Annotated in this window: 49 protein-coding genes, 3 tRNA genes and 2 pseudogenes; 22 read left to right on the forward strand and 32 right to left on the reverse strand. The window is 67.4% G+C overall.

From position 1 onward, the window contains the following. Nucleotides 1–342: 342 nt before the first annotated feature. Nucleotides 343–678 (forward strand): annotated as a pseudogene (locus ACI3KU_RS01385) (transposase); the annotation flags it as partial. A gap of 1,071 nt (nucleotides 679–1,749) precedes the next feature. Here ACI3KU_RS01385 and ACI3KU_RS01390 read toward each other — a convergent pair. Beyond that, entirely contained in the window at nucleotides 1,750–2,232 is a 483-nt protein-coding gene (locus ACI3KU_RS01390) for a CarD family transcriptional regulator (RefSeq protein ID WP_404920497.1), read from the reverse strand. A 138-nt stretch (nucleotides 2,233–2,370) separates the two neighbouring features. Between ACI3KU_RS01390 and ACI3KU_RS01395 the strand changes: the two genes are divergently transcribed. Next, nucleotides 2,371–2,850 (forward strand): DNA modification methylase, encoded by a 480-nt coding sequence (locus tag ACI3KU_RS01395; RefSeq protein WP_404920498.1) that lies wholly within the window; start codon nucleotides 2,371–2,373, stop codon nucleotides 2,848–2,850. 57 nt (nucleotides 2,851–2,907) lie between these two features. On the opposite strand, the gene ACI3KU_RS01400 is transcribed toward ACI3KU_RS01395, so the two are convergent. Beyond that, nucleotides 2,908–3,591: a response regulator transcription factor gene (locus ACI3KU_RS01400; protein WP_231092162.1), complete on the reverse strand. Its 684-nt coding sequence runs from the start codon at nucleotides 3,589–3,591 to the stop codon at nucleotides 2,908–2,910. Next, entirely contained in the window at nucleotides 3,588–5,045 is a 1,458-nt protein-coding gene (locus ACI3KU_RS01405; RefSeq protein WP_404920499.1) for an ATP-binding protein, read from the reverse strand. The genes ACI3KU_RS01400 and ACI3KU_RS01405 overlap by 4 nt, the downstream gene beginning before the upstream one ends. Before the next feature lie 195 nt (nucleotides 5,046–5,240). Here ACI3KU_RS01405 and phoU point away from each other — a divergent pair, with 195 nt between their 5' ends. After that, nucleotides 5,241–5,912, forward strand: coding sequence for a phosphate signaling complex protein PhoU (gene phoU / locus ACI3KU_RS01410; RefSeq protein WP_404920500.1), 672 nt, complete (start codon nucleotides 5,241–5,243; stop codon nucleotides 5,910–5,912). Nucleotides 5,913–6,191: 279 nt separating this feature from the next. Here the strand turns inward: phoU and ACI3KU_RS01415 are convergent, their stop codons facing one another. After that, a complete protein-coding gene (locus tag ACI3KU_RS01415; protein ID WP_404920501.1) occupies nucleotides 6,192–6,941 on the reverse strand; it encodes a phosphoglyceromutase in 750 nt (249 codons plus the stop codon). A 76-nt stretch (nucleotides 6,942–7,017) separates the two neighbouring features. On the opposite strand from ACI3KU_RS01415, the gene ACI3KU_RS01420 reads away from it, so the two are divergent. Both ACI3KU_RS01420 and ACI3KU_RS01425 read left to right on the forward strand, forming a co-directional pair. Further along, on the forward strand, nucleotides 7,018–7,848 hold the full coding sequence (locus ACI3KU_RS01420; protein ID WP_404920502.1) for a class I SAM-dependent methyltransferase: 831 nt from the start codon (nucleotides 7,018–7,020) through the stop codon (nucleotides 7,846–7,848). A gap of 9 nt (nucleotides 7,849–7,857) precedes the next feature. Then, nucleotides 7,858–9,261: a phytoene desaturase family protein gene (locus tag ACI3KU_RS01425; RefSeq protein WP_404920503.1), complete on the forward strand. Its 1,404-nt coding sequence runs from the start codon at nucleotides 7,858–7,860 to the stop codon at nucleotides 9,259–9,261. Between the two features lie 46 nt (nucleotides 9,262–9,307). Here ACI3KU_RS01425 and ACI3KU_RS01430 read toward each other — a convergent pair whose 3' ends face one another. The 3 genes from ACI3KU_RS01430 to ACI3KU_RS01440 all read right to left on the reverse strand — a co-directional run bounded on the left by ACI3KU_RS01430 (nucleotide 9,308) and on the right by ACI3KU_RS01440 (nucleotide 11,472). Further along, entirely contained in the window at nucleotides 9,308–10,408 is a 1,101-nt protein-coding gene (locus tag ACI3KU_RS01430) for a YgfZ/GcvT domain-containing protein (protein ID WP_404920504.1), read from the reverse strand. A gap of 1 nt (nucleotide 10,409) precedes the next feature. Next, nucleotides 10,410–11,018: an FABP family protein gene (locus ACI3KU_RS01435; RefSeq protein ID WP_404920505.1), complete on the reverse strand. Its 609-nt coding sequence runs from the start codon at nucleotides 11,016–11,018 to the stop codon at nucleotides 10,410–10,412. Nucleotides 11,019–11,181: 163 nt separating this feature from the next. Continuing rightward, a complete protein-coding gene (locus ACI3KU_RS01440) occupies nucleotides 11,182–11,472 on the reverse strand; it encodes a hypothetical protein (protein ID WP_404920506.1) in 291 nt (96 codons plus the stop codon). 82 nt (nucleotides 11,473–11,554) lie between these two features. On the opposite strand from ACI3KU_RS01440, the gene ACI3KU_RS01445 reads away from it, so the two are divergent. The 8 genes from ACI3KU_RS01445 (at nucleotide 11,555) to ACI3KU_RS01480 (ending at nucleotide 20,999) form a co-directional block, all read left to right on the forward strand. Then, a complete protein-coding gene (locus ACI3KU_RS01445) occupies nucleotides 11,555–12,238 on the forward strand; it encodes a DNA-binding response regulator (protein WP_404920507.1) in 684 nt (227 codons plus the stop codon). A gap of 42 nt (nucleotides 12,239–12,280) precedes the next feature. Beyond that, on the forward strand, nucleotides 12,281–14,443 hold the full coding sequence (locus tag ACI3KU_RS01450; protein WP_404920508.1) for an RNA degradosome polyphosphate kinase: 2,163 nt from the start codon (nucleotides 12,281–12,283) through the stop codon (nucleotides 14,441–14,443). After that, nucleotides 14,440–15,378: an NUDIX domain-containing protein gene (locus ACI3KU_RS01455; RefSeq protein WP_404920509.1), complete on the forward strand. Its 939-nt coding sequence runs from the start codon at nucleotides 14,440–14,442 to the stop codon at nucleotides 15,376–15,378. The genes ACI3KU_RS01450 and ACI3KU_RS01455 overlap by 4 nt, the downstream gene beginning before the upstream one ends. 133 nt (nucleotides 15,379–15,511) lie before the next feature. Further along, nucleotides 15,512–16,645 (forward strand): phosphate ABC transporter substrate-binding protein PstS, encoded by a 1,134-nt coding sequence (locus tag ACI3KU_RS01460; protein WP_404920510.1) that lies wholly within the window; start codon nucleotides 15,512–15,514, stop codon nucleotides 16,643–16,645. Between the two features lie 65 nt (nucleotides 16,646–16,710). Next, nucleotides 16,711–17,661 (forward strand): phosphate ABC transporter permease subunit PstC, encoded by a 951-nt coding sequence (gene pstC / locus ACI3KU_RS01465; RefSeq protein WP_404920511.1) that lies wholly within the window; start codon nucleotides 16,711–16,713, stop codon nucleotides 17,659–17,661. After that, nucleotides 17,661–18,764 (forward strand): phosphate ABC transporter permease PstA, encoded by a 1,104-nt coding sequence (gene pstA, locus ACI3KU_RS01470; protein ID WP_404920512.1) that lies wholly within the window; start codon nucleotides 17,661–17,663, stop codon nucleotides 18,762–18,764. Before pstC ends, pstA begins: the two co-directional genes overlap by 1 nt. A 15-nt stretch (nucleotides 18,765–18,779) precedes the next feature. Then, the gene (gene pstB, locus ACI3KU_RS01475) at nucleotides 18,780–19,559 is read left to right on the forward strand and encodes a phosphate ABC transporter ATP-binding protein PstB (protein ID WP_404920513.1); all 780 of its coding nucleotides are present in this window, start codon (nucleotides 18,780–18,782) and stop codon (nucleotides 19,557–19,559) included. A 999-nt stretch (nucleotides 19,560–20,558) separates the two neighbouring features. Next, nucleotides 20,559–20,999 (forward strand): hypothetical protein, encoded by a 441-nt coding sequence (locus ACI3KU_RS01480; protein ID WP_404920514.1) that lies wholly within the window; start codon nucleotides 20,559–20,561, stop codon nucleotides 20,997–20,999. A gap of 18 nt (nucleotides 21,000–21,017) precedes the next feature. Here ACI3KU_RS01480 and ACI3KU_RS01485 read toward each other — a convergent pair whose 3' ends face one another. The 3 genes from ACI3KU_RS01485 to ACI3KU_RS01495 all read right to left on the reverse strand — a co-directional run bounded on the left by ACI3KU_RS01485 (nucleotide 21,018) and on the right by ACI3KU_RS01495 (nucleotide 23,978). Beyond that, nucleotides 21,018–21,818 (reverse strand): hypothetical protein, encoded by an 801-nt coding sequence (locus ACI3KU_RS01485; protein ID WP_404920515.1) that lies wholly within the window; start codon nucleotides 21,816–21,818, stop codon nucleotides 21,018–21,020. Further along, nucleotides 21,818–22,699 (reverse strand): aminodeoxychorismate lyase, encoded by an 882-nt coding sequence (locus ACI3KU_RS01490; RefSeq protein ID WP_404920516.1) that lies wholly within the window; start codon nucleotides 22,697–22,699, stop codon nucleotides 21,818–21,820. Before ACI3KU_RS01490 ends, ACI3KU_RS01485 begins: the two co-directional genes overlap by 1 nt. 649 nt (nucleotides 22,700–23,348) lie before the next feature. After that, entirely contained in the window at nucleotides 23,349–23,978 is a 630-nt protein-coding gene (locus tag ACI3KU_RS01495) for a DNA-directed RNA polymerase subunit beta (protein ID WP_404920517.1), read from the reverse strand. 176 nt (nucleotides 23,979–24,154) lie between these two features. Between ACI3KU_RS01495 and ACI3KU_RS01500 the strand changes: the two genes are divergently transcribed. The 3 genes from ACI3KU_RS01500 to ACI3KU_RS01510 all read left to right on the forward strand — a co-directional run bounded on the left by ACI3KU_RS01500 (nucleotide 24,155) and on the right by ACI3KU_RS01510 (nucleotide 26,063). Next, a tRNA-Lys gene (locus ACI3KU_RS01500) sits at nucleotides 24,155–24,227 on the forward strand. Between the two features lie 630 nt (nucleotides 24,228–24,857). Continuing rightward, a complete protein-coding gene (locus tag ACI3KU_RS01505; RefSeq protein WP_404920518.1) occupies nucleotides 24,858–25,151 on the forward strand; it encodes a hypothetical protein in 294 nt (97 codons plus the stop codon). A 516-nt stretch (nucleotides 25,152–25,667) separates the two neighbouring features. Continuing rightward, nucleotides 25,668–26,063, forward strand: a complete 396-nt coding sequence (locus tag ACI3KU_RS01510; RefSeq protein ID WP_404920519.1) for a YrdB family protein — start codon at nucleotides 25,668–25,670, stop codon at nucleotides 26,061–26,063. Nucleotide 26,064: 1 nt separating this feature from the next. Here ACI3KU_RS01510 and ACI3KU_RS01515 read toward each other — a convergent pair whose 3' ends face one another. The 12 genes and pseudogenes from ACI3KU_RS01515 to ACI3KU_RS01570 form a co-directional block, all read right to left on the reverse strand. Beyond that, complete coding sequence (locus ACI3KU_RS01515; protein WP_404920646.1) at nucleotides 26,065–26,556, reverse strand: GNAT family N-acetyltransferase; 492 nt, start codon at nucleotides 26,554–26,556, stop codon at nucleotides 26,065–26,067. 51 nt (nucleotides 26,557–26,607) lie between these two features. After that, nucleotides 26,608–27,171 (reverse strand): annotated as a pseudogene (locus ACI3KU_RS01520) (isochorismatase family protein); the annotation flags it as partial. Nucleotides 27,172–27,285: 114 nt separating this feature from the next. Continuing rightward, nucleotides 27,286–27,361: transfer RNA gene (locus ACI3KU_RS01525), tRNA-Thr, on the reverse strand. 68 nt (nucleotides 27,362–27,429) lie between these two features. Then, a complete protein-coding gene (locus ACI3KU_RS01530) occupies nucleotides 27,430–28,974 on the reverse strand; it encodes an alpha/beta hydrolase (protein ID WP_404920520.1) in 1,545 nt (514 codons plus the stop codon). Then, the gene (locus tag ACI3KU_RS01535) at nucleotides 28,971–30,134 is read right to left on the reverse strand and encodes a DNA polymerase III subunit delta' (RefSeq protein WP_404920521.1); all 1,164 of its coding nucleotides are present in this window, start codon (nucleotides 30,132–30,134) and stop codon (nucleotides 28,971–28,973) included. The genes ACI3KU_RS01530 and ACI3KU_RS01535 overlap by 4 nt, the downstream gene beginning before the upstream one ends. Nucleotides 30,135–30,174: 40 nt before the next feature. Further along, complete coding sequence (tmk, locus tag ACI3KU_RS01540) at nucleotides 30,175–30,804, reverse strand: dTMP kinase (RefSeq protein ID WP_404920522.1); 630 nt, start codon at nucleotides 30,802–30,804, stop codon at nucleotides 30,175–30,177. Further along, the gene (gene topA, locus ACI3KU_RS01545) at nucleotides 30,801–33,650 is read right to left on the reverse strand and encodes a type I DNA topoisomerase (protein ID WP_404920523.1); all 2,850 of its coding nucleotides are present in this window, start codon (nucleotides 33,648–33,650) and stop codon (nucleotides 30,801–30,803) included. Before topA ends, tmk begins: the two co-directional genes overlap by 4 nt. Nucleotides 33,651–34,148: 498 nt before the next feature. Continuing rightward, a complete protein-coding gene (locus ACI3KU_RS01550) occupies nucleotides 34,149–34,466 on the reverse strand; it encodes an Rv3654c family TadE-like protein (protein ID WP_404920524.1) in 318 nt (105 codons plus the stop codon). Nucleotides 34,467–34,526: 60 nt separating this feature from the next. Beyond that, nucleotides 34,527–34,898 (reverse strand): TadE/TadG family type IV pilus assembly protein, encoded by a 372-nt coding sequence (locus ACI3KU_RS01555; RefSeq protein ID WP_404920525.1) that lies wholly within the window; start codon nucleotides 34,896–34,898, stop codon nucleotides 34,527–34,529. Then, nucleotides 34,895–35,086, reverse strand: a complete 192-nt coding sequence (locus ACI3KU_RS01560) for a DUF4244 domain-containing protein (protein WP_404920647.1) — start codon at nucleotides 35,084–35,086, stop codon at nucleotides 34,895–34,897. Before ACI3KU_RS01560 ends, ACI3KU_RS01555 begins: the two co-directional genes overlap by 4 nt. A gap of 185 nt (nucleotides 35,087–35,271) precedes the next feature. After that, on the reverse strand, nucleotides 35,272–36,120 hold the full coding sequence (locus tag ACI3KU_RS01565; protein WP_404920526.1) for a type II secretion system F family protein: 849 nt from the start codon (nucleotides 36,118–36,120) through the stop codon (nucleotides 35,272–35,274). Nucleotides 36,121–36,145: 25 nt separating this feature from the next. Then, nucleotides 36,146–38,512, reverse strand: a complete 2,367-nt coding sequence (locus ACI3KU_RS01570) for a TadA family conjugal transfer-associated ATPase (protein ID WP_404920527.1) — start codon at nucleotides 38,510–38,512, stop codon at nucleotides 36,146–36,148. 364 nt (nucleotides 38,513–38,876) lie between these two features. On the opposite strand from ACI3KU_RS01570, the gene acs reads away from it, so the two are divergent. Continuing rightward, on the forward strand, nucleotides 38,877–40,844 hold the full coding sequence (gene acs / locus ACI3KU_RS01575; RefSeq protein WP_404920528.1) for an acetate--CoA ligase: 1,968 nt from the start codon (nucleotides 38,877–38,879) through the stop codon (nucleotides 40,842–40,844). 62 nt (nucleotides 40,845–40,906) lie between these two features. On the opposite strand, the gene ACI3KU_RS01580 is transcribed toward acs, so the two are convergent. The 8 genes from ACI3KU_RS01580 to ACI3KU_RS01615 form a co-directional block, all read right to left on the reverse strand. Beyond that, complete coding sequence (locus ACI3KU_RS01580) at nucleotides 40,907–42,535, reverse strand: ABC transporter ATP-binding protein (protein WP_404920529.1); 1,629 nt, start codon at nucleotides 42,533–42,535, stop codon at nucleotides 40,907–40,909. Beyond that, a complete protein-coding gene (locus ACI3KU_RS01585) occupies nucleotides 42,532–43,584 on the reverse strand; it encodes a serine hydrolase domain-containing protein (RefSeq protein ID WP_404920530.1) in 1,053 nt (350 codons plus the stop codon). The genes ACI3KU_RS01580 and ACI3KU_RS01585 overlap by 4 nt, the downstream gene beginning before the upstream one ends. Continuing rightward, nucleotides 43,581–44,657, reverse strand: coding sequence for a mandelate racemase/muconate lactonizing enzyme family protein (locus ACI3KU_RS01590; protein WP_404920531.1), 1,077 nt, complete (start codon nucleotides 44,655–44,657; stop codon nucleotides 43,581–43,583). The genes ACI3KU_RS01585 and ACI3KU_RS01590 overlap by 4 nt, the downstream gene beginning before the upstream one ends. Continuing rightward, entirely contained in the window at nucleotides 44,654–45,133 is a 480-nt protein-coding gene (locus tag ACI3KU_RS01595; RefSeq protein ID WP_404920532.1) for a GNAT family N-acetyltransferase, read from the reverse strand. Before ACI3KU_RS01595 ends, ACI3KU_RS01590 begins: the two co-directional genes overlap by 4 nt. After that, nucleotides 45,130–46,290: an anhydro-N-acetylmuramic acid kinase gene (locus ACI3KU_RS01600; protein ID WP_404920533.1), complete on the reverse strand. Its 1,161-nt coding sequence runs from the start codon at nucleotides 46,288–46,290 to the stop codon at nucleotides 45,130–45,132. The genes ACI3KU_RS01595 and ACI3KU_RS01600 overlap by 4 nt, the downstream gene beginning before the upstream one ends. A gap of 76 nt (nucleotides 46,291–46,366) precedes the next feature. Then, nucleotides 46,367–47,251: an ABC transporter permease gene (locus ACI3KU_RS01605; RefSeq protein WP_404920534.1), complete on the reverse strand. Its 885-nt coding sequence runs from the start codon at nucleotides 47,249–47,251 to the stop codon at nucleotides 46,367–46,369. Further along, nucleotides 47,248–48,219, reverse strand: coding sequence for an ABC transporter permease (locus ACI3KU_RS01610; RefSeq protein ID WP_404920535.1), 972 nt, complete (start codon nucleotides 48,217–48,219; stop codon nucleotides 47,248–47,250). The genes ACI3KU_RS01605 and ACI3KU_RS01610 overlap by 4 nt, the downstream gene beginning before the upstream one ends. Before the next feature lie 66 nt (nucleotides 48,220–48,285). Beyond that, nucleotides 48,286–49,860: an ABC transporter substrate-binding protein gene (locus ACI3KU_RS01615; RefSeq protein WP_404920536.1), complete on the reverse strand. Its 1,575-nt coding sequence runs from the start codon at nucleotides 49,858–49,860 to the stop codon at nucleotides 48,286–48,288. A 153-nt stretch (nucleotides 49,861–50,013) separates the two neighbouring features. On the opposite strand from ACI3KU_RS01615, the gene ACI3KU_RS01620 reads away from it, so the two are divergent. Together ACI3KU_RS01620 and ACI3KU_RS01625 are read left to right on the forward strand one after the other, a co-directional pair. Beyond that, the gene (locus ACI3KU_RS01620) at nucleotides 50,014–50,910 is read left to right on the forward strand and encodes a MurR/RpiR family transcriptional regulator (RefSeq protein WP_404920537.1); all 897 of its coding nucleotides are present in this window, start codon (nucleotides 50,014–50,016) and stop codon (nucleotides 50,908–50,910) included. 1 nt (nucleotide 50,911) lies between these two features. Then, nucleotides 50,912–52,063, forward strand: coding sequence for an MFS transporter (locus ACI3KU_RS01625; protein WP_404920538.1), 1,152 nt, complete (start codon nucleotides 50,912–50,914; stop codon nucleotides 52,061–52,063). Between the two features lie 125 nt (nucleotides 52,064–52,188). Here the strand turns inward: ACI3KU_RS01625 and ACI3KU_RS01630 are convergent, their stop codons facing one another. Continuing rightward, entirely contained in the window at nucleotides 52,189–52,656 is a 468-nt protein-coding gene (locus ACI3KU_RS01630) for a RidA family protein (protein WP_404920539.1), read from the reverse strand. A 2-nt stretch (nucleotides 52,657–52,658) separates the two neighbouring features. Then, nucleotides 52,659–52,874 (reverse strand): DUF4177 domain-containing protein, encoded by a 216-nt coding sequence (locus ACI3KU_RS01635; protein WP_231091843.1) that lies wholly within the window; start codon nucleotides 52,872–52,874, stop codon nucleotides 52,659–52,661. 64 nt (nucleotides 52,875–52,938) lie between these two features. Between ACI3KU_RS01635 and ACI3KU_RS01640 the strand changes: the two genes are divergently transcribed. The 3 genes from ACI3KU_RS01640 (at nucleotide 52,939) to ACI3KU_RS01650 (ending at nucleotide 56,637) form a co-directional block, all read left to right on the forward strand. Then, nucleotides 52,939–55,542 (forward strand): transglycosylase domain-containing protein, encoded by a 2,604-nt coding sequence (locus tag ACI3KU_RS01640; RefSeq protein ID WP_404920540.1) that lies wholly within the window; start codon nucleotides 52,939–52,941, stop codon nucleotides 55,540–55,542. Between the two features lie 28 nt (nucleotides 55,543–55,570). After that, on the forward strand, nucleotides 55,571–56,509 hold the full coding sequence (locus ACI3KU_RS01645; RefSeq protein ID WP_404920541.1) for a metallophosphoesterase: 939 nt from the start codon (nucleotides 55,571–55,573) through the stop codon (nucleotides 56,507–56,509). 54 nt (nucleotides 56,510–56,563) lie between these two features. Next, a tRNA-Pro gene (locus ACI3KU_RS01650) sits at nucleotides 56,564–56,637 on the forward strand. Nucleotides 56,638–56,723 lie beyond the last annotated feature (86 nt).

Raw genomic sequence — 56,723 nt, forward strand, 5'->3', positions numbered from 1 at the left:
CGCCCTCGACGGCGTCCTTGCGGTCCCGACGCCAATGCAGATGGTGGTGGTGGCACCCGCGGCCACACGGGGAACAGGGATGTAGTCCATACCCACCATTTAAGCCACTAACTGACCTCGCGGCTCGTTCCGCTTGATGCAACACCCGGCACGTCCCAGTTCTGAGCGGCCTTTCGCCTCGCCGCCAGCGCACCGGTTTTTGAGCACACTTTCGACATGCGCCACCTCCGATTCCGCAGCGCATTTTGTCTCGTCGCTGGCGCTCCTCGTCGTCGGAGAAGTTCAGGGGCCACCGTGGGATGGCTTGTTGTTTCCGGCACGAGGCAAAGCAGAGATCCCACGATGACCCACTACCAGTGGGCCATTTCGACCCTGATCGGCGAAGTCCTCGCCGGCCCCGACCTCGCGCATGAGGATGTGTTCCGGCGGATGTTGCGGGCCGGCTTGTAGGACCTCGTCGACGCTGAAGCGACGGTGAAGATCGGCGCCGGCCGTGACGAGCGCTCCCCGGAGCGGACGACCCGCCGCAGCGGGACTTGTTCGAAGGTGCTCGCGATCCCGGCCGGCGAGGTCGATCTCGCGCTCCCGAAGCTGCGAGAAGGGTCGTTCTTCCCGAGCTTGTTGCATCCGCGGCGTCGGGTCGACAAGGCCCTCCGCGCGGTGATCTGCCAGTCCTGGAGTGCCCAATGGCTCCTGCGACCTCATCTTGGGACACTTCGCTCGTTTCGTGCACGGCACCTCCGCGCGCGCTGCCGCACGGCGCAACGTAGCAGAGCGTCGGTCATGTCCCCGTGCCGGGCCCCATCATCGAACGAGGCCAGACGGACCGCGCGCTTCCCTGCCGATGGCAACTCTCGTGTCGAACGCCGGATCTCGACGCGGCACTGCGCCCGTGATCGCATCTCCGCTGATCGCGATCCGAGGTGAGGCTGCGTAGCGCGAACCGAGGAGATTGTCGCGAAACGAGGACGAATAGACGACAGGCCCCTCACTTTCGCGCAAATCTCCTCGTTTGGAGCCACGGACGACCCAGCGGCGGGCACGATTCCGGGCAGTGGCGAGATCGTCAACATCGCGTCCGCGCGGTCCGCCGAAACGGCCAGCGCGCCCCCGTCTCACGACGCGAGCACCATGTCACGAACCGAGGACATTGTCGCGAAACGAGGACGAATAGACGACAGACATCCCACTTTCGCGCAAATCTCCTCGTTTGGAGACACGGACGACCCAGCGGCGGTCACGATGCCGGACGACGACAGCGGCGGGCACGATGCCGGGCAGTAGCACGATCGTCAACATCGCGTCCGCGCGGTCCGCCGAAACGGCCAACGCGCCCCCGTCTCACGACGCGAGCACCATGTCACGAAACAAGGACATTGTCGCGAAACGAGGACGAATAGACGACAGGCGCCTCGCTTTCGCGCAAATCTCCTCGTTTGAAGACACGGACGACCCAGCGGCGGTCACGATGCCGGACGACGACAGCGGCGGGCACGATGCCGGGCAGTAGCACGATCGTCAACATCGCGTCCGCGCGGCCCGCCGAAACGGCCAACGCGCCCCCGTCTCACGACGCGAGCACCATGTCACGAAACAAGGACATTGTCGCGAAACGAGGACGAATAGACGACAAGCGCCTCGCTTTCGCGCAAATCTCCTCGTTTGGAGACACGAAGACACGAAGCCACGAAGGCGCCGTCCCCCAGAAACGACGAACGCCGCCCATATGCGGGCGGCGTTCGGAACAACTCAGGAAGCGAGAACCTCGTCAAGAAGGTTGGACGCCTTCTCCTCGTCGGTCTTCTCCGCGAGAGCCAACTCGGAGATCAGGATCTGGCGCGCCTTGGCCAGCATGCGCTTCTCCCCAGCCGACAGTCCGCGGTCCTGATCACGGCGCCAGAGGTCGCGCACGACCTCGCTCACCTTGATCACGTCACCCGACGCGAGCTTCTCCAGGTTCGCCTTGTAACGGCGCGACCAGTTGGTGGGCTCCTCGGTGAACGGAGCACGCAGCACCTCGAACACACGCTCGAGGCCCTCCTTGCCGATCACGTCACGTACACCCACGAGGTCGACATTGTCTGCCGGCACCTCGATCATGAGGTCCCCCTGGGTGACACGGAGCTTCAAATACGTTTTCTCGACGCCCTTGATCACGCGGGTCTTCACCTCGGTGATCGTCGCAGCACCGTGGTGCGGATAGACGACGGTCTCGCCAACCTCAAAAAGCATGCAGCTGTGTCCTTTCGGCAACCTCCAGAATACCACAGCGAATATGCGCTAAGGTTTGCGCCCTCGTGGAACGTGAACGGTGAGCACCGGGTGTACCCCTAGACTGGAGGGACACCGTCAGCATCCTGAGGAGGATCAGTGAACACGCGCGCTCTCGCGTCCATCGCCCTCGGTGCGGCCATCATTCTGGGCACCACCGGCTGCAGCATGATCTCGCCGCAGGCCACCACGATCCCCTACTCGGCTGCAGAGGGCGTGAACGTCCCGAACGCCTCCGGTCCGGTGCTGGTGCGCAACGCCTTCTTCATCACCGGTGAGGATGCTGTCAACCTGGTTGCCGTCTTCATCAACGACACCGCAGACGACGTGACCGCCACGGTCGCCGTCGACGGCGTCTCCGCTCCGCTCAAGGTCTCGGTGCCGGCTGGCGAGCGCGCCAGCTATGGCGTCGACGGCGAGCACCTCGACGTCCCCGGCCTCAAGACCGCGGCGGGCGACACCGTCAAGGTGACGTTCACTTCGGGTGACGGCACGTCGGAGCCAGTCGAGGTTCCCGTGCTCGATGGCACCCTCACCTACCTCGAAGAGGCTGTCCCGACCCCGTCGGCCACCAACTGATCTCAGACAACGAGGACGGGCCACATCCGAAAGGATGCGGCCCGTCCTCGTTTCGGCTCAGGCCTCGAAGCGGTAGCCCAGACCGCGGACGGTCACCAGCATCACCGGCTGGCCGGGGTTCTCTTCGATGCGTGAGCGGATGCGCTTGATGTGAACGTCGAGCGTCTTCGTGTCGCCGAAGTAGTCGCTGCCCCACACCCGATCGATGAGCTGGCCGCGGGTGAGCACACGACCAGCGTTGCGCATGAGAACCTCGAGCAGCTCGAATTCCTTGAGCGGCATGTTGATCTCGCTGCCCGCGACCGACACCGTGTGCCGATCGAGGTCGACGCTGACACGCCCGCCCTGCAGCACGCGCTCGTCCAGGTCCGCCTCTGCGGCGGCCGTGCGACGCAGCACCGCCCGCATGCGCGCCAACAGCTCACGGGCGGAATACGGCTTGGTGACGTAGTCGTCGGCGCCGATCTCCAGCCCCACCACGATGTCCACCTCAGTGTCCTTGGCGGTGACCATGATGATCGGAACGGCCGATGTCGTACGCACCTGCCGAGCGACCTCGGTGCCGGGCATCCCGGGAAGCATCAGGTCCAGCAGCAGGATGTCGGCGCCGCGCTCCCGGAACGCGGCGAGGGCCGCGGGACCGTCTTCGGCGATCTCGACCTCATATCCCTCGCGACGCAGCAGGTACGCCAGCGGATCGGCGAGGTCGGGCTCGTCCTCGATGAGCAGCACTCGGGTCATGACGGGTTCTCTCCGTTCTGCGTCTCGGACAGTGCCGGGACGGGGACAGGGGCCGATGCGTTCGCGTCACCGGACACCTCGTCGCGGCGCGCTGCGGGAGCGGCGCCTTCGACGAGATCACGGCGTTCCGCGACGATCGGGACGGGCGGCGGGATGAGGGGCTCCGCGGCGGGTGCCAGCGGCGCGGTCTCGATGGCGAGCTCTTCGCTCTTGCGCCGATCCTCCCGCTTCTGTTTCTTGCGCAGCTTGTCTGCCTTTCGAGCCTCGTCGCTCTTGCGGGCCTTGTCCGCCTTGCGCGGCTTGTCGGTCTTGCGCGCCTTCTCGTGGGCGGGGGACTCCGACGCCGGCAGCACGATCGTGAACGTCGCACCCTTGCCCGGACGCGACCACAGCCGCACGTCACCGCCATGACGCTGCACGGCGTGCTTGACGATCGAGAGACCGAGGCCGGTACCGCCCGTACTGCGCGAGCGGGCCTGGTCGGCACGGTAGAACCGCTCGAAGATGCGCTGCTGGTCGTCCTCTGCGATGCCGATGCCCTGATCCGCCACGGCGATCTCGATGACGTCGTCCACACGCTTCACACCGATGCCGACACGGGAACCCGGCGCGGAGTACTTCACGGCGTTGGAGACCAGGTTGCCCAGCGCGTCGCTCAAGATCTGCGCATCCCCGCGCACAAACAGCCCGCGCTCACCGCCACGCAGCAGCTCGACGTTCGCGCCCTGCGCGGCGACGATGTTCGCGTCCACGGCCGCGGCGACGACCTCGTCGACGGACACATCCCGCACCTCGGACAGGCCGTCGGTGGACTGCAGCTTCGACAGGCTCATGATGCGACCGGTCAGTCCGCCCAGCCGACGGGCCTCGGCCTGCAGGCGCGCAGCGAACACGCGCACCTGATCGGGGTCGTCCGCTGCCATATCAACGGCTTCGGAGAGCAGCGTGATCGCGCCGACCGGAGTCTTCAACTCATGACTCGTGTTCGAGACGAAGTCGTGGCGCATCTGCTCCAGCCGCTCCCTCTCGCTGATGTCGCGCACGGTCAGCATGGTCAGTCGCGCGCCGAGAACGGTGGCGCGAGCGCTCACCAGGCGAAGTTCGGGAGACAGCTCCCCCAGCCGGATGCGCAGCGTCTCGGTCTCCGTGCCACCGGCAGAGCGCGCGCGACGCACCAGGGCGCGCAGGTCGGCGTTCTCCAGCGCCCGCCCGGTCTCGAAGCCCAGCCATCCGGCGGCAGTGGATGTCGCGAGCAACTGGAACGACGTGTCCAGGACGGCGGCGGCATCGTCCATTCCGGCAAGCACCGCGGTGATCCCCTCCGGCACATCGCCCGCGACTTCGCGCAGATGACGGTCACGGGCACGCAGCGCCATCACCAGAGCCACGGTGACAGCAGCGCCGATGACCAGGCCCAGAGCGAGGGCGAAGATCGCCAACTGCGTGGAGGACATGAGTACAGCGTATTCTGGCCGCGAAGGCCAACAAGCCCGGATTCCGCGCCAGCACTGGCATCACCGCCGGATATTCACGCGGGCGGCACCAATCGTTAACCTTCGATCGTTTTGATTGCCCCGAAGCCCGACAGCCAGGAGATCCCGGCGTGTGCGCGGGCGGCGCAGACCTGCAACAGTGAAAGGCACACAGCCATGCGGGAAGTTTTCCACCAGTCCCTCGACGACGTCCAGGGCCGCCTGGTCGAGATCGCCGAGCTCGTCACCACCGCGATCACGAAGGCGACCACCGCCTTCGCCACGAGCGATGTCGCGCTGGCCGAAGAGGTCATCGAGGATGACCGTCTCATCGATGCGCGCGCCGTTGTGCTCGACGAGCTCGCCATCGAGATCCTCGCCCGTCAGCAGCCTGTGGCGCGGGACCTCCGCATGGTGGTCTCCGCACTGCGCATGAGCGCGTCGCTGGAGCGCATGGGCGACATGGCCGAGCACATCGCTCAGCTCGCCCGTTACCGCTTCCCGGAGCGCGCCATCCCGAAGGGTCTGAAGAGCACCTTCACCTCGATGGGAGAGCTCGACGTGCAGATCGCCACGAAGCTGGCCGACCTGCTCCGCACGCAGGACCTCAAGATCGCCGACGAGATCCGCAACCTCGACGATGACATCGATGAGCTGCACGCGCGGGTGTTCGAGAAGGTCCTCAGCGACACCTGGAAGGGCGAGGCCGGAGCGACGGTCGATGCCACCCTGGCCAGCCGCTACCACGAGCGCTTCGCCGACCACGCCGTGTCGGTCGCGAAGAAGGCCGTCTACCTCGCCACAGGCGACTGGACGGCGGAGGGCGAGACGAGCGAGACCGCCGTCTGACGCCCGATGAAGCGGCGCGGGCCACGTCAGGGGTGGCGGACCGCGCCGCTTCATCGTGTCCGGTCGTCACCACCGGTCTCAGTTGGAGCTGCCAGAGACGGGCTGAGGAACAGGTTCTGAGAGCACTCACAAGAGTGGTCTCAGAACCCGTTCGATCCAGCTCAAACCGCAGCAGATGGTGAGACCACCGACCGGATCCGGGGCGCGATCGGCCCATCAGCCCCGTACACGCGAACGTCCCCGCACCGAATCGGTGCGGGGACGTCGTCGTGGATGGGCTTACTTGTTGCCCTGGTTCGCCACAGCAGCGGCGCCTGCGGCGGCAGCCTCGGGGTCGAGGTACTCGGCCGGAGCGACCGGCTTGAGGTCCGCGTCGAGCTTGTAGACCAGCGGGATGCCGGTGGGGATGTTCAGCTCGGCGATGTCGTCGTCGCTGATGCCGTCGAGGTGCTTCACCAGGCCCCGCAGCGAGTTGCCGTGGGCCGTCACCAGCACCGTCTTTCCGGCGCGCAGGTCGGGCGCGATCTCGGCGCCCCAGTACGGCAGCAGACGGTCGATGACCAGGCTCAGCGACTCGGTGCGCGGGATCTCGCCGTCGATGCCGGCGTAACGCGGGTCGTTCACCTGGCTGAACTCACTGTCGTCCGCGAGCGCGGGCGGCGGCACATCGAACGAGCGACGCCACAGCTGGAACTGCTCGGCACCGAACTCAGCGAGCGTCTCGGCCTTGTCCTTGCCCTGCAGCGCACCGTAGTGACGCTCGTTGAGTCGCCACGAACGCTTGACGGGAATCCACAGGCGGTCGGCGTTGTCGAGTGCGATGTTGGCGGTCTGGATCGCGCGGCTGAGCAGCGAGGTGTGCAGCACGTCGGGCAGGATGCCGGCCTCGGCCAGCAGCTGTCCGCCGCGGGCCGCCTCGGCCTTGCCCTGGTCGGTCAGACGGACGTCCACCCAGCCGGTGAACAGGTTCAGCTCGTTCCACTGGCTCTGGCCGTGGCGAAGAAGGATGAGGGTGTACGGCTCGGTCATGCCTCCAGCCTACCGGCGGCATACCGGCCACACACATGCGCGACGTCGGATGACGCGGACGCGAGAGAATGGAACCATGCCGCGTCCCGTCTCCCCCGCAGGTCACGCCACGCGCGGCACGACGAACACCAACCGACTCCGCCGTGTGGATCGCTGGATCGCCGCTCAGCCCGAGCTCAGGCACGCCGATTCGCCGCTCGTGGTCGACCTTGGGTACGGCGCCAGCGGCGTCACCGCGTTCGAGCTCTACGATCGCCTGCGCCGCGTTCACCCCGACGTCGAGGTTCTGGGGCTTGAGATCGATGCGGATCGCGTGGCCCGCGCCTCGGCCCAGCTCGCGCAGATCCACGCGGGTGGCACCCGCTTCCCCTCCGACAGCAGGGTGTCGTTCGCGCGCGGGGGCTTCGAAGTTCCGTCACTGCGACCGGCGAGCGTGATCCGAGCGTTCAACGTGCTGCGCCAGTATGACGAAGCAGACGTCGCGGAGGCGTGGCGGATGATGTGCTCTCGGCTCACTCCGGGCGGGATCGTGGTGGAGGGAACCTGCGATGAGATCGGACGGGTGTCGAGCTGGATCGATCTCGACAACCGCGCGAACCCGCGTCACCTCACCATCTCGCTGCGGCTGGCGGAACTCGAACGACCGAGCATCGTGGCGGAGCGGCTGCCGAAGGCGCTGATCCACCACAATGTGCCGGGCGAGCGCGTGCATCGGCTGATGACCGATCTGGACACATCCTGGGATCGCAACGTCGGCCTCGGCACCTTCGGCGCCGTGCAGCGCTGGCTTGCGGTGGTCGCCGACCTCCGCGCGGCGGGGTGGCCCGTGCGCACCACGAAGACCCGCGCGAAGCTGGGCGAGCTCACCGTGGCCTGGGCCTCCGTTGCGCCCGACCTCGCGGGTTAGGCTGGCGAGATGACGACGGCAACGGTGGTGGGATCCGGTCCGAACGGGCTCGCTGCGGCCATTCGCCTCGCTCAGGCGGGCGTGCGTGTCACGGTGATCGAGGCGGCCGATGTCGCCGGCGGCGGTGCGCGCACCAGCGAACTCACGCTCCCCGGCGTCAAGCACGACGACTGCTCCACCGCGATGCCCGGGGCCGTGGCCTCGCCGTTCTTTCACTCCCTGAACCTGGAGCGTCACGGCCTGGAGTGGCTGCATCACGACGTGGTCGTCGCGCATCCGACCGAGAGCGGCACCGGGATGATCTACCGCGATCTCGAACGGACAGTCCAGGGCATGGGCGTGGACGGCGCGCTGTGGCGTCGTATGTTCGCCCCGCTGGTGCGAGATGCCGACGCCGTCTTCGACACCGCGTTCGCGCCTGTCGTCTCGGCTCCCCGACACCCCCTCGCGCTCGTTCGACTCGGACTGCGCGCTGCCCCACCGGCGTCCTGGTGGGCGCGCCTGTTTCGGCGCTCCGAGAACGCCGCCGCATTCGGCGGGATCGCCGCGCACATGATCGGAAGCCTGACCGCTCCGCTGTCGAGCTCGGTGGCGGCGATGCTGACCACGGCGTTGCACGCGCACGGCTGGCCCTTCCCGCGTGGCGGTGCGGGGTCGCTGCCCGCTGCCCTGCTCGCCGAGCTCGCTGAACTCGGCGGACAGGTCGAACTCGGTCGCCGCGTCACCCGCGTGGACGACCTCGACTCCGATGTCGTCGTTCTGACCGTCCCGCCCCGCACGGCTCTGACGATGATGGACGTTCCCACGGGGATCCGTCGCGCCTGGAGTCGGTTCCGCCCGGGTCCCGGCGCATTCAAACTCGATCTCGCCATCGAGGGCGACGTGCCCTGGCGTGACGATGCACTCCGCCGCGCGGGAGTCGTGCACCTCGGCGGCACGTTCGCGCAGGTCGCACGTGCCGAGGCCGAGGTCGTCGCGGGCCGGACGCCGGAGCATCCGTTCATGCTGGTGACTCAGCCGCATCTGGTCGATCCGACCCGTTCGCACAACGGCGTCGACCCGCTGTGGCTCTACGCGCACGTTCCGAACGGGTGGCCGCACGACGAGACCGAGCGGCTGCTGTGCGAGCTGGAGCGCTACGCGCCCGGCGTTCGTGAGCAGATTCTCGCCGTGCATACTCGCGGCCCGCGGGCCCTGGAAGAGCACAATGCGGCTTATCTCGGCGGTGACATCGGCGGCGGTGCCACCACCCTGCGACAGCTCATCGCACGCCCGCGGATCGGTACGCGCGGATTCTCCACCGGCGTCCGTGGCGTGTACCTCGGCGGCGCATCGACATCACCCGCCGGCGGTGTGCACGGCATGTGCGGCGTCAACGCCGCCGAGCTCGCCCTTCGCGACCTCGCGCGCTGACCCTCGTTCCGTAGCGCGCACGGGACCGAAGCCCCAGCGGCAACCGTCAGTCCTGCTTCAGCGGACGACGAGACAGCCGCGTCAGACGCGGGACATCGGCCACAGAACCCGCATCGGCGGGAACCACGACCTCCTGCGCGCCCGTGATGTCGGTCTCACCCGAGCGGACGTGCAGCACGGCGTCGGCGGGGATGCGGCGAGCGATCACCGCGAGCGCGATCGGTCCGAGCTCATGATGCATGGCGCTGGACGTGATGCGCCCGACTTCATCGCCGTCCACCTCCGAGCGCACCTCGTCGCCGGGAGCAGGCAGCACGCTGTCGCTGCCGTCGAGGTGAAGCATCACGAGGCGGCGGGGCGGATGGCCGAGGTTGTGCACCTTCGCCACCGTCTCCTGCCCGCGGTAGCAGCCCTTGTTCAGGTGCACCGCAGATCGAATCCAGTCCACCTCGTGCGGGATCAGGCGGTCATCGCGCTCCCGCGCCCACCGCGGTCGCCAGGCCGCGATCCGTAGCGCGTCGGCCGCCAGCACCCCGGCAGCGCGCAGTCCGCCCAGGTTCGCCGCCAGAGCATCCGCCTGCTCCGCGGTGACGATCGCCTCGCGCCAGTCGCGCTCGGCGCCCGGGTGGTCGGAGATCTGGGCGTACTGCCAGCCGCCGGCAGCAACGCTGCTCCAGGGGTCGCGCCACAGGATGGCATCGGGGGCGACGGAAGCGAGATGCTCGCCGGCCGGGTCGCCCACGTAGCCGATCACGCGCAGATCATCGCGCACGGCGATGTCGACCTGCGCCCGGAAGCGCATCCGCAGCAGCCAGGCCGACAGCGGGCCGGCGTCATCGCGGTCGACGAGGAGCCAGGCGGTCTCGCCGTCATCGACGATTCCCGCGGCGTGTTCGACGCGCCCCTGCGGATCCAGCACCAGCAGCTCAGACGAGAACCCGGCGGGAAGATGTGCCACGGACTGCGACGTGATGGAGTCCAGCCAGGTGAGCCGATCGGGTCCGCTCAGCGCGACGACGGCACGATCACCGAGCGGCGCGAAAGCACGGCCCTGCTCCAGTGCGCGCTGTTCGCGCAGCGGTTCACCGAAATGCGTCACCGCGTGCGCGTCTGCGACGGCACCCGGCAGGGAGGAGAAGCCGGTCATGTCAGGACACTTTCGCTAGGCGAGCGGACGCGTGCGATGCCAACGGGGCTCCGAGCGCCGCGATGTCCCACGCCCACAGCAGGTGTCCCTGCACCAGGCCATACATGCGCTCCGCGGACGCGTAGTCCTTCGCGGAGGAGGGACGTAGCACCGCGTCGGTGGCGAGGTCGATGCGCGGACCCTTCACCTGTCCGAGATAGAGCTCGGTCACGCCGTCGGCATGGACGATGGACGCCTCGAGGTCGAAACCCTCGTCAGCGTTGCGCAGCGCTTCGACGTCTTCGACCGTGCGGGCGACGAGCGCCTCCGCGCCCGGGAGCAGACCCGGTCCGACATCCGACGCCCCGCGCGGACGAGCGATCCGCCAGAACCCCACTTCGGAGTTCAGCCGCACCTGCTCGTCGCCGTGTTCCGGCGAGGTGAGCACAGCGGTCGCGGAGTAGTTCAACGCGTCGCCACCGTCGTGGCTGAAGCTCACACGATGCGTGAACTCACCGGTGAAATGATGGTCCCCGGCGGTGTAGTCGATGACGCCGGTGCCTTCCCAGACCCCGAGGAGCCAAGACAGCGGCACCAGGTCTGCGGGCAGATCGCTGGGCAGCTCGATCATGGCTTGCGCGCGATCAGCGCTGGCCGCGGAAGAGGTTGTAGACCACGACGCCCGCGACGAACGCGATGGCGAGCGACGCGAGGCCCAGCAGGCCGACGAAGAGCATCTCGAGTGCGAAGAGGTCCATGCACTCCACTCTAGCCCGCTCGCCGCTTCCCGCGGGTCAGAGACCGCTCAGCGCGGCTAGTCCGAACCCGGCGGAGACGAGGCCCATCACCACGAGAGCACCGAGCATGCTCGCGCCCATGCGCCCGATGAATCCCTGAGCCGGAGCGGAGAAGATCTGCACCGCGAACGCGACGATCACCGTGATTCCGAGTCCGACGCACAACCACCCGACTCGCTGGTCCAGCGGTGCCACGATCCCGACCACGACGGCGATCAACGCACTGACGATCCAGACCGCCGCGATGCCGATGAGGGGCGAGCGCGGAGCGAGCTGCGGCTGTGACATGACGTCATTCTCCCAGAAGCGGCGCGGGACCGCTCCCGAGTGCGGCATATCATGGGGGCTTAGCCGCAGGAGAGGAATCGGCGTGGCGCAACTGCTCGTGCTCAGTTCGACACCGGATGCAGCCCTGCCCGCCCTGGAGCTGCTCAGCCACACGGTGCGCACGATCCCGGCAACACCGGCGCAGCTGATCGCCGCGCCCGACTCTGACCTGATCCTGGTGGATGCGCGCGCCGATCTGGTCGCGGCGAAGTCGCTGTGTCGTCTGCTGCGCACCACCGGCATCAACTCCCCGCTGCTGGTCGTGGTCACGGAGGGCGGACTGACCGCGCTGTCCCCCGACTGGGGCGTGGATGATCTGCTGCTCACCTCCGCGGGTCCCGCCGAGATCGACGCCCGCCTCCGCCTCGCGCTGGGTCGCGCGGCGGCGCTGGATGAGCGCCCCACTCGGGTGCAGACCTCTGGCATCACGATCGACGAGGCGTCGTACTCGGCGAAGATCAACGGTCGCCCGCTGGATCTCACCTACAAGGAGTTCCAGCTGCTGCACTTCCTCGCCACGCACCCCTCCCGCGTCTTCACGCGCGAGCAGCTGCTCAGCGAGGTGTGGGGCTACGACTACTACGGCGGCACCCGAACCGTTGACGTTCACGTGCGCCGTCTGCGCGCCAAACTCGGCGACATGGAGCAGCTCATCGGCACCGTGCGAAACGTGGGTTATCGTTTCGACGCCGCCGATGAGGAGCAGACGTCAGAAAGCGTCCGCTGAGCGCTTAACCTGTTCGTCACCCGCCACTGTAAGGATGAGCACATGATCGACACGACGATTCCTGACGCCGGACTGGGCGAGGACGACGACGACTTCGACGTGCTTGCCGTGGAATCGGATGACCAGTTCCCCGACGACCGTTTCCTGGATCGCGAGCTGAGCTGGTTGAAGTTCAACCAGCGGGTGCTCGAGCTCGGAGAAGACCCGACAACGCCCCTGATCGAGCGCGCGAACTTCCTGGCGATCTTCGCCAGCAACCTCGACGAGTTCTTCATGGTGCGCGTCGCGGGTCTCAAGCGCCGCATCATCACCGGTCTCGCTGTCCCGACGAATGTGGGACGCGCTCCCGCCGATGTGCTGGCAGACATCTCCGCGGAGGCTCATCGGCTGCAGCTCCGCCACGCGCGGGCCTGGACCGACTCCGTACGTCCGGCGCTGACAGATGCGGGAATCTCCGTGGTGTCGTGGGACACGCTGGATGAAGCAGACCGTGCACACCTCGCGGAGTACTTCCAGGCCCAGGTGTTCCCGGTGCTGATGCCGCTCGCCGTCGACCCGGCCCACCCATTCCCGTACATCTCCGGTCTTTCGCTGAACCTCGCCATCCGCATCCGCAACGCGCGCACGGGGCGCACCGAGTTCGCGCGTCTCAAGGTGCCGCCGATGCTGCCGCGCTTCATCGAGGTGCCAGGTTCCGGCGGCGTCCGCTACATCCTCATCGAGGACCTCATCGCCAACCACCTCAGCGACCTGTTCCCGGGCATGGAGGTCATCGATCACCATGCCTTCCGCCTCACGCGCAACGAGGACATGGTCATCGAGGAGGATGAGACCGAGAACCTCATCCAGGCGCTCGAGGCCGAGCTCATGCGTCGTCGATTCGGGCCGCCGATCCGACTCGAGATCACCGACGACATGGACGAGGTGACGCTGGAGCTGCTGCTGAAGGAGCTCTCCATCACCGACCAGGAGGTGTATCGCCTCCCCGGCGCGCTCGATCTGCGTGCCCTGTTCTCGCTCACCCGCATCGATCGCCCTGAGCTGCGGTATGCGCCGCACGTGCCGGTGACAGCCGTGCCGTTCCGACCCGTCGGCAACGAGAGCCGTGCCGACATCTTCCGCGCGATCCGCAGCGGTGACGTGCTGGTGCACCACCCGTACGAGTCGTTCGCCACCAGCGTCCAGGCTTTCCTGGAGCAGGCTGCGCGCGACCCGCACGTGCTCGCCATCAAGCAGACCCTGTACCGGACGTCGGGTGACAGCCCGATCGTCCAGGCGCTCATCGATGCGGCTGAAGCCGGCAAGCAGGTCCTCGCGCTCGTCGAGGTCAAGGCGCGCTTCGACGAGGCCGCCAATATCAGCTGGGCACGCCAGCTGGAGAAGGCCGGCGTTCACGTGGTGTACGGCCTGGTGGGCCTGAAGACCCACTGCAAGCTGGCCCTCGTCATCCGCGAGGAGGACGGCGTGCTCCGTCATTACTCGCACGTGGGAACGGGCAACTACAACCCGAAGACCTCGCGCCTGTACGAGGATTTCGGCCTGTTCACGATCGACGGCCAGGTGGGCAAGGACCTCACGCGGCTGTTCAACGAGCTCAGCGGCTACGCCATCGAGAAGAAGTTCAAGCGACTGCTCGTAGCGCCGCGTCACCTTCGCAAGGGACTGCTGCGACTCATCGACAAGGAGCGCCGCAACGCCCTCGCCGGCAAGGACGCGTCGATTCGCATCAAGGTCAACTCGATGGTGGACGAGCAGATCATCGACGCGCTGTACCGGGCCTCCGGCGCCGGCGTGAAGGTCCAGGTGTGGGTGCGTGGCATCTGCAGCCTGAAGCCCGGTGTCCCCGGTCTCAGCGAGAACATCACGGTGCGCTCGATTCTGGGCCGCTATCTGGAGCACTCGCGCATCTTCGCGTTCCACAACGACGGCGACCCGCAGTTCTACATCGGCTCGGCCGACATGATGCACCGCAACCTCGATCGTCGTGTGGAGGCGCTGATCCGCGTGGTCGCACCGGCACACCTCACCGAGCTCGACGACCTTTTCGCCCTGGCGATGGATGAGGGGACCAGTTCCTGGCACCTCGGCTCCGAGGGTGAGTGGACGCGACACTCGGCGGATGCGAAGGGCGCTCCGCTCGTGGATGCACAGGATGCGACCATGGCCATGATCGCGCGTCGTCGCCGCGCTCGCGCGGTGCGATGAGCGACACCGCGGTCTACGCGGCCGGCGCGGTCGTCTGGCGCATGGTGGAGGGGAAGCTGCGCATCCTCGTCATCCATCGCACCAAGTACGCCGACGTCACGCTCCCGAAGGGAAAGGTCGACCCCGGCGAGACGCTCGCCGAAACGGCCGTGCGCGAAGTCTTCGAGGAGACCGGCGTGCGCATCGTGCTCGGTGCGCCCGTCGGCGTCTCCCGCTATCGCCTTCCCAGCCGCAAACAGAAGATCGTGCACTATTGGACGGGCGAAGCCACGGAGGCGGCCCTTCGAGCCTCAGCGTTCGTCCCCAACCGCGAGGTCGCCGGGATCGAGTGGGTGTCGCCGAAGCGGGCGCGCACCTACCTCAGTTATCCGGTCGACGTGGAGATCCTGGACAACTTCCTGCAGCTGGTCAACGACGGGGCGCTGGAGACCTTCCCCCTCATCGTGCTGCGCCACGCCCGAGCGGTGGCCCGCGCGGACTGGAAGGGCGAGGACACCGCCCGTCCGCTCACCGCGCGCGGCACCAAACAGGCCGCGCAGATCGCGGGTCCGCTGCGCGCCTTCGGGGTGAAGCGGATCGTCTCCTCCCCCGCGGTGCGCTGCGTGACCACGGCGGTGCCGCTGGCGGCATCGCTCGGGCGGGAGATCGTGCGGGCCGAGGGCCTCAGCCAGGACGCGTTCGAGGCGGGCGAAGACGAGGTCCGCACGATCGTCGGCAAGCGGGTGCGCTCCCGCAAACCGGCCGTGCTGTGCAGCCATCGGCCCGTGATCCCCAAGATCTTCCATGAGATCGCCCTGGCCACCGGAACCGTGGAGGGACGCTATCTCGTGGACGCCGCGGAGCTGCAACCCGCCTCGTTCAGCGTCGTTCACCTATCGGCAACCAACCCCGGATCCGGGATCGTCTCGATCGAGACCTACGAGTCTCGGATCTGAGCGGCACGCAGCGAACTGAGATCGCCCGTTCACCTCCCGTTCACGTAGCCAGCGACACCTGTTTAGAGTCCACACCTACGGTCGTCGTGTGCCTGCACCAGGGCACCAACCGACACAGTGAAGGATTCACCTCGTGAAGCTCACCCGCTTTGTTCAGATCGGCGCCATCGGCGCCGTCGCCGCTCTCGCGCTCGCCGGCTGCGCCGCGAACGAGGGTGGCTCGGGCACCACGGACCCGACCAACGGCTCTTCCTCGGCTTCGTCCGAGACCACCACGTCCGCCGCCCTCGCGGGTGACCTCGTCGGCGGTGGCGCCACCTCGCAGCAGGTCGCCATCCAGACGTGGACCAAGGACTTCCAGATCGCCAACCCGGATGCCACCATCAGCTACGACCCGCAGGGTTCGGGCGCTGGCCGCGAGTCGTTCGGCACCGGCGCGTTCAACTTCGCCGGCTCCGACCGTGCGTTCAAGACCGACGAGATCTCCGGCGGCACCTTCGAGGCGTGCGCCGACGGCAGCGCGCTGGTGGAGATCCCGGCCTACATCTCGCCGATCGCCATCGTCTTCAACCTCGGCGCCGACATCAAGAGCCTGGATCTGGACCCCGCCACGCTCGCCGGCATCTTCGCGGGCACCATCACCAAGTGGAACGACCCGGCGATCGCCGCGACGAACCCTGACGCGAAGCTGCCGGACAGCACCATCAGCCCGGTGCACCGCTCCGACAAGTCGGGCACCACCGGCAACTTCACCGACTACCTTTCGGCCACGGGTGCCGCGGCCTGGACCTACGGTTCGGTCGAGGAGTGGCCCTTCGAGGGCGGCGAGGCTCGTCAGGGCACCTCGGGCGTCATCGAGGCCGTCAAGGGCGGCGAGGGCACGATCGGCTACGCCGACTCGTCCCAGGCCGGCGACCTGGCCTCGGTCAAGGTCAAGGTCGGCGACGCGTACGTCGGCCACTCGGCCGAAGGTGCCGCGGCTGCCGCCGACGCCTCGCCGTTCGAGGATGGCCGTGAGGCCACCGACCTGGCGATCAAGATCGACCGCACCACCACCGCCAAGGACGCTTACCCGGTCGTGCTCATCAGCTACCTGATCGGCTGCAGCGAGTACAAGGACGCCGAGATCGGCGCGCTGGCGAAGGGCTTCTTCTCCGCCGCGATCAGCGAGGCCGGCCAGGAGGCCGCTGCCACGTCGGCCGGCTCGGCGCCCATCTCGGACACGCTCCGCGAGAAGGCTCAGGCCGCTGTGGACGCCATCAAGTGATGACCTGAGGGGTGCGGACCGCCGGTCCGCACCCCTCACCTCTGCTCCCCTCACGGAAAGGCGACATGTCAGCCACCACTGCCGCGACCGATGAACCCATCGTCGCCAAACGACGCGCCGGAGACATCTGGTTCTCTTCAGCCGCGCTGTTCGCGGGTTCCATGATCCTGGTCACGCTGGCCGCTGTTGCGATCTTCCTCATCGTGCAGTCCCTGCCCGCCTTCACTGCGACCAGCGAGGACGCATCGGTTCTGAAGACGAACTTCTGGGACTACGTCTGGCCCCTACTCTTCGGAACCATCTGGGCGGCTTTCCTCGCCCTGCTGATGGCCGTGCCGCTCTCGCTGGGCGTCGCGCTGTTCATCACCCACTACGCACCGCGCCGCCTGGCGCAGACGCTCGGCTACGTGGTGGACCTGCTCGCCGCGGTCCCCTCCGTGGTCTTCGGCCTCTGGGGCATCATCGTGCTTCCCGGGGCCGTTCAGCCCATCTACACGTGGCTCAACACCAACCTCAACTGGATTCCGCTGTTCGGCGGCGACGTCTCCAAGACCGGCAACACCATCCTCACCGCGGCCATGGTGCTGGCGGTCATGGTGGTCCCGATCATCACCGCCATCTGCCGCGAGATCTTCCTGCAGACCCCGAAGCTGCACGAGGAGGCCGCGCTCGCGCTCGGTGCCACGCGCTGGGAGATGGTGCGCATGGCCGTGCTGCCGTTCGGTCGCTCGGGAATCGTGTCGGCCTCCATGCTCGGCCTCGGCCGCGCACTGGGCGAGACCATGGCCGTTGCCATGGTGCTCTCCGCGACCGGAACAGTCTCGTTCCAGCTGCTGACCTCGCTCAACCCCTCGACGATCGCCGCGAACATCGCGCTGACATTCCCGGAGGCGTACAAGGTGAACATCAACGTGCTCATCGCCACCGGTCTCATCCTTTTCGTCGTGACATTCGCCGTCAACGCCGCTGCGCGCTGGCTCGTGAATCGTCGCAAGGAATTCTCGGGAGCGAACTGATGACCTCCACCATCGTCCCCCCGAGCGTTCCCACCGTGGCCGCTCCCGCCTCTGCTCCGCTCACGCGCGGTCAGCTCCCGCGCTGGGCCCCCTGGGCTCTCCTCGGCGGACTGATCGTCGCTCTGGGCGCGGTCTTCGCCCTCGTCTCCGCCGCCAGCGGTGAGGCCTTCAGCGTGGCCGGCTGGCTCGTTGTCTCCGGTATCGCGTACGTGGTGCTCGTGACGGTGCTCTCGGGCATCGTCGAGGGTCGCCGCAAGGCCACTGACCGCCTCGTACTCGCCCTGGTCACCGGTGCCTTCGTCATCGCGATGGTCCCGCTGGTCTCCGTGGCCTGGACCGTCATCGCGTACGGTGTCGCCCGCTTCGACGTGATGTTCTTCTCCAACTCGATGCGCAACATCGTGGGTGAGGGCGGCGGTGCGCTGCACGCCATCATCGGCACGCTGCTCATCACCCTCGGCGCCGCGGTCATCTCCATTCCGATTGGCCTGCTCACCTCGATCTACCTCGTGGAGTACGGCCAGGGGCGCAAGCTCGCCCAGGGCATCACGTTCCTCGTGGACGTCATGACGGGCATCCCCTCGATCGTCGCGGGTCTGTTCGCCTACGCGGTGTTCGCCCTGATCTTCGGGCCGGGCGTCCGCATGGGGATCATGGGCTCGGTAGCTCTCGCCGTGCTGATGATCCCGGTGGTCGTGCGCTCCAGCGAGGAGATGCTGCGCCTGGTTCCCAACGAACTGCGTGAGGCGGCCTTCGCGCTGGGTGTTCCGAAGTGGCTGACGATCCTCAAGGTCGTGCTGCCCACCTCCATCGCCGGCATCACCACGGGCATCATGCTGGCCATCTCCCGTGTGATCGGTGAGACGGCACCGCTGCTCATCACCGCGGGATTTGCCGCGTCGATGAACTACAACCTGTTCGATGGGCGCATGCAGACCCTGCCGGTGTTCGTGTACACCGAGTGGGCCAACAAGGGAATCCCGCCCGAGGCCTACGTGGACCGGGCCTGGGCCGGTGCCCTCACACTTATCATCATCGTCATGGTGTTGAACCTCGTCGCGCGTCTCGTCGCGAAGTTCTTCGCCCCCAAGACCGGCCGCTGAGCCGAAAGGAACATCGTGTCCAAGAGCATCGAGGTCAACGACCTGAACGTCTACTACGGCGACTTCCTCGCCGTGGAGGGCGTCTCCATCAACATCGAGCCGCGCACCGTGACCGCCTTCATCGGCCCGTCCGGCTGTGGCAAGTCCACCTTCCTGCGCACCCTGAACCGTATGCACGAGGTCATCCCCGGCGCGCACGTGAAGGGTGAGGTCCTCCTCGACGGCAACAACCTCTACGGCGCCGGGGTCGATCCCGTGATGGTACGCCGCCAGGTAGGCATGGTGTTCCAGCGCCCCAACCCGTTCCCCACGATGTCCATCAAGGAGAACGTGCTGGCGGGCGTCAAGCTGAACAACTCGCGCATGAGCAGGTCCGACCAGGACGCGCTCGTGGAGAAGTCGCTGCAGGGCGCCAACCTCTGGAACGAGGTCAAGGACCGTCTCGACAAGCCGGGATCGGGTCTGTCCGGTGGACAGCAGCAGCGTCTGTGCATCGCTCGCGCGATCGCCGTCTCCCCCGACGTCATCCTGATGGACGAGCCCTGCTCGGCCCTCGACCCGATCTCGACCTTCGCGATCGAGGAGCTCATCAACGAGCTGAAGAACGACTACACGGTGGTCATCGTCACGCACAACATGCAGCAGGCATCGCGGGTGAGCGACAAGACGGCGTTCTTCAACATCGCCGGCACCGGCAAGCCCGGCAAGCTCATCGAGTACGCGGACACCACGACGATCTTCACGACCCCGTCCGTCCAGGCCACCGAGGACTACGTCTCCGGCCGCTTCGGTTGATCCACGCTTCTCGGAAACGGGGCCGGCCTTTCGAGGCCGGCCCCGTTCTGTGTTCCCGTGTGCCGCGGGTGAGCGGCGCGCGGGTGGCGCGCGGTGTGGTGGGCGCGCGGGTGAGTGGTGCGCGGTGGTGTCGCGAAACGAGGACATTGTCGCGAAGCGAGGACGATTCCGGGCTTTTGGTCCTCTCGGGGATGAAATCTCCTCGATTCGGGACAGGTCGGTGTGGCGGTCGATTCCCCTGGCTGAGACGTGCCGACCCGGAGCGGTGCGGCGCGGCGCGGGCAAACGTCGCACTGCCAGGGTGACCGCTGCGCACGCCGTCACGCGTGCGTGCCGCGCCACGCGCACTGAGCGCGTGACGCGGGCGGCGTCACGAAACGAGGACATTGTCGCGAGACGAGGACGATCCCGGGCTTCTGGCGCCCGAGGGGACGAAATCTCCTCGATTCGGGACAGGTCAGGGTGGCCGTGAGTCCCCCGGTGTTGACGTGCCGTGGTCGTGAGGCCGCATCGCCCCTGCTGGACCTCCAATCACTGCGTACGCCGACACGCGGTGTGCATCCCCACCGCACTGACTACGGGTGAGGCGCGGGCGACGTCACGAAACGAGGACATTGTCGCGAGACGAGGACGATCCCCGACTTTTGGCGCCCGCGGGGACGAAATCTCCTCGATTCGGGACAGGTCAGGTGGCCGTGAGCCCGCCGGCGCTGACGCGCCGTCTCGTGGCCGTGAGGCGCGGGCCGCGTCGTCCCCTCTGCTGGGCCGCCGAGCGCTGAGCATGGTGTGCCCGCCGCACTGATTGCGCGTGTGACGCCGGCGGCGTCGCGAAACGAGGACATCGTCGCGAAGCGAGGACAGTGTCGGGGTCTCAGCACTCGCCAGCACGAAATCCCCTCCGTTCATGACATTACGGGCAGGCCGACGATCGCTCCTGCGCGGGCGAGGGAGTCGGATGACCTGGTTGAGCTTCGGGCGACCCGCCGATAGCCTGCGAGCATGTCCTTCCTGGAGAGCGCGCGCCCGTCAACCGCTTCCCCGGTTCGCTCGCGGACCCGGGGTGCCACCGCTCTGATCGGCGTCGCGCTCGGCGTCGGGCTCTATCTCGGAGGCGGAGCCGTGGCTGCGCTGAGCTGGATCGCGCCGGGTACCGTCTTGACGCTCATCGGGGCGGCAGTGTTGACGCTGCTGTGGCTGCTTTGTCTGAAGCTCCTGCCCGATTCGCTCGTTTTCGCGGGTATCGTCTCGATCCTGCTCATGACGATCATCGCGTTCGCCGGCCCCGGCTTCCCCGGTCGCGTGTGGAGTCCCGGAGGTCTTCTGCCCGCGACCTTGCTGATGGGCGCGACCAGTGCCTTCACCGCGACCTTCTCGATACTGTCGCTCGGAGTGCCATTCGTCATGGCCGTGGGTCGTCGATCGTCATCGACACGCTCGTGAACGAAGCCGAGGTCGGGTTCAGCCCGTCTGCGACCAGCGCAGCCTCATCGACAGCGACTCAGTCCCTCCGGCGTTCGTGATCCGCTCCCCCGCCGCGAACTCGCCCGGGGTGCAGGTCCACGGCTCGACGCAGATCCCGCGCGGATCCTGCTCGTAGATCACCCAGATCCGCGACTCGCTCTCCACGGCGAGGGTCCTACCGTCTTTCCAGCGCAGTCGCGGCACGATGCGCGCACCACGATGCACCGCGTTGCGCGGCGTCGCGGCCGGCTCGTCCGAGAGCGATTCGACGCCGGCGTCATCCGCGAGAATCAGCTCGTCGAAGTCCGCGTCGAGTTCGGGGAGACTTCCGTCCGCTTCCCGAACGAACCACGGATGGAATCCGAGCCCCACCGGCGCGGACTGCTCCAGCGTCCATTCAAGATTCACCTCGAGTCGGTCCGAGAACAGCTGATAGGACTGCCACGCGACGCCCTGCCACGGGCCGTCGGTGATCTCGTGCTCGAACTCGACCCAGTTGCCGCCCTGCCCGGTCACGTCCCACGTCCGATCCAGGAGGAATCCATGCGAGATCTTGCCCTGGCTGCGGCTCGGCAGGTCGATCCGTTCGGATCCATTGCGCGCGACCCGCGAGGGCACGGTACCGGGCCACGGCGCGAGCGGGTAGTTGCCGCCGACCCACTCGCCTGTACCGGCGACGCTCGGGTCGGCTGCGAGGAACTCCGCGCCCGCAACCGTCAGCGACAGCAGGGCGGCACCGTCGGTGGGCGTCAGAAGCGCGCGCGCTTCCCCGGCGGCGAGTTCGACAAACTCCGCCATCAGTCGCGCGGCGAGAGGAGGTACGCGTTCATCTCGGCGGTGAGTTCGTCGTCGACGGTCAGCGAACTCTCGTCGACCGACGTGATCGGCGCTGCGAGTCGAACACTCGAGACCAGCCAGGCGGCGTCGGCTTCGGCGAGGGCTTCAGTGCGCAGCGTCTCGTAGCCGACCTCGAATCCACGCGACGACAGGTACTGGAACAGGCTGATCTGCGTGGTGCCGTGCAGGATCCCCGCGCCCGGAGCCGGTGTGACGAAGCGGTCACCCCTACGAATGACGACGGATGCCGTCGGCGCCTCCAACAGGATGCCGTCGGACGAGTGGAACACCGCGTCGTCCGCACCGCGCTTGTGCGCTTCACGGATCGCCGCCATGTTCACGGCGTACGACAGGGTCTTCGCTCCGAGCAGGAGCCACGGCGCCCGCGCGGGCGCCTCGCTGTCGATGCCGCGGTCGAGGGTGACCACGGCGATTCCCTCGGTGCGCGCCTGCGAGTTGTCTGCGGCGGGAGCGAGTGTCACCCAGGCCGTCGGAGTGGGGCCGTGCTCCACACCGCGGCTCAGGATGAGCTTGATGACGTACTCCCCTGGGCCGCTGTGCGATGCAGCGATAGCGATCGCCTCGCGCCACTGGGTGAGGTTCGGCGCGGGCAGATCGCACAGTCTCGCCGAGTGCTCCAGTCGCTCGAGGTGCGGTCCGACTTCCTGCGCATGCCCGTCGACCACGCCGATCGACTCAAAGATCCCGTCGCCCCGCTGCGTGCTGAGCTCGCCGACGGACAGAGCGGGTGCGGACGGATCGGTCTCGGCGAACGTGTCAGAGAATCCGGAGCGATGGTCATCAGCCGCAACCGGCCGAATGAGCAGTGCGAAGCGCGTCATGTCCTGAGCCTAGTCCGGCGGGTTTGATCGACACGCGGAGCACCCCGGACAAGGAAAGACCGGGCCGCAGAAACGCCTCTCGGCGCGAGGCCGCTCGGAGCGGCAAGTTTTGGAGCCCGGGGTTACTGCGGCCCGGCACTCGATCATAACGCGGTCGTGCGTGAAGGTATTCCGAGGCTGGGGATCAGTGGCATTGGCAGCGCAGATCCGGGCGTGTCCTGGCACGGACCCGGAGTATCGCGGCACGGATCTTGACTGCGGAGCTCAACTGACTGGTCCGGTCAAGCGCTCAGTCGACGAGTCAGGCGGCAAGCCGACGAGTCAGCCGGCAAGTCGACGATTCAGACGCTCACCCGACGATTCCGAAGCGCAGCCGACGAGCCAGGCGCCAAGCCGACGAGTCAAGCGCTCAGTCGACGAGTCAAGCGGCAAGCCGGCGAAGCAGGCGGCAAGCCGAGGAGTCAGACGCTCACCCGAAGCTTCAGACGCGCAGCCGACGAGCCACGTACTCGGTCGACGAGTCAAGCGCCCAGCCGACAAGACGTGTACTCGGTCGACGAGTCATGCGCCCGGTTGACGAGCCAGAAGCCAAGTCGGCGGGTCAGGTGCTCAGCCAGCGATGCCTGCGTCAGGTGAGGCGGCTGCCGTCTCAGGTGAGGGTGCCGGCACGCCAGTGGGCCGCCGCGGCATCGAGGTCCGCGGCGAATGTGGACAACCGCAGAGCTTTCGTCGTCAGTGCGGTGGAGCGTTCCGGCTCGGTGAGCTCGTAGTCGTCCGCGAGGTGCGTCGCACCCGATGCCTCGACCCGACTGAACGAGGCGGCGCGGTTGAGGGCGACAGCGAAGTCCCCGTCGAACACTCCGCGGAGGATCGCATCGGCAAGCGCCACCATCTCATCCGGCCCGGCCGGTGTCGGCGCTCCCGCGACGATCGGATCGGCAGAGGCGAGCTCGTGGCGTCCACGCTCATAGATGATGCTGGACGTGTTGGCGTCCTCGTGGACCATCAGCTGCAGCAGGTAGATCCGCCAGAGCGCGCCGGGGAGGCTGCGGGCTGGTGCCTGCGACCACAGCGACGCGATCGTGTCTATACCATGCTCCGCGGTGAATGCGACGAGCCGCTCGACCACTTCGGCCTCGGGATCTTCACGCACGCGCGAAAGCAGCGCGTGCGCCGTGGAATGCGCCACGCGAGCGGTGTCGGCCGGGTCATGTCCGCCGAAGATCGTGTCGAACATCGACGACGGCCGGCGCACCGGCTTATGGAACGACTCAGGCATCCATCCAGCGTACGCGCGGCTCCCCGGGCGAGGGCCCACGTGCGCCGAATCCATGACCATGCGCCGAAAACATGAGGGATCCGCCGAAGTGGTCATGAGTTCGGCGCACCTTCATGCCCTCACGCCCGACGCAGCGCGACGCGCACCACCCCGCCGAACCTCTAGAGTGGATGTACGGGCCTCTAGCTCAGTTGGCAGAGCATCGGACTTTTAATCCGCGGGTCGTGGGTTCGAGCCCCACGGGGCCCACCGTGACACGAGATCGCGTCGGCCCGCCGTAGGGCCGAACCGGAAACTGCATGGTGGAGGCCCCTCGCAGTGCGGCGGTACGGAGCGTACTGGCACTGCCGTGCGTTGCTCAGCGGCGCTACGATCCACCCATGGTCCGACGACGATCCGGTGATGTGCAGACTCTGCATCCCAACGCGAAGCGAATTAGGCTTGCGCCTGTTGCTATATGTCTTCTCGCCTGACCGGCTGGGGACATTCTCGTTGCGATCAAGGCTCAATGGTGATCAACGCCGACATCGTGAGCGGAGCGCAGGCGAGTAAGACGATGTGCCACGAGATCGGACATTTCACCGGCCTCTGGCACTACTCGGGGACTGCCTACAGTTGCATGGTGAGCGGGTCTTCGACTTTGACGAGCTACCACGCCACTGAAGTTTCACTGATCAATCGAAAGTACTAACCATGTTGGGCAACAACGCCACGGGCTCTCCCCGTGGGATTTCAGCCGCCCGTTTGCGGCAACGTCACCCAATCCGCCCCGTTTGCCCGGCCCTCGCATCGATCATTCTGGCATTGTCACTGGTGTCATGCGCGTCTCCTCAAGATAGCGGGAATGCGGCCCCTCCTCCATCGCCAGAGACGGTCGCGATGTCATCGGAGATTCTCGGCGATTGGGGTGTGCTGGGCCCCGATGCCGAACCCGTGACCAACACGAACGAGATACTCCAACGGTCGGACATCGCCATCACAGGCACGATTCGCGGCTACACCGAAGGGACTTACGTCGCGCGAACCAATGGTGTCGTCGTGAGACCCGTCATCGCCAGCATCGAGAATGTAACCGTCCAATTTGGCGACTTGCCGAAGCAGTCTGATGGCGTGCTCTATGTCGCTCTCATTGCACCCGCGGGCATCGAGGCCGTCAGCCGGAGCGTCCCGTAGCTCTGTACGGCTGGCAGATCAACGCTCCAGAAAGGGACGGCGGCGAACCCGGCGGCGTCGAGGGAATCCCGGCCGGACAACCGTTGTACGGGTCGGCTCATCCCGCCGGTCTCGTTTTCCAGCTCGGTTCACCTGACAAGCCGATCCTCGTTTGGCCCGAGCTCGGCGGCGTCGCGCCAGGACTCACTCTTGATAATGTGCTCCCAGGACACGACCTCAAGATCACAGAGGACGAAGCCGCCTATCTGAGCTCCTTCGGCTGAGCCGAAAGCTGCACGTTCGCGCAGGGAGTCGGACGGGCTCGACCGTGTCGACGAATGCCAACCGTGCAGACCCCATGCCTACGCTTCTGCAGCGCATTCCTCGAATCGTTCACTGTGCCTCCTCCGTCCAGGAGAGGGCTGCGTAGCTAGGTCCCGTCCGTCGTGACGACATCGCGTGGCCGGGGCAGTGGCTCAGCCTGAGACTGACGCCGTCAATGTGCGCCGTAGCGCACAGCACCGATACGGTGATTCCATGACCGAAGACCCGGCCGGTTGGGTCCGTGGCGGCTCTGCCCGACGCGTCGCGTTGATCGTGCGCTTCGTGATGGAGCTCGCGCTCCTCATCGGCGCGTTCGCGGCCGCGTGGCGACTCACCACCGGCGGGTGGCAGTGGGCGAGCGGGATCGCCGCGGTGGTCGTCGTCGCGGTGGTGTGGGCGTTGTTCCTCTCGCCGAAAGCAGAGTACCCGCTTCCCGAGGCGGCGCGGCTCGCGATCGAGACAGCACTGGTCTCAGCGGTCGCGATCCTGCTCTCCGTCGGCGGATTGACTGCCGTGGCCGTCATCGGCTTCCTGATCTGGCTCGCCGACCGGATCGCGGTGTCCGTGTTGGATCCTCACCGCGGACGCCGCCCGACGCACCACCGCTGACCTACAGCCGGCGCGACATCTCGATCTCGTCGCCGATCGACGCCGTGAAGTGAACCCCGGTCGCAACGAACCCCGCGCGACGGTACGCGGCCTGCGCACGCAGGTTATCGACGTGGACATCCAGGAAGATCTCCGACAGTCCCTCCGCGCGCGCCCACGCGCCGCAGATGGTCAGGAGGTCGTCGATCACACCGTCCCCGCGAGCCGCAGGGTCCACGAAGACGCCGACGATGATGGCGCGGTCCACCGGACGAAGCACGCCGAACTCGTTGACGGATCCCGCCTGCTGGATCAGCACCGTGGCTGTGCCGATCCACTCCCCCGCGCGCTCTGCGATGAACTGGGCGGCAGTCGAACTGCCCTCCGCCGCATTCTCCGCGCGGTCCTGCCAGAACGAATCCGGCTCCGCGCTGGATGCTTCGACTGTGCTGAGGAACGCGATGTCCGCATCCGGATCGGCGAGCGCGCGCAGACGCAGCTCCTTGACCCGCATCCATTCGTCCGCCCGCACCTGGCGCACGGTCGTGACGATCTCCGAAGGCTCCAGATCAGCCCCGGCAGCGGCGAGTTCGCTCAACGCGCGCGCGCTCGACTCCTGCGCCACGCCAGCGATCAGGTCGGTGAGGACGCGCACCTCGAATCCGGCGTGTACGGCATCCAGCGCGGAGGCGCGGACGCAGTGATCGGTGGCGATCCCCACCACATCGACCTCCGTCACACCATACGAAGCGAGCAGGGCCGCCGTGCCGATGCCATCCTCGGTCGCTCCTTGGAACATCGAGTAGGCCGGGACGCCCTGACCCTTCCGCACGTGGTCCGTGATGGCGGTCGTATCCAGCAGCGGGTCGTAGTCCGCGCCCGGCGTGCCGGCCACGCAGTGCACCGGCCAGGTGTCCACGAAATCGGGGGTGCCGGTGGCGAAATGGCCGCCGTTGTCTCCGTCCGCGTCATGCCAGTCGCGGGATGCCACAATGCGCTCGTACTCACCGGCATGCTCAGCCAGGAAGGCTGTGACGCCCGCTGCCACGGCATCACCTCCGGCGACGGGGAGGGCGCCACCCTCCGTGAAGTCGTTCTGGATGTCCACGATCAGAAGTGCTCGAGCCATAGAGCGAGCCTACGTGTTTCCGCAGGGAAGCACGTCCGGCTCACAGGGCGAAGCTCGGCCAGGTGACAGAGCATCGGGAAACTCGAAAACCCCCGGCGAACCGGGGGTTTTCTATGGAGCCGCTTGTCGGAATCGAACCGACGACCTAGTCATTACGAGTGACTCGCTCTGCCGACTGAGCTAAAGCGGCGGGCCGTGGATCAGCTTACAGCATGTGCCGCTGTGCTCTGAAACCGGTCAGCTTCCGGGCGAGCCGGTTCACTCGCAGCGCAGTCCGTCTTCCGGCGCGGTGCCGTCGATCAGGTAGCCCTCGACGGCGTCGTCGACGCAGTTGCTGCCCTTGCCGTAACCGGTGTGCCCCTCACCTACGCGGGTGATCAGGACGCCCTGCGCCAGCTGATCCGCGAGGTTCACGGACCACTGATACGGCGTGGCCGGGTCGTTGGTGGTGCCGACCACCACGATAGGACCGGTGCCCTCGGCAACGATCGGGGCACGCACGCCGGTCGCCGGGACGGGCCACGACGCGCAGGAGTTGGGACCGTCCCAGAAGTCAGCGATCGTGGGTGCCTCGGCCCGCAGGCGCTCCTCGGCGGCTGCAGAGTCGGTATCGCCCTCATCCGGGTAATCCATGCAGTTGTACGCGGTGAACGCTTCCGTCGAATTGTCCTCGTACTCGCCGGGACCCACGCGGCCGTTGTAAAAGTCCGCCAGCGACATCGCGATGGTGCCGTCACCCTCGAGCGCGCCGGACAGCGCCTGCGACAGGTAGCTCCAGTTGTCCCGGTTGTACATCGCCGCGGAGATCGCCGTCATGAGCGTGTTTCCATCGAGGACGCGCTTGTCCTTCGTGGGCAGCGGAGACGCATCGACCGCGTGCATCAGCGTGGACAGATCAGTGAGCGCCTGATCCACGTCGCCCGAGAACGGGCAGTCCCGCGTGGTGACGCAGTCGGACATGTAGGCACGCAGCGCGGACTCGAACCCCGCCGCCTGCGTGAGCCCCACATCCGTTCCCGAGACGCTCGGATCGATCGCGCCGTCGAGCACCAGTCGTCCCGCTCGCTGCGGGAACTGCTGCGCGTAGCTGGCTCCGAGGAAGGTGCCGTAGGAGTATCCGAGATAGTTCAACTGCTCGTCCCCCAGGACGCCACGGAGGATGTCGAGATCGTTCGCGGCGTTCACCGTGGTGATGAACGGCAGGATCCCGTCCGAGTTCGCGGCGCAGGCCTCCGCAAACGTCGTGCCGCGGGCATCCATCTCGGTGCGTCGTTCCTCGCTGCCCAGCGCGCCGGCATACGGATCGTAGAGCATGGCGTCCTTCTCGTCACCGTCGAGGCACGTCACAGCCGTCGACTCCCCCACACCACGGGGATCGAAGCCGATGACGTCAAAGTGCTCGCGCAGCGGCTTGCCGACAGCGAAGCTCAGCGAATCGCGGATGAGTCCGACACCGCTGGCACCCGGACCACCGGGATTCGTGAGGAGGGATCCCTGGCGCTTGCCCAGTGCGACGCTGCGGATCACCGCGAGCTCGATACTGCGCTCCTCGGGGTGCTCGTAGTCGAGCGGCACCTCCACCGTGGTGCACTGGAAGGTGGTGTTGCAGATCTTCCAGTCCAGCTCCTGCGTGTAGAAGCGGACGAGGTTCTCCGGGACGCCCTCCGTGGAGGCGGGAACGTTCTGATAGATCTCGCCCGCGCCCTTCGGGATCTGCGAGTAGAGACAGGCGCTGAGGGTAAGCGAAGCCGTGACCAGCAGCGCGAGCGCAGCCATCCCCCGTCGCAGCAGCGTGGTCTTCATGGTGTCCTTCCAGTTCCGACCGTGATGAGCAGACTCTCGATCGCGAGCACAGGCGCGGCATTCTGCTGGAGCGCCTCACGAGTGGCCGTGATCGCATCCAGCACGGTGAGAGTGCGCTGTGGCGTCCACTGCTCCGTGCGGGCGCGCGCATCCGCCGCCAGTTCCACGTTGATCAGTCCGTCCGTGCGCCCGAACTGCATCATGGCGATGTCACGGAACAGGGACTGCATATCAGTGAGCACACGGTCCAGGCCATCGCGCAGACTGCGGGTGGCGCGACGCTTCTGGTCATCCTCGAGCGCGTTCAGCTGGGATCGCACGGCGGGAGGGATGGCCGCTCCCTCGACGATGCCGACGGTGCGCAGCAAGGAGGCCCGCTCCGCCTCATCGCGCGCGGCCGTCAGCGCCTTCGCATCTTCCGTGGCAGCCTGCACGATCTGGCCCGCCACCTCGATCACGTCACCGATGGATCGCACCGCCAGCACGCCGCGCAGCGTGGCGTCACGACGTCGACGCGAGGCTTCGTCCGTCGCGAGGCGCTGAGCCATGCCGATGTGGCGCTGCGCGTGCCGCGCGGACTGCTCGGCGATCTCGGCCGACACACCCGTGCGAGCCTGGATGAGGCGAGCGACGTCGGCGACCTCCGGCTCACGCAGACGCAGCGTGCGGACGCGGGAGCGGATCGTGGGCAGCAGATCCGCCTCCGACGGGGCGCACAGCACCCAGACCGTCTCGTCCGGCGGCTCCTCGAGCGCCTTGAGCAGCACGTTGGACGTTCGCTCGGTCATGCGGTCGGCATCCTCGACGACGATCACGCGATGGCGACCGGCGGACGGCGACAGATAGCTGCGCTCGACCAGGGCGCGCGCGTCTTTGATGGAGATGATCACGCCCTCGGTGCGCAGCGCGGAGAGGTCGGGATGCGTGCGCGCCATGACCTGACGCATCGCCTGCTCATCTCCCGGAGGGGCGATCAACGACGCCGCAAAAGCGTAGGCAAGTGTGGAGCGCCCGGAACCAGGAGGACCCGTGATGAGCCAGGCATGCGTCATGCTCGCAGGATCGGCGGCGGCGGAGCGCAGCGTTTCGACAGCGTCGTCCTGCCCCCAGACATCCCCCCAGGGAAGATCCCGGGTGTCGGGGGTGGTCGCCGTGTGCATGGATTCAGCCTAGCGGGGGCCTCCCCCACTGCCTGTGTGGTCAGTGCAGGCGGGCGACGACCGCTGCGCGGATCCGGTCGGCGATCTCGTCGACCGAGCCGGCGGCGTCCACGATGAGGAAGCGCCCCGGTTCGGCCTCCGCGAGTGCCAGGTAGGCGGCGCGCACGCGCGCGTGGAAACTGTCGCCCTCTGCCTCGAGTCGGTCGAACGGCTTGTCCGCCGCGTTCAGACGCGTGCGGGCGGTGGATTCGTCGATATCGAGCAGGATCGTCAGATCGGGCAGCGCACCGTCGGTCGCCCACAGCGAGAGGTTGCGAACCTCGTCAGCATCCAGCACCCGCCCGGCCCCCTGATACGCGACCGACGAGTCCAGGTACCGATCCTGCAGCACGACGTCACCGCGCTCCAGCGCCGGACGCACGACAGTGGCCACGTGGTGGGCGCGATCGGCCGCGTACAGCAGCGCCTCGGCGCGCGGCACGATGTCGCCGCGATGGTGCAGCACGATGTCGCGGATGAGCTGCCCGACCTCGGTGCCGCCCGGCTCGCGGGTGCGCACGACCGTGCGGCTCTGCTCCTCAAGCCACGCAGTCAGCAACTCGGACTGCGTGGTCTTCCCAGACCCGTCTCCGCCCTCGACCGTGATCCAGAGGCCGTGCGGCGTACTCACTCCGCGGCGTCCGTCGTCTTCTTCGCGGCAGGCTTGCGGGTCGTGGCCGGCTTCTTGGCGGCGGTGGACTTGGCGGCGGCGGACTTCGTCGCCGTCGTCTTCGTCGCCGTCGTCTTCGTCGCCGTCGTCCGTGCGGTGGTCGTCTTCTTCGCCGCGGCAGTCGTCTTCTTCGCCGCAGTGGTCGTGGTCTTCTTGGCCGCCGTCTTGCGCTTCGGGGCCGGCCCCTTGGCGCGCTTGTCGGCGAGCATCTGCACCGCGATCTCGAACGTGACGTCGTCGGGCGTCTGGCCTCGCGGGATCGTCACGTTGGTCTCACCGTCGGTGACGTACGCACCGAAGCGCCCATCCCGGATCCGGATGGGCTTGCCGCTGACGGGGTCGGCCTCGAACTCCTTGAGCGCACTGCTCGCGCGGCGAGCACCGTACTTCGGCTGTGCGTAGAGCTCCAGCGCCTCGGGGAGGGTGATGTCGAAGATCTGAGACTCCGTCGGCAGGGAGCGGGAGTCGGTCCCCTTCTTCAGGTACGGCCCGAATCGGCCGTTCTGGGCGGTGATCTCCTCCTCCGTGGCGGGGTCGACGCCCACCACGCGCGGCAGGTCGAGAAGCTGCAACGCCGTGGCGAGATCGAGGGTGTCCACCGACATCGACTTGAAGAGCGACGCGGTGCGCGGCTTCGGCTCCTCCACCTTCTTGGTGCGGCGCTTGGGCTTCTCCTCGACCTCTCCGGTCTCCTCGTTGACGTCCTCATCCGACGGCGGATCGATCTCCTGCACGTACGGACCGAATCGGCCGTCCTTGACGACGATCAGCTTGCCGTTGCTGGAGTTCTCCCCGAGCACCCGGTCACCCGCGACCGGTGCGTCGATGAGTTCCTGAGCCTTGGCGGCCGTGAGCTCGTCCGGCGCGAGGTCTTCCGGGATGTTGACGATACGCGGCTTCGCATCAGGGGCCGACGGATCCGCCACCTCCAGGTACGGTCCGTACCGACCGAAACGCAGCGTGGCGTTGTCGGTGATGCGGGTGGCGTTGAGGGCGCGCGCGTCGATCTCGCCGACGTTGTCGACGATGTTGCGGAGCCCGGTGTGATCGTCCGAGCCGAAGTAGAATTCCTTCAGCCAGTCGGCACGGTGCTGCTCGCCGCGGGCGATCGCGTCGAGGTCATCCTCGAGCGCGGCGGTGAAGTCGTAATCCACCAGCTCGGAGAAGTTCTCCTCCAGCAGGCGGACCACGCTGAATGCCATCCAGCTGGGCACGAGGGCCTGGCCGCGCTTGCTCACGTAACCGCGATCGATGATCGTGTCAATGATGCTGGCGAACGTCGACGGACGACCGATGCCGCGCTCTTCGAGTGCCTTCACCAGCGACGCCTCGGTGTAGCGGGGCTTGGGGGTGGTGCGGTGGTCCTTCGCCTGAACGTCGGAGACGCCGACGGACGAGCCGACAGCGAGCGCGGGAAGGGACTGGTCGGCTGAGGCGTCAGAGTCGCGGCGACGCTCGTCCTTGCCCTCCTCGTACGCCTCAAGGAAGCCCTTGAACGTGTACACGGTGCCCGACGCAGTGAACTCTGCGGACTGCCCAGCGGCGTCGACGGCAATGGTGACCGTGGTGGTCTCGAACTTCGCGTCGGACATCTGGCTGGCGACCGTGCGCTTCCAGATGAGGTCGTAGAGGCGCAGCTCGTCACGATCCAGAGCGGACGACACCGACGCCGGGGTGCGGAAGTGCTCACCCGACGGACGGATGGCCTCGTGGGCCTCCTGAGCGTTCTTGGACTTCGACTTGTAGAGGCGGGGCTTCAGCGGCACGGCCTTCTCGCCATACAGCGACACGGCCTGCTCGCGTGCGGCGGTGATCGCCTGCGAGCTCAGCGCGACCGAGTCGGTACGCATATAGGTGATGTACCCCTTCTCGTAGAGACGCTGCGCGGTGGACATCGCGATCTTCGCCGTCATCGAGAGCTTGCGTCCGGCCTCCTGCTGGAGGGTGGACGTGGTGAACGGAGCATACGGGCTGCGGGTGCCGGGCTTGGCCTCGACCTTGGTGACTTCGCCCGTACCGGTCGTCGTGACGGCGGCGGCCAGCGCAGTGGCGGCGGCTTCGTCGAGAACGACGACGGCCTTCTTCAGCTCACCCTTGTCATCGAAGTCGGCACCGCGCGCGAGGGGCGCGCCGTCGAGGCGGACGAGGCGGATGCCGAAGGCGGCACCGGAGGCCGAGGCTTCCGCCTCCACGTCCCAGTACGCAGCCGAGACGAACGCCATGCGCTCACGCTCACGGTCAACGACCATTCGCGTGGCGGCGGACTGCACCCGGCCGGCGGACAGGCCGGGCTGAACCTTGTACCAGAGGACGGGGCTGACGTCCCAGCCGTAGAGACGGTCGAGGATGCGGCGAGTCTCCTGGGCATCGACCAGTGCGGTGTCCAGCTCGCGGGTGTTACCCACGGCGGCCTGGATCGCGTCCTTCGTGATCTCGTGGAAGACCATGCGCTTGACGGGAACCTTGGGCTTCAGGGTCTCCAGAAGGTGCCACGCGATGGCCTCGCCCTCGCGGTCTTCATCGGTGGCGAGCAGGAGCTCGTCGGCATTCTTCAGAGCTCGCTTGAGTTCGCTGACGGTCTTCGTCTTGCGCTCCGAGACCACGTAGAACGGATCGAAGTCGTTGTCGACGTCGATGGAGTACTTCCCGTACGCCGCCTTCTTGTCAGCGGGGATGCTCTTCTTGTCGGCGAGGTCACGGATGTGCCCCACTGAGGACAGCACCTCGTAGTCGTCACCCAGGTAGCCCTGGATGGACCGCATCTTCGTCGGAGACTCGACGATGACGAGCTTCTTGCCGTTTGCCACGGAGCGTCCTTCCTTCGACAGCACACCATACACGCCGTTTTCGCGGCGGTGGCTGTGACGCACATGATCGGGTCCCGCGGTGGAGGGAGCTCCATCTGCGGGTCGGGAGCCGGATCGGGGCGCGGTGGGCGCGATGATCGGGGGCTGATCAACCAGCCTACGGCCTGTTCATGATGGTTCGGTGCACGCCTCCCGGGCACGTCTCAGCCGAGCGGAACTAGCGCCTCGGGCGCAACGTCAATCGAGCGATGCGGCTCACGCGTTCCCTCCGTCGAGCTGGCGCCCGCCCCGGTTGTCACGTTCACCGCGCCACGCTCGGTGGCGGGTTCGACCAGCCTGAGCGTGTGGTCGTCGGCTGGCAGAGGGCCGATAACCCTAGGGCCGACCGACGACCACGCGCGCAGGTCGTGCTAGCGGCTGGGCTCATGACCCAGCGTCCATTTGGCTGTGCGTGCGCCCGCGGTGCCTCTCATCCAGGCGGCCCGGCACGAGCACGCGTCATCCAGGCGGCCCGGCACGAGCACGCGCAGCGGCGGTGAGAATGCCTCGGTTCGCATGCACCACCACGGTCGCGACGGCACCGCTCACAGCGCACCAGTCCACGACAGCGCCGTTGGCCGCAGCGACGTCGCCGGCCCGGACGCAGGGGTCACCGGGAATCACCCCGGTGACCGCATCAGCGGCCGCGAGCGCGGCGGCGTCCGCGGCAGCAGCCGCGCGCTGGGAGAGCACCCCTGCCTCGCCGACGATGACGGCGCCCGTCAGAAACGTGCAGGTGGCGACCAAGACGCTGACGGCCGTTGCCACACCGGACATTCGTCCTTCCTTTCTCTCTGGCTCATCGATGGGGAGCGACGTGGTGGACACGTGCCTCTGTCACAGACCGCCCGACAGCGCGCATGCGCGGGCCGAGATGGTGATGGTCGCTTCACCGAACAAGGGCATGGGCGCAGAAGCGCTCACGCACACGAGGTCGCCCTCGGTGCCTGAGCCGACCTGTGCTCCGGGCACAGCGGCCGTAACCGCTGCCGATGCTCTCCCACCGTCTTCGCCACGGGCGAGCAGGCGGGCGGCGTCAGCCACGGCGTCTTGGAGAAGCACTCGTTGTCCTTGCGCCGAGACTGCGCCGACAGCGAGTGCCAGCACCAGCAGCACGGCGGGCAGCGTCACGGCGAACTCCGCCGCGACGCCGCCCCGTTCGTCGCGCCGCGCTCCCCTCGTGAACGAGACCACGGCACGACGGATCACGGCACCGAGAGTGCGCGGTGGACCAGGTCGGTGAGGATGCCCCGCACCTCGTCGGATCTCATGATGACAACCAACATCCCGGCAAACGCCACCGCCGCCATGGTCGCGATGGCATATTCCGCGGTCGCCGCACCGCTCTCGTCGCTCAGCGAGGCGAGCAATCGGGTGGGGCCCGTTCCCGATCTGATCGATGGCAGAGCACCGCGCTGGACGGCTGCTGCGATCTGCGCACGCGAGCGCCTCCGGGTCGCTGCACTGGTCAAGGTGTTCATCTCTTCTCCTGTTCATGGGCACGGTTTGCGGGCAGGGCACGTCGGGGACGGAATCAGCGAGCCGATCCGGGTTCGGGAGGACGGGGGAGCGATGCGGATCATCACCACACCACCGGCGTTGAGGCAAGCACGCTGAGGATCATCGGCGCGACGCCGAGCAGGAAGAAGGCCGGCAGAGTGCACGCCCCGAGCGGGAGCAGCAGCCGACTGCCCAGTTGTGCGGCGGCGAGTCGCCCGCGGGTGCGTGCGCTCTGGCGATCATCCGCTGCCGCGGCTCGGAGCAACTCGGCCGCGGGGACGCCCGCGACCCGGGACAGCTCCAGGACCCGCGTCGTGGTGCTCTGGTCGCCGCCCGGATCAGCGTCTTCGACGAGGGCGGAGGCGCGAGAAGCCGACGCTCCCCCGGAGAGGGCAATCGCGGTGAGCTCCGCGCGCAGCCCGGGCATGTCTGTTCGCCGCGACGCCGATCGGATCAGACGAGCGGACCACCAGCGGCCGAGGAGCATCATGCCGGCACCGCCGATCACGCTGGCAGCACCGAACGGAGTGCCGACGACCACCCCGAGGATGTCGAAACCCAGCGCACCGCCGAGGACGAGACCCGCGGCAGGCAACCAGCTCATCAGGCGGGCGGTCATCGCTGGTTCAGCGAGAGCGATGGCGACATCGTCCGCCGCCTCAGCCGCGTCGCGCGCGGCCCCGGCGATGGCGCGCAGGCTCTCAGCGAGCGGAGCACCTACCTCGGCGGCGATCCGCCACGCACCGGCGACGGCACGCCAGTGCTCGCCCTCCTGCTCTACCGAGTCTGCGACACGTTGACCGCTGCGCATGCGCGCGACGATGGACTCCGCCGGCCCGCCGTCGACCTCCGCGACGAACTGCCATGCCCGTTCCGGCGCGATCCCGGCGCGCAGAAGTACCGCCAGACGCTGCGCCGTCTCCGCGACCACCCGACGTTGTTCGGCGCGGCGTCGGTCAGCGCCCCGCATCGGAGGCGCTCTCAGACGTAGCGGGCACCGACGGTGCCGGCACGAAGGTCCACGCCCCGCTGCGGTAACGCTCACGCGCCGGAGTGGGGACGACGTGCTCCTTCGGACGCGGTAGAGCAACGGCGTAGTCCGCGGTGTCGTTATCAGCGGTGTCGTTCTCGGTGATCCGATGACCAATCGCGCCGTTGCCGATGGCGCGACGGTCTGTCGTTCCCTTGTCGGTGGCCCGATGGCCAATCGCGCCGTTGCCGGTGTCGTCGCGGCGCGTTGTGCCGGTGCCAATGGTCCCGCGGTCGGGCGCGCCGTTGCCAATGGCCCCACGGGCGGGCCCACCGTTGTCGATGGCACCGCGGTCAGGCTCGCTGTCGCCCGTGGCGCTGGCGTCCCACCCCGCGACAAGGCGAGCCCATTGCGCGTCGAGCTCCGCCGACGTCAGCGCCGGTTCAGTGCGAGGCGCACGCAGCGCCCGCATGCTCCGCTCACTCCACCCCCGGTCATCGGGAGTGTCGCCGTCTTCGGACCCGTTCCTGTTGGGAGAGATGCCACGATCGAACGACGACCCACGATCGAGCGAAGCCCCACGATGGGGGGAAGAGTCACGATGGAGGGAAGAATCGCGGTCGAAGGAACTACCGCCTTCATGCGAACGACCGCTGTTCCCCGAGAGGCCATTCTCCCCGGACCCCTCATCCTGCGCCCCACCATCCTGCAACCCACCATCCCGCGGGGACGTGCCGCGAGTTCGCGGTGAGTCGTGAGGGCCGGCCGGGGCTGACCGCGGCGAGATCCTGAGACGCTCTCGCCACTGGTCGAAGGTTGGCAGCACGCCACGGACCGCATCCTCGGAACCTGCTGTGCTGTCGGGATCGGAGCTGGCCTCCGGCGTCGTCCGGCGCCGGCGAAGCGCCGGTTCGGTCGCGCCCACGGAGCGATCGGGGATCCGGCGCGGCGTCTGGTGGGACATCGCCGAAGTCGATGAGGCCGCAGGCCTCGTGTCGGTGATCGCCAGCGAATCGCGGCTCGATGCGGCGACACGATGCCAGTCGCCGTCTGCGGTGTAGTGCGATCGGGCCACGGCCTCGCGTGCCGGCCGACCATCGTCGGGGTCGACCGCACGTGGAGGCCGCTCCGCGCGAACCTCGGCCACACGAGTTCGCGGCGGAACGAACCCTCTGCCGGAAGCGGCACCCGCCCGAGCCGCAGCTCCGGAATGCGTGTCCGCCCCGGCTCCTCCGACGGCGCTCACTCCGGCCGCAGCAGGCACCTCCGACCTGGGCGTCGCATCGCGGGCCCCCGCCCCTGCCTGTGCCGGTGATTCTGCCGCAGCCACCGCACGGCGCCGTGATCGACGTGTCACCGCGGGAGCAGGGATGTGCGGAACCTCCTTCGGCACCACGAACAGCCGGCCGTCGACGATACGGAACTCGCCTACCGCCGCGACTCGGCGCCGTCCGTCGGCGTCACGCTCGAGGTGGATCACGAACTCGATGGCGCTGGTGACTTGCCGTGCGAGCGTCGTCTCGTCAAGCCCGGCCAACGCGCCGAGAGCCTCCAGCCGAGTCGCGACGTCGGCGAGACTGTTGGCGTGCACGGTGCCCGCCCCGCCGTCATGCCCGGTGTTGAGGGCGCTCAGCAGCTCGCGCACCTCAGCGCCACGGCATTCACCGATGACCAGGCGGTCAGGCTTCATCCGCAGAGCTTCGCGGACCAGTCGCGCGAGACCGACCTCCCCCGCGCCCTCCAGATTGGCCTGCCGAGACTCCAGTGCGACGTGATGCGGATGATCCAGCGCGATCTCCGCCACGTCTTCGATGGTGACGATCCGCTCGGTCGGCGGAGCTTCACCGAGGAGCGCCGACAGCAGCGTGGTCTTGCCGACCCCGGCGGCACCGCTGACCAGCAGGTTCGCTCGACGCGCCACCGCCTCCCGCAGCACCATCTCGAGACTGTGATCGATCATGCCCTGCTGCACGAGGGTGGCGAGAGTCGTCGCGGCGAAGCGCGGGATGCGGATGGACAGCGTCGTGCCAGCAGTCGCGATCGGCGCCAGGACCGCGTGAACACGGATGCCGCCGCGCAGCCGAACATCCACGCACGGATGTGCGTCGTCAACGTGCCGCCCGCCCTGCGCGATGAGCTCGGAGGCCAGTTCGCGCACCTCGCGTTCGGATGCGGTCCAGTCGGGAACGGGCTCGGTTCCGGAGCCCCGATCGATGAACATTCCGCGCGAGCCGTTCACGAACACGTCGGTGACGAGCGGATCCTCCAGCTGCGCGCGAAACGGAGCGAGAGCATCCTCGATGGCGATTTCCTGCGCCTTCGGCGCGGGTGCGATGACGAATCCAGGTCCCATACCGCGAGCGTAGGCAAGCCGCGGGGAGGCTGGAGCGAGAAGGCTCGGGACGAGAAGAACTTCGCGGCCGAACACGCTTGGGGAGAGACAGAGAGAAGGTGGCATCCCGTGGGGGGGAACAGGATGCCACCTGACGCGATGACCGCCCTTGGGGGTGCGGCGGCCTCGCCCATGCCAGGATCTATTGATCGGCCAGCACCGATCTTACGCATCCGGTGGCACCGAGCACAAGCCATGTTCAGACCCCTCACAAACCGCCGTGCACTACTCCTTTCCGGCAGTAGTCTGGGCGCGAGGAGCGAAGTAGATTCGCCACAGCCGCGATGGAGCGGCCTTCGTCATTTCATCGCAAAGGAGCATGCGCATGAGCAGTCAGATCGATCACCTGTTGAACGAATCACGACGATTCCCGCCGACGGCCGAGTTCACGGCACAGGCCAACGCCACGGCGGATCTCTACGACGAGGCCGCCGACTGCGAAGCCTTCTGGGCGAAGCAGGCACGCGATCTGATCACCTGGCACACGCCCTTCACGGAGGTGCTCGACTGGTCCAACCCACCGTTCGCGAAGTGGTTCGCCGACGGAAAGCTGAATGTCGCCTACAACTGCCTGGACCGTCATGTCGAGGCCGGCAACGGCGACCGCGTCGCGCTGCTGTGGGAGGGCGAGCCGGGCGATTCTCGTGCGGTCACCTACGCCGAGCTCACCGACACGGTCAAGCGCATGGCCAACGTGCTTGAGGGCCTCGGCGTCACCCAGGGCGACCGCGTGGCGATCTACATGCCGATGATCCCTGAGGCCACCGCTGCGATGCTCGCGTGCGCACGCATCGGCGCGATCCACTCGGTGGTCTTCGGAGGCTTCTCCGTGGACAGTCTGCGTTCGCGCATCGATGACGCCGGCGCGAAGGTCGTCATCACGGCCGATGGCGGCTACCGCAAGGGTCGTGTCTCCTCTCTGAAGCCGGCCGTGGATCAGGCGCTTGCCGATCGCAACGGCGAAGGCTCCCAGGCCACGGTGGAGCACGTGATCGTGGTCAAGCGCGGCGAGAACGAGATCGCCTGGGACGCCGAGCGCGACATCTGGTGGCACGAGGCCGTGGAAGCCGCGAACCCCGAACACGAGGCGCAGGGCTTCGACGCCGAGTCGCCGCTGTTCATCCTGTACACCTCGGGCACCACGGGTAAGCCCAAGGGCATCGTGCACACCTCGGGGGGCTACATCACTCAGGCCGCCTACACCAACCGTGTGGTCCACGACCTGCACCCGGAGACCGACGTCTACTGGTGCACCGCCGACATCGGCTGGGTCACCGGCCACACCTATGTGACCTACGGTCCGCTGGCGAACGGCGCGACGCAGGTGATGTACGAAGGAACGCCCGACGCGCCGCACCCGGGCCGCTGGTGGGAGATCATCCAGAAGTACGGCGTCACGATCCTGTACGCGGCACCCACGGCCGTACGCTCGTTCATGAAGACCGGTCGCCAGATCCCCGAGCAGTACGACCTGTCCTCGATCCGCCTCCTCGGATCGGTGGGCGAGCCCATCAACCCCGAGGCGTGGATGTGGTACCGCGAGGTCATCGGCGGCGGTTCGGCCCCGATCGTGGACACCTGGTGGCAGACCGAGACGGGCGCGATCATGATCAGCCCGCTGCCCGGTGTGACCGAGCTTACGCCCGGATCCGCGCAGATCCCGGTCCCCGGCATCGACGTCGCCATCGTCGATGAGGCCGGAAACCCGGTCGAGGACGGCAACGGCGGGCTGCTCGTGATCACGCGGCCGTGGCCGAGCATGCTGCGCGGCATCTGGGGCGACCCGGATCGCTACGTGGAGACCTACTGGAAGATGTTCGCCGACAAGGGCTACTACTTCGCCGGCGATGGCGCGCGCAAGGACGAGGACGGCGACATCTGGCTGCTCGGTCGCGTGGATGACGTGATGAACGTCTCCGGCCACCGCCTGTCCACCGCTGAGATCGAGTCCGCGCTCGTCGCACACGAGGCCACCGCGGAAGCAGCTGTGGTGGGTGCGAACGACGAGACCACCGGCCAGGCCGTTGTGGCGTTCGTGATCATCAAGGAGAACTACATCAAGACGCATCAGGTGGACGGCCTGGCCGACACGCTGCGGCTCTGGGTGGGACAGCAGATCGGACCGATCGCACGCCCGCGCGACGTCTACATCGTCGGCGAGCTGCCCAAGACCCGCTCCGGCAAGATCATGCGTCGACTGCTGCGCGACGTCGCCGAGGGTCGCGAAGTCGGCGACACCACCACTCTCGCCGACACCGCCGTGATGAGCGTGATCTCCAAGCAGGTCAAGTAGTCACCCCACATACGCGAAGGCCCGACTGTTCCCGCTCCGGAACGGCCGGGCCTTCGTCCATCTCAGGCGAGGCCGAGCTCCGCGCCAGGAATAGCCGCCAGCAGCTCCCGCGTGTACTCGTGCTGCGGTGCGTCGAAGATCTGCTCCGGGGTGCCGCTCTCCACGATCCGACCGCGCTGCATCACGTGCACCTCGTCCGAGATCATGCGCACCACGGCGAGGTCGTGGCTGATGAAGAGGTAGCTGAGTCCAAGGCGCTGCTGCAGGTCCGCGAGCAGGTCGAGGATCTGCGCCTGCACCAGCACGTCCAGCGCCGACACGGCCTCGTCGAGCACGACCAGCTCCGGCTCGAGAGCGAGGGCACGAGCGATCGCCACCCGCTGACGCTGGCCGCCGGACAGCTCGTGCGGCAGGCGCGTGGCCATCGCCGCGGGCAGCGCCACGCTGTCCAACAGCTCCGCAACGCGGGCGCGCCGCGACGCGGGCGTGCCGACGCGGTGCACCGCCATCGGCTCCTCGATGCTCTGCTGCACCGTATAGCGCGGGTCGAGAGAGGCGAACGGATTCTGGAACACCGGCTGGATCCGGCGGCGCAGCGCGAACATCTGCCGACGTCGTGCACGCGCGATGTCGATGCCGTCGATCGTGATCGTGCCGTTCGTGACATCCTCGAGACCCAGCACCATGTTGGCGGTGGTCGACTTGCCCGACCCGGACTCCCCCACGATGGACACGGTGCGTCCGCGCGGGATCTCAAAACTCACACCGTCGACGGCGGTGAACGTGGTGGGACCGCCCGCCACGGGGTTGCGCAGCGAGAACACCTTCGTGAGGTCCGAGACCACGACCAGCGGCTCAGCGGACGTGACCGCGCGCTCCGGCAACGGCTCGCGACGACTGGACAGACTGGGGGCCGCCGCGATGAGCTGCTTCGTGTATTCGTGCTGCGGGTTGCGCAGCACCTCATCGCTGGTACCCGTCTCCACCACGTCGCCGCGGAACATCACGACGATCCGATCGGCACGTTCGGCCGCGAGCGCCAGATCATGAGTAATAAGGAACACGGCGGTGCCGAGCTCGTCGGTGAGGGTGTCGAGCTGATCGAGGATACGCCGCTGCACGGTGACATCGAGCGCCGAGGTGGGTTCATCAGCGATCAGCAGTCGTGGTCGGCAGGCCAGCCCCATAGCGATCAGCACGCGCTGGCGCATACCACCGGAGAACTCATGCGGGTACTGACGCGCGCGGTTTCGAGCGTCGGGGATGCCGACCATGTCGAGCAGCTCGATGACGCGCTCGGTGGTCTTCTCGCCCTTGGTGAGCCCGTGCACCTCCAGCGCCTCGCCGATCTGATCCCCCACGCGCATCAGCGGATTGAGGTTGGACATCGGGTCCTGCGGCACGAGGCCGATACCCGCGCCACGCAGGCTCACCATCTGATGCTCGCTGAGCTCGGTGATCTCCCGCCCGTCGAAGCGAACGCTGCCACCGGTGATGCGCCCGTTCTCGGGAAGCAGCCGGTTGATCGCCGCCGCGGTCGTCGACTTCCCCGAGCCGGATTCACCGACGACGGCGACGGTCTCGCCCGCTGCGACGTCGATCGAGACGCCCTTCACCGCGGTGACGGTCTCGGATCCGGAGCGGAAGGCGATCGAGAGGTTCTCGATGCGCAGAACGGGTTCCGTGCTCATGATGTGCTCTCCCAGGTGAGGTTCGGGACCGCGCTGAGCGCGTCGGTCCAGATGGAGTCGGTGGTTCGCGGCTCGGGTGCGAGCAGGCGATTGCTCAGCACGGCCACCGCGGTGGCGGCTTCGGGAAGAACGCCGAACGCGCATCCGGTGAAGCCGGGGTGCCAGATGATGCGGTAGTCGAAGCCGTCCAGACGGGCTCGGCCCGTGCGCCAGCCCAGCGCCTGACCGGGATCTGCACCCTCGGTGAAGAAGTCAGCGACGACGCGCTCGTCGACGAAGTCCCCGGAGAGCAGCGCGCGTCCCAGTGCGAGCAGATCCGCAACCGTAGTGAAGAGGCCGGCATGACCGGAGACGCCTCCGAAGGCGTGTGCGGCGTTCCCGTCGTTGACGACGCCGCGGATGTCCGCCGCCCGCCAGGTGAATCCTGGGTCGGTGAGCAGGACGGGATACGGCTCTCCGGTGCGCACCATGCGCTGCTCGGTCGCGTCACCGTGACCGCTGACCACCGCGTCGGCCACCGGCCCGTACCCGGTCGAGGTCAGCCCCAGCGGCTCGGCCACGAGTGCTCGCACAGCCTCATCGAGGGGTGCGCCGGCAACCGCCGACACGATCCGCCCGAGAATCATGAAGCCGAGGTCCGAGTAGTGCCGTCCGGCACCCGGCTCGTAACGCAGCGGCAGCTCGCATACCGTCTTCCACGGATCGGACGTGAAGTAGAGCGGCTGCCATTCCCACAGCCCGGCTCGGTGAGTGAGAAGGTCGCGGATGCTCGCGTCCGCCGCACTGCGCAGCTCCGGCAGGATGCTGCCTGCGGGGACGTCCAGATCGAGCGCGCCGTGGGAAACCAGACGCATCAGCGCCGATGTGGTGGCGGCGACTTTGGTCACCGACGCGACATCGAATCTCGATGAGGGCGTGACCGCGTGTCCGGCTCCGTCCACACCGCCCGCGGCGATGTCGATCGCCTCGGTGACGGATGTGCCGACGACAACACCGCTGGGTGGGTTCGGCCCGGTCAGGATCCGTGCGACGGCTGCCCTGGCGCTCATCTCGTCCCCTCCGTGATGGTCTGAATCCCGAGCCCCGGGAGGCTGCTCAAGATGATGCGGTCCTCGTCGTAGTGCGCCCCGCCCACAACAGGTGATCCGACGAGCCAGAGCCCGCCATCCAGGTCGTGGACGCGATCAGGCGCGCAAGCGCCCGCGACGGCTGCGGCGGACGCCACACCCACCGCGCTCTCCAGCATGCAGCCGACGAGCACGCCGACCCCCGCATCGTGCGCCCGTGCGGCGAGGCGCAGCGCGGCGGTGGGGCCGCCGCTCTTGGCGAGCTTGAGGTTGACGGCATCGGCGGCACCGAGCGCGAGGATCCGATCCAGATCGTCGGCGGTGCGCACCGCCTCGTCCGCGAGAATCGGGATACCCACTCGCCTCCGCACCTCGGCCAGGCCGGCGATATCCGCGGCAGCGACGGGCTGTTCCACCAGCTCGATCGCGATGCCCGCGGACTCGACGCCACGAAGGCATTCGATCGCGTCCTCGGTGCTCCACGCCTGATTCGCGTCGATGCGGACCCGGACATCGTCGCCGATCGCGGACCGAACGGCGCGCATCAGGGCCACCAGGTCGGTCGCCGCATTCACCTTCAGTTTGATCGTTCCGAATCCCTGCGCTACGGCCGTACCGGCGGCCGCTTCCGTGGCGGGAATGGATGCAGCAGAGAGAGTCATGTCCGTTCGAACCGACAGCGATCCGGCACCGAGGCCAGCGCCAAACGTCTCCCCGGCGCGCTGCGCGGCCAGGTCCAGCACAGCGCATTCGACAGCGCTGCGCGCTGCGGCGTTGCCCCAAACGGCGGCCGAGATCGCGTCCGGCAGGTCTGGATCGGCAGCATCGCGCCCGCGCATCGCGTCGGCGAGCGGTCCCTCGACGGCGGCCGTCACGGACTCGGGGCTCTCCCCCGTCACCCGCCAGCTCACCGCCGCTTCACCCCAGCCGGACCGTCCGGAGTCATCACGCGCCTCGACGAGTGTCACGTCGAGGTGATCCGCGCGACGCACGGCGGTGACGAATGGCTGCGCGAGCGCGAGCCGACGGCAATGGACCAGGAGCTGTGTGATCACACGATCACCTTCTCCATCTGCTGTTCCGTGCTGCCGAACTCCTCTTCCACACGGGTGGTGCCGGTCGGCTCCCACCCTCGGGACCGGTAGAACGCCACCGACGGCGCGTTATCGGCGAACACCCACAGTCGCGCGCGATCGAAACCGGCTGCGGCGATCCGCGCGACGGCCGCATCGAGCAGTGTCGATCCGATGCCGGCGCCATGAATGTCGGGATCGACATACAGCGAATGGACGTCGTCAGCCGACCAGCGCGTCACGCCGACGACTGCCCCGTCGCGCACGGCCACGAGACTCGCACCTTCCGCCGCGTCGAGCACTCGACGCCACAGGGCAGCCGCGCGCTCATCCGTCGTCGCCGCGATCGTCTCATCCGCGAGGATTCCGCGATAGCTCTCGCGAAAGCAGCGGAGGAACAGCGCGGTGATCGCCGCATGATCATCGGCAACAGCAAAACGGAGGGTGAGAGGAGTCATGCGGATTCCAGGCGCAGGTCTCGCAGCACCCGAACGGGGGCGGGAAGCTGCAGCGGCCCGGCACCGGGCGTGATCGTGCCGAGCACCCGCGGTTCGCGCGCACCGGTGCCGCCCGGGACGATCGCGGGAACAGCGTGCAGTGTGCACCAGCCGATGAGCGCGAGGAGGATCGCCTCCTTGGCATCGGCAGGAGCACCCAGCTCGTCGGCCAGCACGACCTCCGTGCCGGGAAGGCCGGCGCGGAGCCCTTCGAGGATCACCGGGTTGCGCACGCCTCCGCCGGAGACCGCGAGGTAGCCGACGTCCGCGCGACGGACGTCGTCCACGATCGTGCGAATCGTGAGTTCCGTCAGGGTGGCGATGAGATCGGCGGGAGCCACCTCACGGCCGAGCGCCGCAACGTGCTGGTGGACGTACGGCAGGTGGAACAGCTCCTTGCCCGTGCTCTTCGGGGCCGGTTGCTCGTAGTACGGCTCGGTGAGGAAGGACGCCAGCAGCTCGTCATCCACGGTGCCCGAGCGAGCGATCGTGCCATCGGCGTCGAATCCCAACGGGTTCAGGCCCAGGTCGGTGACCACTGCGTCGATCAGGGCACCGGCAGGACCGATGTCGTACGCCACCACCGAGCCGTCGCGGATGACGGTGACGTTGGAGATGCCGCCCATGTTCAGAGCCGCAGCGGTGCCGCGACCGCGCAGCAGCAGTTCGTCCAGGAACGACACGAGCGGTGCGCCGTGGCCGCCCGCGGTGATGTCGCGAATCCGCACGTCCGAGATCACGGGTGCGCCGGTCAGCTCCGCGATCCACGCGGGCTGGCCGATCTGCAGCGTTCCGCGCGCATGCCCGTCCTGCACCCAGTGAAACACCGTCTGTCCGTGGGAGCAGATCGCATCGACCTCACCCGCGGCGGCGATGGAGGATGCCGCAGCATCGGCGAAGGCCTGGCCCACCAGAGTGTCCAGCTCGCACATCTCGGCGAACGTGGTGGGACGCGGCGGCAGCGCGTCGATGATGCGCTGGCGCAATGCCGGCTCGTACGGGGTCTCCGCGGTGTGCACGACGCGGCCCACGAGGTGGCCGTCGCCCTCTTGGAAATCGACAATCGCGGCATCGATCCCGTCGTGGGACGTGCCCGAGATCAGTCCGAGAATGCGCATGGGTACTCCTGTTCCGACGCGGGGCGCCGGGATTGCGAGGCGGGTGCCGCCGGGTGAACGGCACGAGGGGGTCGGATCATCGCTTGCCCCGGTTGCGGGGATCGAGACTGTCACGCAGGCCGTCACCGAGGAGGTTCAGGCCCACCACGAGCAGCACCACCACGACACCGGGCGCGATCATGGTCCACGGCGCCACCATGATCAGCGTGCGGGCCTCGAAGATCATCGATCCGAGCGAGGGCGCGGGCGGTGGGGCGCCGAGGCCGAGGAAGCTCAGCGCCGCCTCTGTGAGCACCGCCCACGACAGCGACAGTGTGACCTGGACGATGATGATCGAGGTCAGGTTGGGGATCACGTGACGAAACACCGTGGTGATGCTGGACTGGCCGGTGCTCTTGGCCGCCTTCACATACTCCACTTCCCGCAGCGTGAGCACGGGTCCGCGCGTCACACGGATGAAGATCGGCACGTAGACGATGGCGATCGCTACCGCGATGGTGAACCAGTTCCGCTCGAACACCGAGGCCAGCGCGAGAGCCAGCAGCAGCGGCGGGAAGGCGAACAGAATGTTGGTGATGGCCGTCACGACGCCATCCGAGATGCCACGGTAGAAGCCGGCGAACACACCCGCGAGGGTACCGACGACGGTGGCGAAGGCCACGGCGACCACGGCGATGAGACCGGAGTTGGCGACACCCGCGGCGACTCGTACGAAGACGTCGCGACCGAACTGATCGGTGCCGAACCAGTGCGCACCACTCGGCGGCTGCAGGCGGGACGGCGGATCCTGCGCCAGCGGGTCGTACGGCAGCCAGCCGAATGCCGACGCGAGGCTCAGGAGCGTGAGGATCATGACGAGGATCAGGCCGATAAGGCCCGACCGGCTGCGCAGCAGCAGGCGAACGCGTTCGCGCAGCTGACCGCCGCCGGGGGCGATCGCGGTGGTGGAGAGGTCGCTCATGATGCACGCACCCGGGGGTCGATGATCCGGTAGAGGAGGTCCGTCAGCAGGTTCACGATGACGAAGGACAGCGCGATGATCAGCACCGTCGACTGCACCAGTGCGTATTCCTTCTGCTGGATCCCCAGCAGCACCTGGCGACCGATCCCGGGCAGCGAGAAGATCTGCTCCACCACGACGGCACCGCCGAGGAGGTAGCCGAACTGGAGTCCGGTCATCGTGACGATCGGCACCAGGGCGTTGCCGAGGACGTGGGTGAACTGCAGGCGCCGCGCGGGCACTCCCTTGGCGCGCGCGGTGCGGATGAAGTCGTTGTTGCGAACCTCCAGCACCGCCGTGCGTGTCGTCCGCATGATCGGGGCCGCGATGCCGAACGCGAGCACGAATGCGGGCATCAGCATCTGCTGGAGGTTGAGGCCCGGATTGACCCACAGCGGGGCGTATCCCTGGCCGTTCGGGTTGTAGCCGAACGATGCCGCGAACACCGCGAGCAGCGCGGTTCCCAGCAGGAAGGCGGGGATCGAGAGCCCGGCAAGGCCCACCACCTGGCCCACGGCGTCGCGCGGCGAGTCGGGCTTGGACGCGGAGAGCATGCCGAGCGGGATGCCGATCACGAGCGCCAGCACGATCGACAGGAGAGCGAGCTCGATCGTCACGGGCAGCGAGGCCGCAGTGAGATCGGCGACGCTCATCTGCGCGCGGGAGGAGAACCCGAGGTTTCCGACGAAGATGTTGCCGAGCCAGGAGAAGAACTGCACGATCAGCGGCTGGTCGATGCCGTAGTAGGCCTCCAGCGCCTGCCGCTGCTCGGGCGTCAGCGACGCGCCCTCTGTGCCCAGGCTCGCGGTGATCTGGTCGCCGGGGATGGCGCGCAGCATCACGAACACGAAGACGGCGACGCCGAACAGCGTGCCGATCGCGGCGAGGATTTTCCGCAGCCAGACGTTGCGGAGGATCGATCTCAGCATGGATCAGCTCCCGTGGGGTTCGTGTGAGCGTGCGGGGCGGGCGCGATGCCCGCCCCGCACGTCGGATCAGTTCAGACCGGTGGTACGCAGCGACTGCAGCGAGCCGTTGGCCATCGGGGTGAAGCCGGTCACGTTCGACGTGGTGGCGGTGTAGGTGTAGCTCGTGAACATCCAGATCCACGCGGCGTTGTTCTCGAGCTCGTCGGAAACCTGCTCGTAGATCTTCTTGCGCTCAGCGGGATCGCTGGTGGCCTTGCCGTCCGCGAACAGCTTGTCCAGTTCGGGCGAGCTGTAGCCCGCCACCTGGTTCAGGTTTCCGGTGCTGGTGAAGTAGCGCGAGTACATGCCGTCCGGGTCCGGACGACCACCGTTGAGAGCGACGGCAGCGTCGAAGTCGCCGGCCTTCCAGCGCTCGACGTACGCACCGGACTCCAGCACATCCAGCTTCAGCGTGATGCCGGCCTCCGCCAGCTGCGACTTGAGGTTCTGCGCCTCGTTCACCGAGGTGGCGTACTCTCCCTGCGACACGATCGTGGTCAGCTCGACGCCGCCCTCCTTGCCCGCCTTCTTCAGGTACTCCTTGGCCTTGTCCAGGTCGCGAGTGGGGCAGGGGCGGGCGTCCGGGTCGGAGCGGTAGGCCGGCGACGTGATGGGTCCCGTCACCTCGCCCTCGCCGAGTGCCGCGGTGTCCAGCACCTGCTGGCGATCGACGGCGCACTGAATGGCCAGGCGGACGTTGACGTCGGAGACGGCGTCCTTGTGCGCGTTCAGCTGCAGAGCGTGGTAGCTCAACTGCGGGGTCTTCTCCACCGTGATGGTGCCGGTCTCAGCGGTCTGGGCCACCAGCGGGTCGTTGAACACCGCGAACTGCACGTTGCCGGACTGCATGGCCGACACGATCGAGGACTCGTCCGGGATCACGCGGAACTCGACCGAGTCGAGGACCGCCTTGTCGCCCCAGTAGGCCTCGTTGCGCTTGAGCGTGATCGACTGGCTCGGCGTGCGGCTGTCGAAGCTGAAGGCACCGGTCCCGTTGGGCTTGGTCTCCAGGGACGCCTCGGCGTCATCGCTGGAGAGCATCGCCATGTTCACGACGGCGAGGTTGGCGAACAGGGCGGCGTCCGGCGACTTCATCGTGAGCACGACGGTGCTCGCGTCCGGTGCGGCGACCGAGGCCACAGAAGCCAGCGATGCGGCCGAGACCGCGGCCGTGTCCGGGTTCATGATGGCCTCGAGCGAGTGCTTCACATCGGCCGAGTCGAAGGCGCTGCCGTCGGCGAATGTCACGCCGCTGCGCAGCGTGAAGGTGACGGTGAGGCCGTCTTCGGAGACGTCCCACTTCTCGGCGAGTCCGGGAACCACATTCAGGTCCGCGTCGAACTCGGTGAGCGTGCCGTAGAGGTTCTGCAGCACGTTGACCGCCTGGAACTGCGTGGCCTTCCACGGGTCCAGGGTGTCGGGGTCGCTGGTCACACCGATGACGAGCGCGCCGCCCGCAGCGGCAGCACCGCTGCCCTCGGGTGCCGAGCTCGGCGACGTGGTGCCACCACCGGAGGTGCAACCGGTGGCGACCAGCGCCAGCGCGGCCACGAGGCCGGTCGTAGCGAGGGTGACGCGCATCCTGCGCGATCCTGCGTTCATGAGGACTCCTCTTCAGATGCCTCGCCTGGCGATGGGTGCTGTGCCGCCGAGGAGAGCATCGGTGATCTCGATTGGCACAAAAGTACACCAGAACGTCCACAGATGAAACTTTTTTCCACGCACGGTAGTGTCATGCCCGAAAGAGGAGTTCCGATGAGCCCAACGACCGCCCGCGATGATGCGAGCGCGACCACCGTCCTCGTCCGCATGCGGGCGATGATGCCCGAGCTTCGACCCACGGAGAAGCGGATCGCCGACTTCTTCCTCGGTGACCCCCTCACCGCCGCGGAGACGTCCGTCGGGCTGATCGCCACAGCATGCGACACGTCCACCACCTCGGTGATGCGCTTCGTTCAGCGCCTCGGTTACGCGCACATGAAGCAGCTGCGCGCCGATGTTCTCGCCGCGAGCGTGAGCGAGCGACTCATGGCCGAGCGACTGACCGAGGCCCGAGGCGACATCGAGCGCGACGACAGCATGGACGACATCGTCGCCAAGGTGTCACTCGCCGAGACCCTCTCGATCGCCGACACCGCGCGCACGCTGGATACGTCGGAGCTCGCTCGCGCCGTGGAGATCGTGTCGCGCGCGGCGCGCGTCGATGTCTTCGGACTCGGGGCGAGCGCTTTCATCGGCCTGGATCTGCAGCAGAAGCTCAACCGCATCGGCCGCACTGCGCTGTCCTGGAACGACGCCCACGCCGCGTGGACGTCTGCGGCAACGTACGACGCCACGAGCGTCGCGATCGCGGTCTCCCACTCCGGAAACACCAGCGACACGGTCGAGTACCTCTCATTGGCCCGGGCCCGCGGTGCGGCCACGATCGCCATCACGAATCATGCCGGTGCACCGCTCGCCCAGCAGGCCGATATCGTCCTCACCACGGCGGCGCGCGAGACCGGGTTCCGCTCCGGCGCCCTGGGCAGTCGCATCGCCCAGCTGATGGTGGTCGACTGTCTCTTCATCGGCGTCGCAAGCTCGGACTACGACGCGTCGATGAGTGCGCTGCACTCCACGTACGACGCCATCCAGCGCATGCGAAGCCGCTGACGTGAACGCGCGCGCAGCGGTCTACCTGGCATTCGCCGGGCTCGGCATCACGACCGCCACCTTCCCCGCCCTCATTCCCGCCCGAGCTGCGGCGGACGGCGAGCAGGTGCTGCTGGCCGCCCCGATGCTGTTCTTCGGGCTGCTGATCGGTGTGCTCGTGACCACCGCCGTTGGCGCGCGGCTGCGCCCGACGCGGATCGCAGGGATCGGGTCCGCGATTCAAGCTGTCGCGCTGATCGCGATTCTCGTCTCTCCCGGAGCCATCGGATTCATCGCGGCGGCCCTGATCGGCGGACTGGGGTTCGGCGTCTCCGAGGCCGCCGGAAACCTCATTGCCCGGGCGGCAGCGCAGTCCGCGGGAACCGCCGGACTGCTGGCGCGACTCACCGGCGTGGTGGCGGTGGTCGCTGCCACGGTGCCGCTGTTGTTCGCGGTTGCTGCCGTCGATGTGTGGCGGATCGTCCTCGTGATCGCGCTCGCCGCCGGGCATGCCGTGACCGGTGCGCTGTTGTGGCGCTCGCCGCTGCCCGTTTCACGCCCGGCGAGCAAGGGAGCACGGCTGGGCCAGCGCACGACGCTGCTCGTGGTCGCGGTGACGCTCGCGCTTTTCGTGGGCGTGGAGAGTGTGTTCGCAGGCTGGTCCGCGGTGTTCGGAGAGCGTCTGGCGCACCTGTCCCCCACCGCCGCGTCGATCGCGACCACGATGTACTGGGGTGTCGTAGCCGTCGGCCGCTTCGGTTTCGCCGTCCTCGTGCACCGGGGGCATCCGCCGCGGCGCACCTTCATCCTCGGGATGATCCTCGCGACTGTGCTGCTCGGAGTCGCAGCGACCGTTCGCGACACCGCACCACTCGTGGCGCTGGGATGCATCGCGATCGTGGTCGCCACCCTCGCCACCGGCTATGCGGCACTGGTCGGCATCGGACTGGACACGGCGTCCGACGCGCAGGCTCCTCGCGTGGTCGGGATCCTGGTCGCCTGCGGCGCGACCGGCGGGACGGCGATCCCGGCTCTCCTGCTCGCCACGACCGGCGATCCCACCGCGATGGCGGCGCTCCTGATCTGCGCGGCACTCACCGCCGTCATTGCCGTCATGTCGGGTGTCGTCGCTTCTCGACTCGCCTCCGTGGCGGCGTCCTCCCACGGTTCTTGAGCACTCTTGTTCTGGCTGGTGCGGTTGCTGAGCGAGCGACGCGAGACGTCGGCGCTCAGCAACCGTGACGCCGAACGCACGAACGGCCTCCACCATCGGGCGGAGGCCGTTCACCAGGCAGGTCGTCAGGCGACGGTGAAGATCACCTCGACCTCGACGGGCGCGTCGAGGGGAAGCACGGGCACGCCCACGGCGGAGCGTGCGTGCACGCCGGCGTCGCCGAAGATGTCACCGAAGAGGACCGAGGCGCCGTTGATGACACCCGGCTGTCCCGTGAACTCGGGCACGGACGCCACGAAACCGGTGAGCTTGAGCACCCCGGTGATGTTGTCGACGCCGCCGACGATCGCCGCTGCGGCGGCAAGCGCGTTCAACGCCGACTGACGCGCATACGACTGTGCGTCAGGCGCCGGAACAAGCCCGTGTCCCTCCCCCACCTTGCCGGTGGCGGGAAGCGCGCCGGAGACCATGGGAAGCTGACCCGACGTGTAGACGAGGTCACCGTGGCGGACCGCCGGCACATAGGCGGCGACGGGTGCCGCGACCGGGGGAAGCTCGATGCCGAGCTCGGCGAGACGTGCGGAAACGGTCATGCTCACTCCTGGAACTGCTGGGCGGCCTGCGCCGCGGAGGCGAGGCCGGTGTTGGCGGGTGCCGCGTCCGTGACGGGGCGCTTGAAGTAGCCGACGAGACCGCCCTCGGGTCCGGTCACCACCTGCACCAGCTCCCAGCCCTGCTTTCCCCAGTTGTTGAGGATGGCTGCGGTGTTGTGGATGAGCAGGGGCGTCGTCAGGTATTCCCACGTGGTCATTGAAAGCTCCGAATGCGGCGAATGAGAGGCCGTCCTCTCAGGGAGCGGCATTAGCATCTAGCCTATGCCTCGAACCAAACGCACGGCCAGCGGCGTCGTCGGCGGCCTCCTCGGCCTCGTCGGCCTCAGTGCCATCGCCGGTGTTCTCGTCACCGCGACCGTCACTCCCGCCATCGCCGTCGGCGGCACCGCGGCGACCGGCGCGATCTCGATGTTCAACGAGTTGCCCCCGATGCTTGAAATCGACACGACGATGCTGCCGTCGACGTTCTACGCCAAGGACCCGGCAAGCGGACAGTACGTCGAGATGGCGAAGTTCTACGAGCAGAACCGCGACCCGGTTACCCTCGACCAGGTTGCTCCGGTCATGATCGATGCTCTCCTGTCCAGTGAGGACAACCGCTTCTACACCCACGGGGGCGTCGACCTGACGGGTACGACGCGAGCCCTGCTCGGCAAACTGGTCAGCGGTGGAGATTCTGACGGTGGTGGTTCTTCCATCACCCAGCAGTATGTGAAGAACGTCCTGATGCAGCAGTGCGAGCGCGAAACCGCCCCGGGCGACATCGAAGCAATCAACAAGTGCTGGTCCGACTACGCCATCCAGGAGGGCATGGAGGGCATCGAGCGCAAGCTTCGTGAGATGCGCTACGCGATCACCCTGGAGCAGCAGTACACCAAAGAGGAGATCCTTCTCGGATACCTCAACATCGCGTCCTGGGGCGGGCTGACCTACGGCATCGAGGCCGCAGCTCAGCGCTACTACAGCGTTCCTGCGTCGCAACTCAACCTGAACCAGGCGGCCACGCTGGCCGGTATGGTGCAGTCACCGAACAACTATCGACTCGACCAGCCCGAGAACGAGAAGAACGGCGCAGCGGATGGCTATTCGCTCGCGAAGGATCGCCGCGACACCGTGCTGTTCAATCTGAACAAGGACGGGAAGATCACGAAGGAGGAGTACGACGCCACGCTCGCCGCTCCCATCGAACCCGTGATCAAGGACCTCAAGAAAGGCTGCGCTACGGCAGCCGGAGCCGAGTATTTCTGCACCCTGGTGCAGGAGAGCATCCTCTCCGACCCCGCTTTCGGTGCCGAGCAGGAGGATCGCGAACTCCTCCTCAACCGTGGTGGCCTGAAGGTCTACACCACGCTGGACTGGAACCTGCAGACGCGGGCTAACGACGCGATGCACTCCCTCGTTCCGGCCGCAATGGACGGAATCCTCGTTGGTTCATCGGGACTGAACATCGAAGCATCGACGGGTCGCGTCCTGAGTCTGACGCAAAACACAAGCTACGACCCTGTGGGCGGAACCCCGGGTACAACTCCGCTGGTCTTCGCGGGTGACTACCGATGGGGCGATCAGAGCACAGGGTTCTCGGTCGGCTCGACGTTCAAGGTCTTTACGCTGATCGACTGGCTTGAAAAGGGAAAGTCCCTGAATGAGCAGCTCGATGGCAGGTACCGTAAGAATTTCACATCGCACTGCGGCGACGACTCCGTCACGGGCACGTCAGAGAACTTCGCGAGCAACCCCGGCTACCGAGGGACGCCACTGAGGTTCACCAAGGACTCCCTGAACACCGGGTTCTTCGCGATGGCGGAGCAGCTCGACGTGTGCGAGATCATCGACGTCGCCAAGCGCTTCGGTGCGGTCGACGGCCGCGAAGGAACGGACCCGGACACCAGCCGGCCCTTCGACTTCGACAAGGTGCTGTTCACCCTTCTTGGCTCCGGCAACGTCTCGCCGCTCGGAATGGGCGGCGCGTACGCCGCTCTCGCCAACGGCGGCGTCTACCACAAGCCACGTCTCATCGACAGCGTTCAGAACGCTGATGGCTCCGAGATTGACCTCGGCATCAACCCGGCTGGAACGCCCGTGACGACCCCTGAAGTGGCTGCGACTGCGCTCTACGCGCTGCGCGGCGTCATGGAAGGCGGCGGAACTGGATCGCAGGGTAACCCCTATGACGGCACCATGGTGGGCGGTAAGACCGGAACGCACCAGTCCCAGCAGACCTGGCTTATCCAGACCAGCTCCCGTGTCACGAGCGTGGCGTGGGTGGGACAGTACAACGGCGACGTCCCCGTAGAGAGCACGTGGGTCGACCAGGCAGGCATGATGCTCAACAACATCCGCTACTATCTCGGTGCCGATCTTCAGCGGGCGGCGGACGAGTTCTACCCGGCGCCCGACTTCCCAGCACCAGATCAGAACCTCATCCGTGTCGTGTACAAGGATCTCCCCAGCGTGGTCGGGATGACCGTTGATCAAGCCACCAAGGTCCTGGAGGACGCCGGCTTCCAGGTGTCCGTCGGATCCCCGGTGGATGCTGACGAAGCGGCCGGAACCATCACCTCGCAGGATCCGGGCGCCGGCAAAGCCGCGGGCGGGACGCTCGTGACGATCACGCCCAGCAACGGCAAGGGCAAACCCGACGACTCGAAGGGCAATGTCACGATCCCCGACGTTACGGGGCAGTCGTTCCAGAAGGCCGTAACGGCTCTCCAGCAGGCGGGATTCTTGTCACTCCTGCAGACCTGCAACACCGATAGCAACGCCCCTGGCAATGGTGTAGTCACGGGGACGAATCCGGCAGGCAATACCAAGGCGAAAACGGACACCACGGTGACCATCACGTACTCAGCCAAGACCTGCGGCTGATGACCATGACCACGGACACCACTGACTGATGCGATCCGCAGCACGCCAGGCCCTCACCGCCCTCGGGGCGGTGGGGGTGGCCGGTGCCGCTGCCCTCACGTGGGGCATCGGCATCGAACGTCATCTCTACACGCTCCGCCAGCACACCGTCGCGGTACTCCCCGAGGGCAGCGACCCGATTCGTATCCTGCACATCTCGGATGTGCACATGGCACCGTGGCAGGTACGCAAGCAGGCGTGGCTGGCATCGCTCGCCTCCCTGCGCCCGGACCTCATCATCGATACCGGCGACAACCTCGGCCATGAGGACGCCCTCCGCGGCATCCAAGCCGGATTCGCCGGCTTCGCAGGCGTTGCGGGGGCGTACGTCTACGGATCGAACGATGTCTTCAGTCCCGCGCCACGCAACCCCCTCCGGTACTTCACCGGTCCGTCGAAGTTCATCGAGGATGCGCCACGGCTCGACATCGAAGGCCTCGACTCGTTCCTCTCAGACGGCCTCGGTTGGAACAGCGTCGACAACGCCGCAGCCTCCGTGGACATCCGAGGGCACCGCGTCGACATCATCGGAACGGGCGACGCGCATCGGCAGTGGGATCGCCTCGACGAGCTTCCGGCGCATGCGGCTGCGCTGCGGGCCGAGGAGTCCGATCTGCCACGGCTCACCATCGGGGTGACGCACGCCCCCTACCGCCGTGTCTTGGATGCATTCGCGGCAGAAGGTGCCGACATGATCTTCGCCGGCCACACGCACGGCGGACAGATCCGCATCCCCGGTGTCGGTGCTCTGGTGGCCAACTGCGACATCCCACTGTCGCAGTCGCGGGGGCTCAGTTCGTGGCCGTCCGCGACACGCCCGATCCCCCTCAATGTGAGCGCAGGACTCGGTCACTCGATCTACGCGCCGATCCGCTTCGCGTGCCGTCCAGAGGCGTCGCTGATCACCCTGGTGCCCCGAAAAGGGTGACTTTTGGTCAAGATCACCTCACCCGATCAGGTAGACTGAATGAGTTGTCATCAACGGGGTGTGGCGCAGCTTGGTAGCGCGCTTCGTTCGGGACGAAGAGGCCGCAGGTTCAAATCCTGTCACCCCGACACAATCGCTGAAGGGCCGGTTCATCAGAACCGGCCCTTCGGTGTTTCCCCTCTCCGAGGACAAGACGTCGCCCTAACAGCCGCGC

This window comes from Microbacterium sp. ZW T5_56 (genome assembly GCF_044987425.1).
Taxonomy (GTDB): Bacteria; Actinomycetota; Actinomycetes; order Actinomycetales; family Microbacteriaceae; genus Microbacterium.

What these genes read in the sequence shown, in the direction of transcription:
- ACI3KU_RS01390 (WP_404920497.1), bottom strand. Translation starts at nt 2,232, where the DNA reads ATGCTTTTTGAGGTTGGCGAGACCGTCGTCTATCCGCACCACGGTGCT.
- ACI3KU_RS01400 (WP_231092162.1), bottom strand. Translation starts at nt 3,591, where the DNA reads ATGACCCGAGTGCTGCTCATCGAGGACGAGCCCGACCTCGCCGATCCG.
- ACI3KU_RS01405 (WP_404920499.1), bottom strand. Translation starts at nt 5,045, where the DNA reads ATGTCCTCCACGCAGTTGGCGATCTTCGCCCTCGCTCTGGGCCTGGTC.
- phoU (WP_404920500.1), top strand. Translation starts at nt 5,241, where the DNA reads ATGCGGGAAGTTTTCCACCAGTCCCTCGACGACGTCCAGGGCCGCCTG.
- ACI3KU_RS01415 (WP_404920501.1), bottom strand. Translation starts at nt 6,941, where the DNA reads ATGACCGAGCCGTACACCCTCATCCTTCTTCGCCACGGCCAGAGCCAG.
- ACI3KU_RS01420 (WP_404920502.1), top strand. Translation starts at nt 7,018, where the DNA reads ATGCCGCGTCCCGTCTCCCCCGCAGGTCACGCCACGCGCGGCACGACG.
- ACI3KU_RS01425 (WP_404920503.1), top strand. Translation starts at nt 7,858, where the DNA reads ATGACGACGGCAACGGTGGTGGGATCCGGTCCGAACGGGCTCGCTGCG.
- ACI3KU_RS01430 (WP_404920504.1), bottom strand. Translation starts at nt 10,408, where the DNA reads ATGACCGGCTTCTCCTCCCTGCCGGGTGCCGTCGCAGACGCGCACGCG.
- ACI3KU_RS01435 (WP_404920505.1), bottom strand. Translation starts at nt 11,018, where the DNA reads ATGATCGAGCTGCCCAGCGATCTGCCCGCAGACCTGGTGCCGCTGTCT.
- ACI3KU_RS01440 (WP_404920506.1), bottom strand. Translation starts at nt 11,472, where the DNA reads ATGTCACAGCCGCAGCTCGCTCCGCGCTCGCCCCTCATCGGCATCGCG.
- ACI3KU_RS01450 (WP_404920508.1), top strand. Translation starts at nt 12,281, where the DNA reads ATGATCGACACGACGATTCCTGACGCCGGACTGGGCGAGGACGACGAC.
- ACI3KU_RS01455 (WP_404920509.1), top strand. Translation starts at nt 14,440, where the DNA reads ATGAGCGACACCGCGGTCTACGCGGCCGGCGCGGTCGTCTGGCGCATG.
- pstC (WP_404920511.1), top strand. Translation starts at nt 16,711, where the DNA reads ATGTCAGCCACCACTGCCGCGACCGATGAACCCATCGTCGCCAAACGA.
- pstA (WP_404920512.1), top strand. Translation starts at nt 17,661, where the DNA reads ATGACCTCCACCATCGTCCCCCCGAGCGTTCCCACCGTGGCCGCTCCC.
- ACI3KU_RS01480 (WP_404920514.1), top strand. Translation starts at nt 20,559, where the DNA reads ATGTCCTTCCTGGAGAGCGCGCGCCCGTCAACCGCTTCCCCGGTTCGC.
- ACI3KU_RS01485 (WP_404920515.1), bottom strand. Translation starts at nt 21,818, where the DNA reads ATGGCGGAGTTTGTCGAACTCGCCGCCGGGGAAGCGCGCGCGCTTCTG.
- ACI3KU_RS01490 (WP_404920516.1), bottom strand. Translation starts at nt 22,699, where the DNA reads ATGACGCGCTTCGCACTGCTCATTCGGCCGGTTGCGGCTGATGACCAT.
- ACI3KU_RS01495 (WP_404920517.1), bottom strand. Translation starts at nt 23,978, where the DNA reads ATGCCTGAGTCGTTCCATAAGCCGGTGCGCCGGCCGTCGTCGATGTTC.
- ACI3KU_RS01505 (WP_404920518.1), top strand. Translation starts at nt 24,858, where the DNA reads ATGTCATCGGAGATTCTCGGCGATTGGGGTGTGCTGGGCCCCGATGCC.
- ACI3KU_RS01510 (WP_404920519.1), top strand. Translation starts at nt 25,668, where the DNA reads ATGACCGAAGACCCGGCCGGTTGGGTCCGTGGCGGCTCTGCCCGACGC.
- ACI3KU_RS01515 (WP_404920646.1), bottom strand. Translation starts at nt 26,556, where the DNA reads ATGCGGGTCAAGGAGCTGCGTCTGCGCGCGCTCGCCGATCCGGATGCG.
- ACI3KU_RS01530 (WP_404920520.1), bottom strand. Translation starts at nt 28,974, where the DNA reads ATGAAGACCACGCTGCTGCGACGGGGGATGGCTGCGCTCGCGCTGCTG.
- ACI3KU_RS01535 (WP_404920521.1), bottom strand. Translation starts at nt 30,134, where the DNA reads ATGCACACGGCGACCACCCCCGACACCCGGGATCTTCCCTGGGGGGAT.
- ACI3KU_RS01550 (WP_404920524.1), bottom strand. Translation starts at nt 34,466, where the DNA reads ATGTCCGGTGTGGCAACGGCCGTCAGCGTCTTGGTCGCCACCTGCACG.
- ACI3KU_RS01570 (WP_404920527.1), bottom strand. Translation starts at nt 38,512, where the DNA reads ATGGGACCTGGATTCGTCATCGCACCCGCGCCGAAGGCGCAGGAAATC.
- acs (WP_404920528.1), top strand. Translation starts at nt 38,877, where the DNA reads ATGAGCAGTCAGATCGATCACCTGTTGAACGAATCACGACGATTCCCG.
- ACI3KU_RS01580 (WP_404920529.1), bottom strand. Translation starts at nt 42,535, where the DNA reads ATGAGCACGGAACCCGTTCTGCGCATCGAGAACCTCTCGATCGCCTTC.
- ACI3KU_RS01585 (WP_404920530.1), bottom strand. Translation starts at nt 43,584, where the DNA reads ATGAGCGCCAGGGCAGCCGTCGCACGGATCCTGACCGGGCCGAACCCA.
- ACI3KU_RS01595 (WP_404920532.1), bottom strand. Translation starts at nt 45,133, where the DNA reads ATGACTCCTCTCACCCTCCGTTTTGCTGTTGCCGATGATCATGCGGCG.
- ACI3KU_RS01600 (WP_404920533.1), bottom strand. Translation starts at nt 46,290, where the DNA reads ATGCGCATTCTCGGACTGATCTCGGGCACGTCCCACGACGGGATCGAT.
- ACI3KU_RS01605 (WP_404920534.1), bottom strand. Translation starts at nt 47,251, where the DNA reads ATGAGCGACCTCTCCACCACCGCGATCGCCCCCGGCGGCGGTCAGCTG.
- ACI3KU_RS01610 (WP_404920535.1), bottom strand. Translation starts at nt 48,219, where the DNA reads ATGCTGAGATCGATCCTCCGCAACGTCTGGCTGCGGAAAATCCTCGCC.
- ACI3KU_RS01615 (WP_404920536.1), bottom strand. Translation starts at nt 49,860, where the DNA reads ATGAACGCAGGATCGCGCAGGATGCGCGTCACCCTCGCTACGACCGGC.
- ACI3KU_RS01620 (WP_404920537.1), top strand. Translation starts at nt 50,014, where the DNA reads ATGAGCCCAACGACCGCCCGCGATGATGCGAGCGCGACCACCGTCCTC.
- ACI3KU_RS01630 (WP_404920539.1), bottom strand. Translation starts at nt 52,656, where the DNA reads ATGACCGTTTCCGCACGTCTCGCCGAGCTCGGCATCGAGCTTCCCCCG.
- ACI3KU_RS01635 (WP_231091843.1), bottom strand. Translation starts at nt 52,874, where the DNA reads ATGACCACGTGGGAATACCTGACGACGCCCCTGCTCATCCACAACACC.
- ACI3KU_RS01640 (WP_404920540.1), top strand. Translation starts at nt 52,939, where the DNA reads ATGCCTCGAACCAAACGCACGGCCAGCGGCGTCGTCGGCGGCCTCCTC.
- ACI3KU_RS01645 (WP_404920541.1), top strand. Translation starts at nt 55,571, where the DNA reads ATGCGATCCGCAGCACGCCAGGCCCTCACCGCCCTCGGGGCGGTGGGG.